Origin of the sequence: Roseospira visakhapatnamensis, assembly GCF_014197915.1 — a bacterium.
Classification (GTDB): Bacteria; Pseudomonadota; Alphaproteobacteria; order Rhodospirillales; family Rhodospirillaceae; genus Rhodospira; species Rhodospira visakhapatnamensis.
The window spans coordinates 57,672-114,178 of the sequence record NZ_JACIGK010000012.1; the positions used below are offsets into that span (position 1 = coordinate 57,672).

Annotated in this window: 49 protein-coding genes (2 of these 49 cut by a window edge); 14 read left to right on the forward strand and 35 right to left on the reverse strand. The window is 71.4% G+C overall.

Going from position 1 to position 56,507, the window contains the following annotated elements; translation table 11 throughout:
* The 3 genes from GGD89_RS09420 to GGD89_RS09430 form a co-directional block, all read right to left on the reverse strand.
* Positions 1-577 carry the 5' portion of an alpha/beta hydrolase gene (locus tag GGD89_RS09420; protein ID WP_184044481.1) on the reverse strand. The gene continues 221 nt to the left of window position 1, outside the view, so the window shows 577 of its 798 coding nt (coding positions 1-577); it begins with the start codon at positions 575-577; the stop codon falls past the left edge of the window.
* 332 nt (positions 578-909) lie between these two features.
* On the reverse strand, positions 910-1,821 hold the full coding sequence (gene rpoH, locus GGD89_RS09425; RefSeq protein ID WP_184044483.1) for an RNA polymerase sigma factor RpoH: 912 nt from the start codon (positions 1,819-1,821) through the stop codon (positions 910-912).
* A gap of 244 nt (positions 1,822-2,065) precedes the next feature.
* A complete protein-coding gene (locus tag GGD89_RS09430) occupies positions 2,066-3,136 on the reverse strand; it encodes an RluA family pseudouridine synthase (protein WP_184044485.1) in 1,071 nt (356 codons plus the stop codon).
* Positions 3,137-3,258: 122 nt separating this feature from the next.
* On the opposite strand from GGD89_RS09430, the gene GGD89_RS09435 reads away from it, so the two are divergent.
* The 6 genes from GGD89_RS09435 to GGD89_RS09460 all read left to right on the forward strand — a co-directional run bounded on the left by GGD89_RS09435 (position 3,259) and on the right by GGD89_RS09460 (position 8,604).
* Positions 3,259-3,612, forward strand: coding sequence for a hypothetical protein (locus GGD89_RS09435; RefSeq protein ID WP_184044487.1), 354 nt, complete (start codon positions 3,259-3,261; stop codon positions 3,610-3,612).
* Complete coding sequence (locus GGD89_RS09440) at positions 3,590-4,090, forward strand: M67 family metallopeptidase (protein ID WP_184044489.1); 501 nt, start codon at positions 3,590-3,592, stop codon at positions 4,088-4,090. The genes GGD89_RS09435 and GGD89_RS09440 overlap by 23 nt, the downstream gene beginning before the upstream one ends.
* 176 nt (positions 4,091-4,266) lie before the next feature.
* A complete protein-coding gene (locus tag GGD89_RS09445; RefSeq protein WP_184044491.1) occupies positions 4,267-5,094 on the forward strand; it encodes a DUF2189 domain-containing protein in 828 nt (275 codons plus the stop codon).
* A gap of 496 nt (positions 5,095-5,590) precedes the next feature.
* Positions 5,591-6,757 (forward strand): Re/Si-specific NAD(P)(+) transhydrogenase subunit alpha, encoded by a 1,167-nt coding sequence (locus tag GGD89_RS09450; RefSeq protein WP_184044493.1) that lies wholly within the window; start codon positions 5,591-5,593, stop codon positions 6,755-6,757.
* Positions 6,758-6,771: 14 nt separating this feature from the next.
* A complete protein-coding gene (locus GGD89_RS09455) occupies positions 6,772-7,200 on the forward strand; it encodes an NAD(P) transhydrogenase subunit alpha part 2 (RefSeq protein ID WP_184044495.1) in 429 nt (142 codons plus the stop codon).
* Between the two features lie 12 nt (positions 7,201-7,212).
* Positions 7,213-8,604 (forward strand): NAD(P)(+) transhydrogenase (Re/Si-specific) subunit beta, encoded by a 1,392-nt coding sequence (locus GGD89_RS09460; RefSeq protein WP_184044497.1) that lies wholly within the window; start codon positions 7,213-7,215, stop codon positions 8,602-8,604.
* 94 nt (positions 8,605-8,698) lie between these two features.
* On the opposite strand, the gene GGD89_RS09465 is transcribed toward GGD89_RS09460, so the two are convergent.
* From GGD89_RS09465 to GGD89_RS09480, 4 genes are read right to left on the reverse strand one after another with little or no spacing between them, the layout of a single operon-like run.
* Entirely contained in the window at positions 8,699-8,932 is a 234-nt protein-coding gene (locus GGD89_RS09465; RefSeq protein ID WP_184044499.1) for a hypothetical protein, read from the reverse strand.
* Positions 8,898-9,251, reverse strand: a complete 354-nt coding sequence (locus GGD89_RS09470; RefSeq protein ID WP_184044501.1) for a hypothetical protein — start codon at positions 9,249-9,251, stop codon at positions 8,898-8,900. Before GGD89_RS09470 ends, GGD89_RS09465 begins: the two co-directional genes overlap by 35 nt.
* Positions 9,248-9,898: a YcbK family protein gene (locus GGD89_RS09475; RefSeq protein ID WP_184044503.1), complete on the reverse strand. Its 651-nt coding sequence runs from the start codon at positions 9,896-9,898 to the stop codon at positions 9,248-9,250. The genes GGD89_RS09470 and GGD89_RS09475 overlap by 4 nt, the downstream gene beginning before the upstream one ends.
* The gene (locus GGD89_RS09480; protein ID WP_184044505.1) at positions 9,899-10,225 is read right to left on the reverse strand and encodes a phage holin family protein; all 327 of its coding nucleotides are present in this window, start codon (positions 10,223-10,225) and stop codon (positions 9,899-9,901) included.
* Between the two features lie 167 nt (positions 10,226-10,392).
* Here GGD89_RS09480 and GGD89_RS09485 point away from each other — a divergent pair, with 167 nt between their 5' ends.
* Positions 10,393-10,665, forward strand: a complete 273-nt coding sequence (locus GGD89_RS09485) for a hypothetical protein (protein WP_184044507.1) — start codon at positions 10,393-10,395, stop codon at positions 10,663-10,665.
* Positions 10,666-10,694: 29 nt separating this feature from the next.
* Here GGD89_RS09485 and GGD89_RS19735 read toward each other — a convergent pair whose 3' ends face one another.
* Genes GGD89_RS19735 through GGD89_RS09530 form a run of 4 tightly spaced genes read right to left on the reverse strand, consistent with a single transcriptional unit; the run spans position 10,695 to position 24,415 of the window.
* Positions 10,695-19,373, reverse strand: a complete 8,679-nt coding sequence (locus tag GGD89_RS19735) for a PLxRFG domain-containing protein (protein WP_221238394.1) — start codon at positions 19,371-19,373, stop codon at positions 10,695-10,697.
* On the reverse strand, positions 19,373-21,154 hold the full coding sequence (locus GGD89_RS09520; RefSeq protein WP_184044509.1) for a hypothetical protein: 1,782 nt from the start codon (positions 21,152-21,154) through the stop codon (positions 19,373-19,375). Before GGD89_RS09520 ends, GGD89_RS19735 begins: the two co-directional genes overlap by 1 nt.
* A gap of 3 nt (positions 21,155-21,157) precedes the next feature.
* Positions 21,158-22,402: a hypothetical protein gene (locus tag GGD89_RS09525; protein ID WP_184044511.1), complete on the reverse strand. Its 1,245-nt coding sequence runs from the start codon at positions 22,400-22,402 to the stop codon at positions 21,158-21,160.
* Positions 22,403-22,417: 15 nt separating this feature from the next.
* Positions 22,418-24,415: a hypothetical protein gene (locus GGD89_RS09530; protein WP_184044513.1), complete on the reverse strand. Its 1,998-nt coding sequence runs from the start codon at positions 24,413-24,415 to the stop codon at positions 22,418-22,420.
* 427 nt (positions 24,416-24,842) lie between these two features.
* Between GGD89_RS09530 and GGD89_RS09535 the strand changes: the two genes are divergently transcribed.
* From GGD89_RS09535 to GGD89_RS09545, 3 genes are all read left to right on the forward strand, one after another.
* A complete protein-coding gene (locus GGD89_RS09535; protein WP_184044515.1) occupies positions 24,843-25,151 on the forward strand; it encodes a hypothetical protein in 309 nt (102 codons plus the stop codon).
* A 74-nt stretch (positions 25,152-25,225) separates the two neighbouring features.
* Positions 25,226-25,468 carry a DUF4258 domain-containing protein gene (locus GGD89_RS09540; protein WP_184044517.1) on the forward strand — a complete coding sequence of 81 codons (243 nt, stop codon included), beginning with the start codon at positions 25,226-25,228 and terminating at the stop codon, positions 25,466-25,468.
* Positions 25,465-25,653, forward strand: coding sequence for a DUF2283 domain-containing protein (locus tag GGD89_RS09545; RefSeq protein WP_184044519.1), 189 nt, complete (start codon positions 25,465-25,467; stop codon positions 25,651-25,653). The genes GGD89_RS09540 and GGD89_RS09545 overlap by 4 nt, the downstream gene beginning before the upstream one ends.
* 15 nt (positions 25,654-25,668) lie before the next feature.
* Here the strand turns inward: GGD89_RS09545 and GGD89_RS09550 are convergent, their stop codons facing one another.
* The 14 genes from GGD89_RS09550 to GGD89_RS09615 all read right to left on the reverse strand — a co-directional run bounded on the left by GGD89_RS09550 (position 25,669) and on the right by GGD89_RS09615 (position 40,056).
* Positions 25,669-25,959: a hypothetical protein gene (locus tag GGD89_RS09550; protein WP_184044521.1), complete on the reverse strand. Its 291-nt coding sequence runs from the start codon at positions 25,957-25,959 to the stop codon at positions 25,669-25,671.
* Positions 25,960-25,961: 2 nt separating this feature from the next.
* Positions 25,962-27,428, reverse strand: a complete 1,467-nt coding sequence (locus tag GGD89_RS09555; RefSeq protein WP_184044523.1) for a hypothetical protein — start codon at positions 27,426-27,428, stop codon at positions 25,962-25,964.
* On the reverse strand, positions 27,398-29,302 hold the full coding sequence (locus GGD89_RS09560) for a right-handed parallel beta-helix repeat-containing protein (protein ID WP_184044525.1): 1,905 nt from the start codon (positions 29,300-29,302) through the stop codon (positions 27,398-27,400). Before GGD89_RS09560 ends, GGD89_RS09555 begins: the two co-directional genes overlap by 31 nt.
* Before the next feature lie 3 nt (positions 29,303-29,305).
* Positions 29,306-29,806, reverse strand: a complete 501-nt coding sequence (locus tag GGD89_RS09565) for a hypothetical protein (protein WP_184044527.1) — start codon at positions 29,804-29,806, stop codon at positions 29,306-29,308.
* A complete protein-coding gene (locus GGD89_RS09570; RefSeq protein ID WP_184044528.1) occupies positions 29,803-31,245 on the reverse strand; it encodes a hypothetical protein in 1,443 nt (480 codons plus the stop codon). The genes GGD89_RS09565 and GGD89_RS09570 overlap by 4 nt, the downstream gene beginning before the upstream one ends.
* Before the next feature lie 10 nt (positions 31,246-31,255).
* Positions 31,256-31,957: a hypothetical protein gene (locus GGD89_RS09575; protein WP_184044529.1), complete on the reverse strand. Its 702-nt coding sequence runs from the start codon at positions 31,955-31,957 to the stop codon at positions 31,256-31,258.
* Positions 31,958-31,973: 16 nt separating this feature from the next.
* Positions 31,974-33,332, reverse strand: coding sequence for a hypothetical protein (locus GGD89_RS09580; protein WP_184044531.1), 1,359 nt, complete (start codon positions 33,330-33,332; stop codon positions 31,974-31,976).
* A gap of 3 nt (positions 33,333-33,335) precedes the next feature.
* Positions 33,336-34,028, reverse strand: coding sequence for a hypothetical protein (locus tag GGD89_RS09585; protein ID WP_184044533.1), 693 nt, complete (start codon positions 34,026-34,028; stop codon positions 33,336-33,338).
* A complete protein-coding gene (locus GGD89_RS09590; RefSeq protein ID WP_184044535.1) occupies positions 34,012-34,545 on the reverse strand; it encodes a hypothetical protein in 534 nt (177 codons plus the stop codon). The genes GGD89_RS09585 and GGD89_RS09590 overlap by 17 nt, the downstream gene beginning before the upstream one ends.
* Positions 34,546-34,560: 15 nt before the next feature.
* On the reverse strand, positions 34,561-34,956 hold the full coding sequence (locus tag GGD89_RS09595; RefSeq protein WP_184044537.1) for a hypothetical protein: 396 nt from the start codon (positions 34,954-34,956) through the stop codon (positions 34,561-34,563).
* A 73-nt stretch (positions 34,957-35,029) separates the two neighbouring features.
* Positions 35,030-36,130: a N4-gp56 family major capsid protein gene (locus tag GGD89_RS09600; RefSeq protein WP_184044539.1), complete on the reverse strand. Its 1,101-nt coding sequence runs from the start codon at positions 36,128-36,130 to the stop codon at positions 35,030-35,032.
* Positions 36,131-36,157: 27 nt separating this feature from the next.
* On the reverse strand, positions 36,158-37,261 hold the full coding sequence (locus GGD89_RS09605; protein ID WP_184044541.1) for a hypothetical protein: 1,104 nt from the start codon (positions 37,259-37,261) through the stop codon (positions 36,158-36,160).
* Between the two features lie 92 nt (positions 37,262-37,353).
* A complete protein-coding gene (locus GGD89_RS09610; RefSeq protein WP_184044543.1) occupies positions 37,354-37,872 on the reverse strand; it encodes a hypothetical protein in 519 nt (172 codons plus the stop codon).
* Between the two features lie 54 nt (positions 37,873-37,926).
* Positions 37,927-40,056, reverse strand: coding sequence for a portal protein (locus GGD89_RS09615; protein WP_184044545.1), 2,130 nt, complete (start codon positions 40,054-40,056; stop codon positions 37,927-37,929).
* 227 nt (positions 40,057-40,283) lie between these two features.
* Here GGD89_RS09615 and GGD89_RS09620 point away from each other — a divergent pair, with 227 nt between their 5' ends.
* Entirely contained in the window at positions 40,284-40,511 is a 228-nt protein-coding gene (locus GGD89_RS09620; RefSeq protein ID WP_184044547.1) for a hypothetical protein, read from the forward strand.
* 431 nt (positions 40,512-40,942) lie between these two features.
* Here GGD89_RS09620 and GGD89_RS09625 read toward each other — a convergent pair whose 3' ends face one another.
* The 5 genes from GGD89_RS09625 to metK form a co-directional block, all read right to left on the reverse strand.
* Positions 40,943-42,658 (reverse strand): methyl-accepting chemotaxis protein, encoded by a 1,716-nt coding sequence (locus GGD89_RS09625; protein WP_184044549.1) that lies wholly within the window; start codon positions 42,656-42,658, stop codon positions 40,943-40,945.
* Between the two features lie 452 nt (positions 42,659-43,110).
* Positions 43,111-44,655: a malonyl-CoA decarboxylase gene (locus GGD89_RS09630; protein ID WP_184044551.1), complete on the reverse strand. Its 1,545-nt coding sequence runs from the start codon at positions 44,653-44,655 to the stop codon at positions 43,111-43,113.
* Between the two features lie 139 nt (positions 44,656-44,794).
* Entirely contained in the window at positions 44,795-46,324 is a 1,530-nt protein-coding gene (locus tag GGD89_RS09635; protein WP_184044553.1) for an NAD(P)H-hydrate dehydratase, read from the reverse strand.
* 52 nt (positions 46,325-46,376) lie between these two features.
* Positions 46,377-47,096 (reverse strand): tRNA (guanosine(46)-N7)-methyltransferase TrmB, encoded by a 720-nt coding sequence (trmB, locus tag GGD89_RS09640; protein ID WP_184044555.1) that lies wholly within the window; start codon positions 47,094-47,096, stop codon positions 46,377-46,379.
* Entirely contained in the window at positions 47,086-48,264 is a 1,179-nt protein-coding gene (metK, locus tag GGD89_RS09645) for a methionine adenosyltransferase (RefSeq protein WP_184044557.1), read from the reverse strand. The genes trmB and metK overlap by 11 nt, the downstream gene beginning before the upstream one ends.
* Positions 48,265-48,645: 381 nt before the next feature.
* Between metK and ykgO the strand changes: the two genes are divergently transcribed.
* On the forward strand, positions 48,646-48,771 hold the full coding sequence (ykgO, locus tag GGD89_RS09650; RefSeq protein WP_184044559.1) for a type B 50S ribosomal protein L36: 126 nt from the start codon (positions 48,646-48,648) through the stop codon (positions 48,769-48,771).
* A 123-nt stretch (positions 48,772-48,894) separates the two neighbouring features.
* Here ykgO and GGD89_RS09655 read toward each other — a convergent pair whose 3' ends face one another.
* The 5 genes from GGD89_RS09655 to ftsE all read right to left on the reverse strand — a co-directional run bounded on the left by GGD89_RS09655 (position 48,895) and on the right by ftsE (position 54,833).
* On the reverse strand, positions 48,895-51,363 hold the full coding sequence (locus GGD89_RS09655; protein ID WP_184044636.1) for an adenosylcobalamin-dependent ribonucleoside-diphosphate reductase: 2,469 nt from the start codon (positions 51,361-51,363) through the stop codon (positions 48,895-48,897).
* Positions 51,364-51,624: 261 nt separating this feature from the next.
* The gene (locus tag GGD89_RS09660; protein WP_246423008.1) at positions 51,625-52,389 is read right to left on the reverse strand and encodes a lysophospholipid acyltransferase family protein; all 765 of its coding nucleotides are present in this window, start codon (positions 52,387-52,389) and stop codon (positions 51,625-51,627) included.
* A complete protein-coding gene (locus GGD89_RS09665) occupies positions 52,389-53,042 on the reverse strand; it encodes a YdcF family protein (RefSeq protein WP_246423009.1) in 654 nt (217 codons plus the stop codon). The genes GGD89_RS09660 and GGD89_RS09665 overlap by 1 nt, the downstream gene beginning before the upstream one ends.
* 61 nt (positions 53,043-53,103) lie before the next feature.
* Positions 53,104-53,994, reverse strand: a complete 891-nt coding sequence (locus tag GGD89_RS09670) for a cell division protein FtsX (RefSeq protein WP_184044561.1) — start codon at positions 53,992-53,994, stop codon at positions 53,104-53,106.
* Between the two features lie 32 nt (positions 53,995-54,026).
* On the reverse strand, positions 54,027-54,833 hold the full coding sequence (gene ftsE, locus GGD89_RS09675; RefSeq protein ID WP_184044563.1) for a cell division ATP-binding protein FtsE: 807 nt from the start codon (positions 54,831-54,833) through the stop codon (positions 54,027-54,029).
* Positions 54,834-55,017: 184 nt separating this feature from the next.
* Between ftsE and GGD89_RS09680 the strand changes: the two genes are divergently transcribed.
* Entirely contained in the window at positions 55,018-56,160 is a 1,143-nt protein-coding gene (locus GGD89_RS09680) for a DUF3426 domain-containing protein (protein ID WP_184044565.1), read from the forward strand.
* A 201-nt stretch (positions 56,161-56,361) separates the two neighbouring features.
* Positions 56,362-56,507: the start of a hypothetical protein gene (locus GGD89_RS09685; RefSeq protein ID WP_184044567.1), read on the forward strand. Its footprint extends 229 nt past the window's final position; only the first 146 of its 375 coding nucleotides appear in the window; it begins with the start codon at positions 56,362-56,364; its stop codon lies off the right edge, out of view.

Sequence of the window (56,507 nt, forward strand, 5' to 3'; positions counted from 1 at the left end):
GCCAAGACATGTCCAGGATCACCCGCTGGCTCTCCGGCTGGAAGCGCTGGAAGTAGGCTTCGGCGCGGTGCGCCGGCACCGGCGTCGCGAACAGGCCGTGGTACAGCACCGCCGGATTGAGGAAGGTCTTGCCCAGTGACTGGGCCATGGCGATCCCGGCCGCCAGGCCCGGGTTGGCGACCATCATGTGCCAACTGCTCTCGATCAGCCCCCAGGGGCCGACCGAGGCCATCAATACCAGGCCGGCGGCCTCGCCCTCCTCCAGGTACTTCTGCACCACCATGCCGCCCATGGAGTGCCCGATCAGCACGGCCGGCCGGTCCAGGGTGTCCAGCACGCTACGCAGGTCGGCGACGAAGTCGGACAGGCTGGCCAGGTCCAGCCCCACGCGGCCGTCGCTGCCGCCGTGGCCGCGCAGGCTGAAGGCCACGGTGGGATAGCCCTGCCGGCTGAAAAAGGGGGTAAAGAACTCCTGCCAGCACCAGGCTCCCGCGAAGGCTCCGTGCACGAACACAAGCGGTGGGTGGCCGGCCTCGGTCCCGGGCGCCGGTGGGGAAACATGGATTTCCAGGGTCATGCGGCTGCCGATCACGCTGGCGGAAAAGAGGGGCGGCACGACGCGGATTACGCGTGCCCGACCCCTCACTATACGCCACCATGCGCCGAGGCCAAGGCGCTCACAAAGAGGGGGCGCCGTTCCGAGGAGGGCGTCTCGGGGCTTGGCGGGCGGAAACGGTGTGACCCGAGCCCCCTACCGGGCGCCCCCGTCCATGGGGGACGCATGCGATCGGCGATGTCCGCACGGCCCACCGTCCCGAGGGGACCTCACACCAAAACAGGAAGGAGGCGCCCAAGGGGACGCCTCCCGGTTCGCTATACCATCGCCAGTGTCGGCGCGTGTCCAGGCCGTCAGGCCGGCGCCGCCATCAGCGACGCGTCATCACCGCGCGCGGTGGGTACGGCGCGGGTCATCCACTTCTGCAACTTCTCGAAGGCCCGCACCTCGATCTGGCGCACCCGCTCGCGGGAGATACCGTACTCCCGGCTCAGGTCTTCCAGGGTCATCGGCTCCTCGCTCAGGCGCCGTTCGGTGAGGATGTGGCGTTCGCGCTGGTTCAGGGTCTCCAGCGCGCCGGCCAGCAGGGTGCGGCGCTGGTCCAGCTCCTGCTGGTTGGACAGAAGGCTTTCCTGGTCCTCGCTGTCGTCCACCAGCCAGTCCTGCCACTCGCCCTCGCCGTCGTGGCGCAGGGGCGCGTTCAGCGAGTGGTCGGGGCTGGACAGGCGCCGGTTCATGTTGATGACGTCCTGTTCCGGCACGCCCAGCTTGGTGGCGATGGTGGTCACGCTCTCGTGGCGCAGATCTCCATCTTCCATGAGCTGAAGCTGGCCCTTCATCTTGCGGAGATTGAAGAACAGCTTCTTCTGGGCTGCCGTGGTGCCCATCTTCACCAGCGACCAGGAATGCAGGATGTACTCTTGGATCGAGGCGCGGATCCACCACATGGCATAGGTGGCCAGGCGGAAACCGCGATCCGGGTCGAAGCGCTTCACCGCCTGCATCAGGCCCACGTTGCCCTCGGAGATGACCTCGCCCATGGGCAGGCCATAGCCGCGATATCCCATGGCGATCTTGGCCACCAGCCGCAAGTGGCTGGACACGAGGCGATGCGCGGCGTCGGCGTCCTCCGACTCCTGGTAGCGCTTGGCCAGCATGAACTCCTCGTCCGGGGCCAGCATGGGAAACTTGCGAATCTCTTGAAGGTAGCGCGACAGGTTGGCTTCCGGTTCAAGGCCGATGGGGCTTCCAGTCGCGTTTGCCATGGTTCGCTCTCCTTGTCGCCTCGGCGTCCGCGCCGGACGGGACCCCGTGGCGGACGGCTTGATGAGCCTGCGGCGGGGCCTGGCGGCCGCCCCGTTGGGCGGTCTCGATCCGGCCAGCACCCCCGATGTTGGAACCAGTCTAGCGGTCGTCCCGTTCCGAGTCCAACGATACAGTACCAATTTGGTCGGGAATGTGGATGAAAAGTCTGTAACATCCAGCGGCGCCTCGGACCCATGCCGCGCTCTATCGCGGCGCCGCGTCCGGCCCGCCGTGTTGGGCCTCCAGAACGTCCAGAATCTCCTGCACCTGCCCGGGTATACGCGAGCGCAGGCGCATCGGATCACCGCTGTCGGGATGGATGAAGCCGATTTCGACGGCGTGCAGCGCCTGACGGTCGAGGCCGGTCAGGCGCGCCGCCACCGCCGGTTCCAATGTCGTCCGTCGGGGGATGCGGCCATACGTGGCATCGCCGACCAGGGGATGACCCATGTGGGCCATGTGCACCCGAATTTGGTGTGTGCGCCCGGTGGCCAGACGGCACTCGACCAGGGTCACCGCCATGCCCCAGACCCGTCGCGTGGCGTAGCGGGTCAGCGCCGGCTTGGCCCCGGGGGCGCCGGCCGGCACCACGGCCATGCGGGTGCGGGCCGTGGGATGGCGGCCGATGGGGGCGTCGATCTCGCCCCGCGCCGGGCTGGGCACGCCCCAGACCAGGGCCTGATAGACCCGGTGCAGGGTGCGGTCGGCGAACTGCGCGGCCAGGGCCCGGTGCGCCCGGTCGGTCTTGGCCACCACCATGAGGCCGCTGGTGTCCTTGTCCAGCCGGTGGACGATGCCCGGCCGGCGCACGCCGCCGATGCCCGACAGGCTGTCGCCGCAATGGGCCAGCAGGGCGTTCACCAGGGTGCGGTCGGGGGAGCCCGGGGCCGGATGCACGACCAGGCCGGCGGGCTTGTCCACCACGATGACGTGGGCGTCCTCGTAGGCGATGGACAGCGGCACCGCCTGCGCCCGGGGCGTGGCGTCCTCGGGTGGGGGTTCGATCAGCACCGCGCGCTGCCCGGGACGCACCTTCCGGCTGGGGTCGAGGGTCGGCAGGCCGTCCAGGGTCAGCGCGCCGGTTTCGATCAGCGCCTTCAGCCGCGAGCGCGACTGGTCGCCGTGGGCGGTGGCCAGCCAGCGGTCGAGGCGCGTGCCGGCGGCCTCCGGCGGCACGATGGCGACGAAGGCCGGCCGGTCCGGGGCGGTGTCGGCACCGGCACCGGCACCGGCCCCGGGATCGTCGGGGAGAGAGGGGACGGGCACGTTGCCCATGGTCGCGAGAGCCCTTTATACACGGGACCTGTACACGGGACCTGTACACGGGACCCGGTTTCACGCGGGGCGGGTCTGGAGCGTTCGGGACGCCGACCCGCCACCGTCAGGAGGATCACCCCATGACCGCCGTCAAGACGCTGGTCACTGTCATGACCCTGATGCTGCTGGTCGGCCTCGGCCTTCTGGCGTATGGCATGTCCCAGCAATCCAGCCAATTGGGGCGGACAGAAGGCGACGGCGCCCGGCCCGCGATGGCGGCCGCGCCGACCCCGTTCGGGACCCTCGCCCTGGACGAGCCAACCGGCAGCGGCGTCGCCGCCGTGGTGATGGACGGCCAGGGTCGGGCGCTGATGACCGTTACCGGCGGTGGCCGACCCGACCGGGTGGTGGTCGTCGACCTGATCGCGGGGCGGCGTCTGGGTGTCATCTCCCTGGGGGAACGATCCGCGTATGAGCCCTCCGCCAGCCGCTGACGGCCCCGAGTCGGCCGAACGGGCGGCCGGGCTGGTGCTGCCGCCGGCCGCGCGGGCCGGGTTGGTTGACCACCTTCGCGCCGCCTGGCCGGCCGAGGGGTGTGCCCTGTTGTCCGGGCGGACCGGCGCCGGGGGCTGGTGGATTGTCGAGGCCGTCCATCCGGCCGCCAACGTCGCCGCGTCCGACCGTCGTCACGATCGATTCGAGGTGGATCCGGCGGCCCGCCTCGCCCTGACGCGGGCCTTGCGGGGCGGCCCCCTGCGGTTGATCGGGCATGCCCACTCCCACCCCGGGCGTCCGCCCGTGCCCAGCCAGACAGACCATCGCGCCGCCGCCGAGCCCGATCTGGTCTGGGTGATCGTCGGCCTTGCAAGCGCGGACGACCCGGCCCCCGGGCTGACCGCCTGGGCGGTCACCGACTGGACCCCCGACCATGGCGCCGGCGGCTTCCGGCCGCTGCCGGTGCGCGACGCGTGAGGGATGATGGGCGATCGATGATGGCGGGAGCCCTCGACCGCCCTTCCCCCGGGCGCGCGCCTGTTCCATACTGGGCCTGTTCCATAGTGGGAATGACCGTACTGGGAATGACCGTCGGCGCCGCCGCGCGCGGATGACACCGAACCGGCGCATCTTTTGGATCCGGGAGCCGTCCGATGAGTGACTCGCAGATCTCGCCGTCCGACCCCACGCCGCCGCCCGCCGGTGCCGCCCCGGCGTCGCGCCCCCTGGTGGCGCCGGTGGCCCGGCTGACCATGAGCGATCCCTGGGACTGGCTGCGCGACGGCTGGGGCGACCTGCTGGCCGCCTGGCCGATCAGCCTGGGCCTCGGACTGCTGTTCACCCTGTCGGGCTTCGCCCTGACCGCCGGTCTGGTGCTGGTCGGCTGGGACTACCTGATCACGCCGATGATCGCCGGCTTCCTGCTGGTGGCGCCGGCGCTGGCGCTGGGCTTCCATGACATCAGCCGCCGCCTGGAGGCGGGCGAGCGCCCCACCCTCGGCACCACGCTCCTGGCCTGGCGCGTCAACCCGGTGCCCCTGATCGGGTTCGGCGTGGCGCTGGCGGTGGTGCTGCTGATGTGGTTGCGGGTGGCGGCGCTGTTCTTCGCCATCTCCTTCCCCTATGTGGACATGACGTGGGGCGGCCTGCTGGACCAGACGGCGACCGTGGACGGCGTGATCTTCCTGATCACCGGAACCGTCGTCGGCGGCGCCTTCGCCGCCGTCATCTTCGCCATTTCCGCGGTCTCCGTGCCGATGATGCTGGACCGCCAGACCGACGTGTTCGAGGCGCTGGCCACCAGTGTGGCCGCCGTGCTCAAGAACCCGGCGGCCATGGCGCTGTGGGCCGGTCTGATTGTCGTCTTCACCCAGGCCGGGCTGGTGACCCTGTTCGTCGGGTTGTGCGTGACGCTGCCCCTGATCGGTCATGCCAGTTGGCATGCCTATCGTCAGGCGGTGCCACGCGACTCGGACACGTGACGGTCCCCGGGTTGCGCAACCCTGAGGCTAGGCGGTCGGCCCACGATGGGGTCTTCTGGTCGTGACGGCCCCTGCCATGCGTGTCACGCATCTCGCATCTGCAAAAAATCGCCGATAGCGGTGGCCTTGGGTCGGCCGATCGGCTAGGGTCGGCCGATCATCGGGGTCACTCGCCCCATCGTCGGAGCAGGGTGCGCGCATGGTCCGCCGGCCCCGGCGCCGTGTTGCCATCTCCCGAGCCGGATCCATATCCGTAAGCGGGACAGGGGCGCCGCGAGGCTCCCGCCCGCCTGTTGTGTACCGATGACCGATGAGCATGTCTCATCGGTTTTGCTTGGGTCCGTCCCTGGAGCCTTGCTCCGGCCCATGCCGTCTCCGCCCCGCCACGGCGCGCGTCCCGGGAGGGCCGGCCGGGGGGCTGGGCTGGTCCCGCACACATCAACGGCCATGTTCCGTGTCCGTTGGTCATATGTTGATCGATCGAGGGTCACAATCCATGAAACTCGCCGTACCGAAGGAACGCCGCAGCGATGAATGCCGCGTGGCGATCTCGCCCGAGGTCGTCAAGAAGCTGGTCGGCCTGGGTGTCGAGGTGGTGGTGGAACAGGGCGCCGGCCTCGGCGCCGATGTCACCGACGCCATGCTGACCGAGGTGGGCGCCAAGATCGCGCCGGATGCCGCCGCCGCCCTGGGCGACGCCGACGTGGTCTGGAAGATCCAGCGCCCGATGATGGCCGACGAGACCGCCGAGGAGGGGGCCGACGAGATCGCCCTCATGAAGAAGGGCGCTCTGCTGTTCTGTCATCTGAACGCCCTGACCCAGAAGCCCACGGTCGAGGCCCTGGCCAAGGCCGGCGTCACCGCCTTCGCCATGGAACTGATGCCGCGCATCAGCCGGGCGCAGTCGATGGACATTCTGTCGTCGCAGGCCAACCTGGGCGGCTACAAGGCGGTGATCGAGGCGGCCAACGCCTTCGCGCGCGCCTTCCCCATGATGATGACCGCCGCCGGCACCGTGCCGCCCGCGCGCGTGCTGGTGTTCGGCGCCGGCGTCGCCGGCCTTCAGGCCGTCGCCACCGCCAAGCGCATGGGCGCCGCCGTCCAGGCCACCGACGTCCGCCCCGCGACCCGCGAACAGGTGGAAAGCCTGGGTGGCAAGTTCGTGACCGTCGACGAGGAGATGGAGAAGCAGGCGGAGACCGAGGGCGGATACGCCAAGGAAATGCCGCCGGAGTACTTCGAAAAGCAGAAGCAGGTCATCTCCGAGGTCCTGAAAAAGACCGACATCGTCATCACCACCGCCCTGATCCCCGGCCGCCCGGCGCCCAAGCTGGTCACCGCCGAGCAGGTCCGCAGCATGAAGAAGGGCTCGGTGATCGTGGACATGGCGGTCGAGGCTGGCGGCAACTGCGAGCTGTCGGAACTGGGCAAGACCGTCGAGGTGGAGGGCGTCAAGATCATCGGCTACCCCAACCTGCCGACGCGCGTGGCCGCCGATGCGAGCCCGCTGTTCGCCAAGAACCTGCTGAACTTCTTCACCCCCATGGTCGACAAGGAGTCCAAGGGACTCAAGTTGAACTGGGACGACGAGACCATCAAGGGCACCTGCGTCTGTCACGACGGCACGGTGGTCCATCCGGCCCTCGCCGGCGGTTCGAACTAGGGAGAGGGACCCTCATGGCAACGCAAAACGAGACCATCGCGTCCCAGGCCGGCGCGCTCGCCGAGCAGGCCGGCGCCCTGGCCCAGAACGCCCAGGCCCTGGCCGACCAGATGGCGGGCTCGGCGATGGGGGCCGCGGCCGCCGCGGGCGGCGGTCACGCCGGCGAGTTCTGGTGGCTGTTCACCGTGTTCGTGCTGGCCTGCTTCATCGGCTTCTATGTCGTCTGGAGCGTCACCCCGGCGCTGCACTCGCCGCTGATGGGCGTGACCAACGCGATTTCCTCCGTGATCATCGTCGGCGCCCTGATCGCCGCCGGGCCCGCCGATTTCACCAGCGCGAGCTGGCTGGGGCTCGGCGCCGTGCTGCTGGCATCGATCAACATCTTCGGTGGCTTCATCGTCACGGAACGCATGCTCGCCATGTTCAAGAAGAAGAAGAGCTAGGGAGGGCGAGACATGGGATTCGGTCTGACAATGATGGCCTATCTGGTCGCCGCGGTGTGCTTCATCCTGGCGCTCAGGGGCCTCTCCTCTCCCACCAGCGCGCGACAGGGCAACCTGTTCGGCATGATCGGCATGGGCATCGCCGTGCTGACGACGCTGATCGCGCCGAACGTGGTGAACTACCTGCCCATGGCGCTGGCCGTGGCGATTGGCGGCGGCGTGGGCGCGGTCGTGGCGCGAAAGGTGAAGATGACCGCGTTGCCGCAGTTGGTGGCCGCCTTCCACTCGCTGGTCGGCATGGCCGCCGTGCTGGTGGCCTGGGCGGCGCTGCTGACGCCGGAGAACTACGGCATCGGGACCGTGGGCTCGCTGCCCGTGGCCAGCATGATCGAGATGTCGCTGGGCCTGGCCATCGGTGCCATCACGTTCTCGGGCTCGGTGGTGGCCTTCGCCAAGCTGCAGGGGCTGGTCTCGGGCTCGCCGGTGACCTTCACCGGACAGCACAAGCTGAACGCCGCTCTCGGCATCGCCATGCTGGTGCTGCTGGTGATCTTCTGCGCGACGGAAAGCTATACGGTCTTCCTGCTGCTCACCGCGTTGGCCTTCGCGCTGGGCTTCCTGCTCATCATCCCCATCGGCGGCGCCGACATGCCGGTGGTCATCTCGATGCTCAACAGCTACTCCGGCTGGGCGGCGGCGGGCATCGGCTTCACGCTGGGTAACCCGCTGCTGATCGTGGCCGGCGCGCTGGTGGGCTCCTCGGGCGCGATCCTGTCCTACATCATGTGCAAGGGCATGAACCGCTCGATCTTCAACGTGATCCTGGGCGGCTTCGGCGGCGACAGCGCGGCGGCGGCGGCCGGTCCCGGTGGCGACAAGGCGGTCAAGCCGGGCAGCGCCGACGACGCCAGCTTCATTATGTCGAACGCCTCCAAGGTCATCATCGTGCCGGGCTATGGCATGGCGGTGGCCCAGGCCCAGCATGCCCTGCGCGAGATGGCCGACAAGCTGAAGGCCGAGGGCATCGAGGTGAAGTACGCCATCCACCCGGTGGCGGGCCGCATGCCGGGGCACATGAACGTGCTGCTGGCCGAGGCGAACGTGCCCTATGACGAGGTGTTCGAACTGGAGGACATCAACAGCGAGTTCTCCACCGCCGACGTGGCCTATGTCATCGGGGCGAACGATGTCACCAACCCGTCGGCCAAGACGGACCCGTCGAGCCCGATCTACGGCATGCCGATCCTGGACGTGGAAAACGCCAAGACGGTGCTGTTCGTGAAGCGCTCCATGGCGTCCGGCTATGCCGGCGTGGACAACCCGTTGTTCTTCAAGGACAATACAATGATGCTCTTCGGCGACGCCAAGAAGATGACCGAAGAGATCGTGCAAGCCCTGGAGTAGGCCGCATTCCTAGCCTTTTGGCGCCAACGGCGGCCATGTTCTGCCAGAACGGACACTGAACATGGCCGCCGTTGCGCCCAAATTGCGCCCAAGGTCAGCGGGCTTCTGAGGCCCGATTTTCCAGGGATCGAATCTCCCCCATCCTGGCCCGGCACACGTCGCCGGCGGCGCGTTCCTCGGCCAGGGCGATGGTCAGGGTGACCATGTCGATCGGGTCGGGCCGGGCGGCTCCCTCGGGGCAGGTCAGCAGGGCGTCGGGGATGGCCGGGCAGACGCAGGGCGCCGGCGCCGGGTCACTCGGCCGGTGGCCACAGGCGGTCAACAGCATCGCGCACAGCACGAGGCACGGGGCAGTCGGGCGCGGTCGCATGGCGCAGGTCCTCCAGGATGGTGGCTGACCGCGCCACCAGCCGCGCGGTCTGGGCATGGGCGCGGGCCAGGGCGTCCACCACGGCCTGGTGATGCGCCTCGGATTCGGCCAGCGCCGTGTCGGAGGCGTCCACGGAGGCCCGAAGCGCGACCGCCTCGGCGGCCAACCGGTCCCGCTCGGCGACCGTCGCGGCGATCCACCAGCCCCCGCCGGCCGCCGCCAGCAGCACGGCACCGACGGCCAGAACGGGTCCCAGGCGCAGGACGGCGCCGATCACCGGGCGCGTTCCGTCAGCCAGCCCAGGCGCCAGGCCGCGGCCACACCCGCCGCGACCAGCAGGATCAGCGCGACCACCGCGACCCTGGCCGCGTCGCCGTCAAAGGTCTCCAGCACCGCGCCGGCGCCTGTCGCCACGGCGGTGGCGCCGCCGCCCACCGCCGTCGTCACCCGGGCGGGGGCCGGTCGGGTCGCCTCTGGCGGGAATCGCGTTGCGTCTTCCGCGTGCACGACCGGCCGGGGCGGGAACGGCGCGCCCCATGTGCGCGGCGGGCCGAGGTCGATGTGCACGAAGGTCTGCTTCGGGTACCAGGCCGCCGCCTGGAAGCCGACGCCCAGGGCGGCGTCGCGCAGCACGGTCGGGTGGTGGTTCCCGGTGGCGATGTCGAAGGCGGTGCCCTCCCGGTGCTTGGAGCGCCGCGCGCCGCCCACCCGGCGGTTGTGGGTCTCGGACCGGTAGGCGCTGGTGAGGATCAGCGGCGCGTGGCCCAGCGCCTCGCGCAGCGCCTCCAGGGCGTCCAGGGCCTGGGGATGGACCAGCAGTTCACCGGTCCCCCGGCAGGCGATCTCGGCCGGCGAGAAATGCGGCCAGCGCCAGGCCCCGGCCGGGACGTCGCGCCAGTGGGCGTACAGCGTGGGCGTGTCCATTCACCGGTCCTCCGGGTAGTAGTGGTCGAGGATGCGGGCGAGCGTGGTCTCGATGCCGCGCGGCCCCAGCAGGGACAGCACGCCGACCAGCGCCGCCGCGAGCGGGCTGGTGAGGCCGGCGCCGAGCCATTCGGCGGCGCCGGCGCCCAGCACCGCGCACAGGGCGGCCGTCGGCAGTTCCCACATCAGCGACCAGGACAGCAGCCGCCGCTGCCCCAGCGACACCAGCCGATGGTGGTGCAGGAGACGCGCCAGGCCGGCGACCAGCGCCAGCCAGGCCCCGGGGATCAGCATCTCCACAAAGGTCGGGGGCGGCTGGTCGGACATGGGCGGGGTCTTCGGGCCGTGGGTACGGGGGGGGACTCCCGTCACGCTACGCCGTGTCCCGTCGCGCTCACCGGCTTATCGCGCGCCGGTCCTCCTCCCGCTTGACTCCTCGCCGGGGGACTCGCGTAATGAACACTCTTGGGGCGCATATCTGAGGGGAAAAAACCATGGGACGCACCTTGCTTGCCGCCGTCACCCTGAGCGCGGTGCTTGCGGCGGCGCCGGCCTTTGCGGACTCGATCTACGTCGAGGGGTACACCCGAAGCGACGGCACCTACGTGGCGCCCCATTACCGGTCCGCGCCGGACAGAACGCCCTACAACAACTGGTCCACGCGAGGGAACGTCAACCCGTACACGGGACAGGCCGGGACCCGGTCTCCCTACCCGGACCTCTACCGGCCATACCAATCGCCCCGGCCTTCCGGGGTGCAGCGGTAACGCGCGGACCGGCCTTTCGGGCGCCGGGCCTACCGTGGGAACGTCTCCTGGATGCGCCGCATCTCCGGCCGCGCGGCCCGGGGGGCGGTCGCCGTCAAGGCGTCCGAGGCGCCGAGCATCTCGCGCAGGACCATGTGCCGCAGGGCCGGCCGGGTCAGCCGGATCTGCATCCAGGGACGGTCGGCATGGGCCGTGTTCCAGGCTTCGATCTCGGCCAGGGCGGCGCGCTCGGCCTCGCGGTCCCGGTCCACGACCGCCCGCACCAGGCGCTGGCGCAGCGCGCGCCCGGCCTCGCCGGCCTTCTCCAGGCGGTGCTGGGACCCGAGGATATCGATCTCGCGGGCCAGATGGGCGGACTGGAAGCCGAGCGCCCGGGTCGCCGTGTCCCAGGGCGTGATCTCCTCCTCTGACAGCAGCAGGTCGCCGCGCCGGGTGCGGTATCCTTCCTGTCCACGGACCAGGGCCTTGGAGACGTTGCCGGCCCCCGCCGAGCCCACGTAGGGCGCCAGGGTGACGGCGGCGTTCACCCAGCGGCCATAGCTGGCCTCGTTGAAGGCATGCACGAGGTTGCTGGCCGTCGATCCGCTTACGCCGAGAACCGGCGCCCACATGTCGAAGAGGGTTTGCGTGGGACGTTGCTCGAAGGGGATCGGCAGGATGTCGCCCATGCCGACGCGCGGGCCGAAGTCCACGCCGAGGAGGGGCCGGGTCGCGCCGGTGCGCAGCACCTCGCCCCAGGTGGGGCCGAAGGTGTCGGTGAACCAGGCGCGGCTGTCCGGGGCGATGCCGAGCGCGCGCAGGATCTCGTCGAGGTCCTCCACGAACGGCAGGCCCATCACCCCGCTCAGCAGCAGAAGCGCTATCAGGTTCATCCCCAGCGCGGCCCGGCCGCGCGGCCCGTAGCGGGTCGCCAGGCGCCACTGGAACTGCAACGCGTGCAGCGTGAACGCCTTGAACTGGAACACCAGCGCGCCGACCCCCCGCAGGGCGGGCGCCCGGTTGGCCTTGCCGAGGATGAACTGGGTCTGCTCGGTCACCCACTGGGCCAGGTCCACCGCGCTCAGGTAGCCGATCTCGGCCGAGAAGCGCCGGTCCACCGTCTTGCCGGAGGGCAGACGCACCGTGTACGCCCCGTGATCGGTGACCGGTCGCCCGTTTTTCAGCGGCGCCGGCAGGGTGGCCGGCGGGGTGTAGGTGTAGCGCCCGTCGGACGCGAGCCGGAGCGTCCCGCCCCGCGCCGTGCGCACTGTCGTCGGCTGGCCGCTGTTCGACCGGCCGTCCACGGTCTGGCCCCGGTCTTTCTGATCCTGGTCGAGGACCGACCCGGTGACCGGGTCGCCGCCTTCCCGGGCCAGGACCATCGCGGTCTGTCCCGTCTTGCGCAGGCGCTCGTGGAACAGGGCGTCGTTTTTGAACATGTCCTGGGCGGCGGCGCGCACCTTGGCGTCCCGGGCCAGATCCAGGGTGGCGAGGACGGTGACCAGGCGGTTCCACTGCTCGGTGGCGCTGAACAGGGCGGCGGCGGCCTCGCCCGCGTTGCGGACCTTTTCGGCTGCGCCCCGGGCCGCCGAGGCGCGGCGTCCGGCCGCGACGCCCTGCTGCTCCAGGCTGACCTGGGGCACCAGGGCCCCCTTCTCGACCAGGCGCATCACCGGGTCGCGCAGGTGACCCGGCAGGGCGTCGTAGTCCAGCTCGATCCATTTGGCGTTGGCCCGGAGGCGCACCACCCGGGTCGCGAGGGCGGCGGCGCGCGTCAGGGCGCGGCCGGCGCGCGCCGGGTTGGACAGCGCCGACAGGACCGGGCCGGTGAACACGACGACCTGGGTGGTGTTGAGCGCGGCGGAGGACGGGTTGCCGCCCAGATAGGCGAAGAAATTGAAGGCGCGGATGCGCCCCCATTCCTCGACGGGGTCGAACAGGTAGTCCCGGTAGGCGTGGGCCGCCCGCTTCAGGTCGGGCTGGGTGTTCGGAATCCGCGAGATCGCCCGCGTCATCTCCGGCATGGTCTCCCGCCGGGCCAGGTGCCCGGACAGTCCGACCACGTAATCGGCCAGGGATCGCGCGAAGTCCTGCGTGTAGCCGGCGGTGCCCTTGCTGTCGATAAAGTGCTTCTTGAAGCCGGCCCGGGACAGTTCGCCCTGGGCCGCCTCGACGACCTGCTGCACGGTCTCGGGGTCCACGCCGCCCTTGCGGGCGAAGGCGGCGATGGCGCCCAGGTCCAGCACGTCGTCGCGGAACGCCTCCTCCGTGGGCAGCTTGCGCGGCGGCAGAACCCGGACGCCGGGGTCTTGGGCGTGCGCCGCCCGCAGTTCCCGCGCGATCCGGGCCGCCTCCGTCCGGCCTTCGGCCTTGTGGAACGCCACCACCTCCCGGCCCCGCGCCGCCGGGCGGATCACGGCGACACCCCAGTCGCCGTAGCGGCTGAAGGGCACGTAGCCCTCGCGGTCGGCCTGGGCGAGGATGCCCAGCACATCGGCGATCTCCCGCAGGGTCTCCGGGCGCAGGTCGGGAAACGCGCCGTCGGCGTCCGGCCGCGCCAGGGTGGTCGGATCGGCGCCCGCGTCCACCCGGTTGGCCATGTCGTGGAAGGCGGCGGGGGTGGCCGGGTCGCCCGGGCGCCCGAAGCCCTGCTGGGTCAGATAGGCCGTCCGGTACAGCGCCAGCGCCGCGCGCATGGCCTGGCGCACGGCCCGGTACTGCCGGGCCTGATCCTGGCTGAGGGTGATCCTCTCGCCCGGCTTCAGCAGGGCGCGGCGGGTGTTGGGAAGGGCGCGGTCGAGGTCGTTGACGACCGTGATCACCGGGTCCCCGGAGAAGTCCCGGCCCTTCAGCCGCCCCATCTCCAGCACCGCGTTGACCGCCCGCTGGTCCCGGGGGCTGGCCTCGGCATAGGGCCGCAGGTGGTCGCCCAGCGCGCGGGCGATCGTCTCGCGGGTCTCGATGAAGCGCATGCCCTGGTGGAACACCGGCGCGAACGCCGGCCGCCCGGAGGCCACGTGGTTAGGGAATATGAACGAGCCTCGTAGCCATTGGGTGATTTTTATGCCGTCGGGGTCCGACAGGCGCGTCCCCTGGATCCAGTCCTCGGTGGCGGCGCGCACCCGCTCGGCCGGCGGCGGCAGATGGGCGTCCCGGAGCGCGGTCAGGGTGCGGTCGAGGGCCGCGCCCAGGCGCCGCGACTCGGCGGGGGTATCGCGGTCGTTTTCGTTGCGGTTCGACGGCGTTGGCGCGATACTGTCCGGGTGAGTGGCGGCGGAGCGAGCTGTGTCACCTCCGCCAGGAAGTTCGGCAGTGTCCGTCGTCGTGCCGGCGCCACTCCTTCTTTTCTCATACGCCGTCAGCAGCCACGTCTTGGCGCGACCGTCCCACTCAAGGCGGACGGTCGCCATGTGGTGTGTCGACGCCAGCCGGACACGGTTGGGGCTGCGGCTGACCACCTTGGTCTCGCTCAGGATGCCCTGGAGATTATCCAGGACCTCCGGGTGGAAGCGCACCAGCTTGGCCAGGCCGTAGCCGTCACTGGCGCCGGTCCCCGCCTTTCCCCACACAAGATCGATATCGCCGATTTCGGGGTGGTGCAGCGCGGCGACCGCTTCTCCGCTTTGCTCCTGAATCAGGCGGGCGATGGCACCCTTGGCGTCGTGGCGGAACTCCGTGAAGATGGGGCCGAACGGGCCGATGGGGCGCCGCGACTCGGCGGGGGTATCGCGGTCGTTTTCGTTGCGGTTCGACGGCGTTGGCGCGATACTGTCCGGGTGAGTGGCGGCGGAGCGAGCTGTGTCACCTCCGCCAGGAAGTTCGGCAGTGTCCATCGTCGTGCCGGCGCCACTCCCCCTTCTCTCGTAAGCCGTCAGCAGCCACGTCTTCTCTCTGTCGAAGTACTGCAGCGAGACGACGGCGGTGTGGTGTGTCGACGCCAGCCGGACACGGTTGGGGCTGCGGCTGACCACCTTGGTCTCGCTCAGGATGCCCTGGAGATTATCCAGGACCTCCGGGTGGAAGCGCACCAGCTTGGCCAGGCCGTAGCCGTCACTGGCGCCGGTCCCCGCCTTTCCCCACACAAGATCGATATCGCCGATTTCGGGGTGGTGCAGCGCGGCGACCGCTTCTCCGCTTTGCTCCTGAATCAGGCGGGCGATGGCACCCTTGGCGTCGTGGCGGAACTCCGTGAAGATGGGGCCGAACGGGCCGATGGGGCGCCGCGACTCGGCGGGGGTATCGCGGTCGTTTTCGTTGCGGTTCGACGGCGTTGGCGCGATACTGTCCGGGTGAGCGCCGGGGCTGGCAACCATCCCAAGCGGCGGGTAACCAAGGGTTCGTCCCTCGTCCCCCGAGGCCCTGGACGTCTCGGCACCCCCGGCGCCACTCAGGGTCGCGGGGTGTGTTTCAAGCAGGAGCAGATTGACCGACTGTTCCGGTGGCGGTATTCTTCGAGACGAGGCGTTGTCCTCGGAAGCCCCCTTCGGCCCGGGTCTCTTCAATCCCGGATCACTGGAGGGGGCCTCTGTATAGAGGTCATAGTAAAGTGTGCCATCCGTTCGCTCTTCGACGAGCAGCCGGACCCGGGTTGTTTCGGACCCAATCGCAACGCCTCCTTCATATCGATGGTACCCGCGTACATCCGGTTTGATTTCCGGCTTCCTGTTCTCGGAAAAGCCCGCGTATTCGCCCGACTCCAGCACTGTGACGATGGCGGGGACGTATCGCGCCGTCGTGGGCGAAAGCTGGTGTACAGTCTTTTTACGCCCTCGGGCCGTCAGGCGGATTGGGCGACCGTCCGAGGCCGTGACCACCCGGCCCTGAAGGTGGGCGCGGTACCACGCGTCGGCGGCGCGCCGCCAGGCCTGGGCATCGTCGCCATGAACGCCCAACTCATCGCCGCGCAGGGTCGCGACCAAGGGGGCAGGCTGGGGGGCGGGGGGCGCGGACGCGTCCATCCTCGTGCCGGCGTCGCGCACCGGTCCCCGCCCCCGCAGCGCGCCGGCGTCGATCCGGCGGAAGACGTCCTCGGCGGTCACGGGGCGCTGGAAAACCGTCTGGAACGCGGCGCGGATCTGTTCGAGCACGCGCCGGATGACGTTGAAGGCCCGCCGCGCCAGGGCGTGACGCGGCGCCGGCGTCTGCTTCTCCGCCCAGGCGCGATACTCGTCGGCGACGGCCTCTTCCAGCCGCCCCTCGAACGACAGGTCCGGATACCGCGCGTCCACCTGGTGCCGGGCGATCCAGTCGCCGGACAGGGCGGCACCCTTCAAGGCTGTCCACTCGGCCCCTTTCAGGAGGCCCAGCTTGCGCAAGGCGTGGATGGCCTCGTGGTTCAGGGTGCCGTGGGCCGCGTCCTCGCCGCGATCCAGGGCCACGGCGATGAGCTTTCGCCAATAGACTCCGTCCCGGGCGCCGCCGCCGATGTCCTCGGCGATGACCACGTCCACGTCGCCAAGCCCCATCTCCCGCAGGCGCGTTCTCAGCGCGCGGCGCAATCGGGCGGCCTGCCCGGTCACGGCGGGGGTGTAGACCAGGGGGGCGGCGCTTCGTCCAGGCACCACCCCAACCGGGCGCACAAAGAGGTTGACGCCGTCCCACGCCGGGGAGATCGTATTGGTTGGGCTGCTTCCTTCCCGAAGCCCAGCTACGTTCGGATCGTCCGAAGCGGCCTTGAAACCCTCCTCCGCTCTGCTGGACTGGGACGGCTCAAGAGTAGAGGGGGGTTTCGTATCTAAATTGTAATACAAGTTGCCGTTTTGGTCTTCTTCGACGAGGACGCTGACCAATAAGGTTGTGTCGCCGCTCCTGACGAGGCCCTCGTACTGATGGTAGCCGCGCACACGTGGCTTTTCTTTGGCTTTCTCATTTCGCACGAACCCCACATAGCGCCCGTGCTTAACGACGTCTTCCACAGCGACGATGTGAAGCGCTTTTTGTAGAGAGAGGCGGTACCTTGTCTCGTTCCGCCCACGCTGCGTAAACTGCACCAAGCGTCCATCGGAGGCTTCAACGGTCCGCCCCTGAAGGTGGGTCCGGTACCAATCCTCCATCGCCTTTCGGCGGTTTTTCAGGCCGCGCAGATCGCCCAGTTCGTCGCCCAGCAGGGACCGGACCAAGGGGGGTGTCTCGCTTCGCCGCGTCTCGGCGGGGGTGTCAGTGAGGCCAGGGTTGAGCGTGGAGGATGCCGCGCCTATACTCTGAGTCAGGCTCTCCTTGCTTGAAGTCTGGATGCCCACTGCGCCCGGCGGGCGGACGGCACCGGTAGCGGGAGAGCCGTCTTTCCCCATCAGGGCCAGGTCGTAGAATAGCCGTCCGTCGGCCGTCTCGCGGACGACAATGTGCGTGGCCCTGACGGCCCCGTCGACACGCACCGAGCCCTGCAGATGGTGCACGGCCTTGATCTCGGGGCGCCCTCGGCGGTCCGGCTGTGGCGGACCCATCCGCTGGGCCGTGCGGATCAGGTCGGGAAGCCGGGTGGCGGCAAGCAAAAGCTCTTCCTGCGCGCCCTGGACTGTGTGCTTGACGCCCATCAAGGGGATGCGGATGTCGCCCAGTTCGCCGTGCCGGACCTTCGTACCGACGTGGGCGCGGATCTTCCGGATCGCGGCGTCGCGCCAGCGGCGACGTGTCTTGAAGGGCCCGATGTCCGCGCTGTTGACCACAACCTCGCGCGGGTTGCGGGACCGCCGGGCCTCGGCGGGCCAGTCCCGCGCGGTCACCTCGGCGTTGAGGCCCGGGCGGACCACCAGGGGCACGCCGGTCTCCTGGCGGACCTCCAGCCAGGGGCGGCCCTGGTCGTCGAGGCCGGCACGGCCGACCTCGCCGGCGAAGGTGTGGCCGCTGGCCATCTCGACGTGGACGTCCGCCACGGTGTCGGGCAGGCCCACGGCGCGCATGGCTTCGGCGCGCATGGCCTCGGGCGGGTCCGCCAGAAAGGCCGGCGGCTCCGCCCCCGTTTGTGTCTCGGGGCGGGTCTCGGGGCGGGCCTCGTCCCGGGCGTCGGCGATCTCCTGCCAGGGCAGCGGTGTATCGTCGCGCAGCGCGTCGCGCTCCATCACCTCGTCCGCCGCCACCTGTGGGTCCATGCCGGCGCCGACCAGGCGGTCCACGGTGGGGCGCAAGGGCGTGGGGACCGGGATCGCCTCGGCCAGGGGTGGGGGCGCGGGCGCAGCCCCCTCGTCCGGGCGGGCGATCGACACCCCCGGCGCGCCCTCGGGCAGCACCAGGACGGCGCCATCCTCGGCCTCGATCCGCAGCAGGCCGTCGTCCAGCGGCGTGACCGCGCCGGTCAGGCGTTCGCCGCTGGGCAGGGTGACGATCCGGCGCCCCGCCGGGCGGCCCTCCGCCTCGGCGACGATCTCGGCGACGGGGCGCTCGGTCTCCAGGACCTGGGTCAGTTCGTCGGCTGGAGGGGTGGGGGCCGGAGCCTCCCCGGGATCCCTCGGGGGCCGGGCCGGCTCCAGGGCCGCGACGGGCACCGGCTCCAGGTCGCCGGTGTCGTCCAGGCGCACCATGGCGTCGCGGCGATCGAGGCTCTCGACCGTGCCGGCCAGGGTCTCGCCGTTCAGCCGCACGGTGACCCGCCCGCCCGGCACCGGGGCGGCCCGCTGCCCGGCCCGCAGGCGGGCGATCTCCTCGGGGGAGACGTCCCCCCAGCCGTCGGGTTGCGGCGGCACCGGCGTTTCGTGGTCCAGGGCGACGTCGACGCGGCCCCCCGGCTCGGGTTTCGGTCCCGGGGGGCGCGGGGGTGGCGCAGGGGGGTCGCCGTCGTCGGGCTGTTCGCCGATGCCCGGGGGCGTGGCCTCCGGATGGGTGAGCACCTGGACGACCCCGGTTCCGGCGCGGACGGCGCCCCCGAACGGTCCGCCGGCCACCGCGCCGGCGGCGCCCCGCTCCAGACTGTCCCAGACATCCCAGGGCTTGCGGGTGCCGACGGTCTCGCCGGCGTACTCGATCTGTTCCTGGGCGAACTCGGTCGCGCCTTCCCTGGCGCCGGCTTTCGCGGCCGCGCCGGGGATGTCCGCCAGGCGCCCCACGGTGTCGTCCAGGCCGAGCACGCCGCGCGCGCCGAAGCGCTCCATCAGCGCGGCGGTCAGCGCGGCGGGCGCCGCTTCCGCGACGTCCCGGGCCCGGACATCCCCGGACCGGCCCTGGTTCTCCGCGCGGGCCGCGCCGATCTCGCCCGATCGGGCCGCGATGTAGCCGGCCGGATTGGCGATCGACGCGATCATGTCCGGGACGGAGACCAGCCCCTGCTCGGTGGCGAAGCCGATCAGGGTCCCGGCCGCATCGAGGACTCCCTCGCTGTTTTTGAGACGGTCCCAGGTGTAGCGGGGCTCGTAGCCCAGATCGACGGCCGCCGCGTCCCGGCCGATGGCCTGGATCGCGGACCCGAGGTTGGGCGCGGCGATCTCTTCCTCGGTCATGGGCACCCCCGGGTTGGCGAGGGTGCCGAGCGGAACGCGCCGTTCCATCGCGTCGCCGAGGTCCTCGACGACGGCACCCACGCCTGTGAGCGCACCGCCCGCGAGGTCGAGCGCTCGCTCGCCGACGCCACGGGCGATGTTTCCGGCCTGGGCCCAAACGCCGGGTCCGTCGGGTTCGGGGGGCTCGGGTGCCGGGTCGATCAGGCCCCGCCGCACCGCCTCGTCGAAGTAGACTTGGTGGCGGGGTGGCAGGATCCCCCGCCGTCCCGCCTCCATCCGGTATTCGGTCTCTGTCGGCATTATCGAAGCCCCGCCCCGCGCAGGATGGCGTCGTCGTCCAGCGCCTCCAGGTCGGACACGTCGCCGGGCACCGGTAGCACCTCCGTGGACAGCGCGCTGGGTCCCATGCGGGCGCGCGCGGCCTCCGGGTCCAGGCCGCGCAGGCGCATCTGCGCGTCGAAGGCGGCGTCGTAGATCCGCCGCCACCCGTCCGGGTCCTCGACATTTCCGAGCGGGTCGCGGGACACGGTGGCGTCGGCCTCCTTGCGGGCCGCGTCCTGCGCCTGGCGCAACAGGTCCGTCTCCCGCGCCGCGCTGGTCGGGGCCGGGGTGGTCGAGGGGGTATATGCGCCGGTGGCCGGATCGAAGGTGCCCAGCACCGGGGCGCCGTCTGGCCCGGCCATGGTCACGGGCCGCAAGGGCTTCGCCTCCGGCGGGCCGAGGGTGTCCCACAGGGCCTTCATGGCGCCCTCGGGGTCGGTGCGCGCCCGCGCCCGGAGCAGGTCCAGCTGTTGGCGCGTCAGCGTTCGGCCTCCCGGCTGCTGCTGTTGCGGTGCTGGTTGCTGCTGCTGTTGCGGGGGCGCCGGCCCGGTGTCCGGAGGCAGCGCGGGGAGCATGGCGGCGGCGGAGAGGGGCTGGAACCCGCGCCCGAACTTGAGTCCGAAGTCGGACAGGCGGGTACCGTTCGCGTCGGCCGGATTGTACCGCCCGTCCGTCTCCAGGAACTTGCGTAGGCCGCCCATGCCCCCCAGGTGGGCCATGGTGACCAGGGCGTTGTCGTTGATCGGGACGCCGCCGACGGTCTGGCCCCGGTACTGGCCGAGCCCGAGGGTGTCGATCTGCCGCAGGATGTCGGTCTCGTGGAGGGTTTGCACGGCTTCCTGGGCATCGGGGTTGGCCAGGTAGTCGGCCAGGGTGCGCACCTTCGGGAAGCCGGGGATGGTGAAGCCCCCGTTCCACGCCCCGTCACCGCTGTAGACGCCCAGATCCTGCAAGCGCGCGGGCGTGTGCTGGTAAAGCCCGGCGGACTTCGTGTCGGATCGCAGGGCGGCCGGGTTGCCGCCGCTCTCGGTGGCGCGCAGGCCGTCCCGCAGCGACGGCAGCGCGGACGGCGTCTCCCCGGGCGCCCCGGGCGCTCCGGGCGATGCTCCCCCGGGCGTCCCCCCGGGCAGGCCGTACCGGGCCGGATCGAACCCGTCCAGGAAGCGGGTCGCGGCGTTGCCGACGGAGCCGGCCCGCTCCAGGGCCTGGGTCGGCGCCAGGCCGTTCAGGCGCGCGGACGCGTAGGCGCGGGTCCACTCCGGGTCCTTGTCGGCGCCGGGGATCTTTGCCGCCTCGGCCATCACGCCGGCCACGGACGGGGTGCGGATCATCCGTTCCATCTGCGGCGTGACCGGGATGCCCTGGGCGCGGGCCAGGTGCAGCGCCCGGTCGGGGCTGCCGGAGGCGGCCATCTCCAGGATCTTGATCTCGGCGGTGTCGGTGGCGTCGGCGGCCGCCATGGCCTCGCGGCCGTGCCCGCCCTCGGCCAGGGCCTGCTGATAGTCCCGCCGCCAGGTGGGCGCCGCGCCGCCGGCCCGGGCCTGGGCCGCCTCCGCCGTGATGCGCCGCAGGCCCTCGGCGCGGTCGTGCGCCTGCTCGGCGCGGGCCAGGACGTCCCGGCGCTGTTGCGCCTGCTCCTGGCGCCGATAGCCCTCCAGCGCCGGGTTCGCCGTGATGAAGCGCAGGCCCTGCGGACCGGGGGCGCGCGGCATGGGATCGCCGTAAGAGCCGCGGGGCAGGCGCGTGGGCGCGACGGCCATGGGTCACGATCCTCCGTAGGCGGCCAGGGCGTTCTTGGCGCCGTTGGCGGTGATGGAGGCCAGGGTGCCCCAGGTGGTGCCGGCCTGCTGGGCGTTGGCCAGCCCGGCCAGGGCCTCGATGTAGCCGGCGTTGGACTTGGCGGAGCCCTGCGCCTGGCCGATGGACTTGGTGGCGTCGGCGCGCAGGCCGGCGTCCGACGTGGCCAGGTCCGCCAGGCGTCCGTAATAGTCCTGGGTCAGGCCGAGCTGACGCAGGCCCATGTTCTGGCGGTTGAGGGCCGTGTCGCTGGCCACGCCCAGGGCGTTGCGCGCGCGGGTGTCGGCGGTGTTGAGCCACGCCGACCCCTGGTTCTGGGCGGTGGCCAGCACGGCATTGCCCATGTTCTGGCTGGCGCCGGTGATGGCCGCCGCCTGCCGGCCGGCGGTCTCCAGCATGTTGGCCGCATGGGCCGCGGCGCTGCGCTCGGCGTTGCCGGCCACGGACCCCGACGCGCCGTAGCCGTAGCGGGCCAGGGTGTCGGTGGCGGCGTCCTGGCGCGCGCGGTTCTGGTCGTACAGGTCGGCGGCCAGCGCCGCCTGGCCCTCGTTGAACGCCGCCACCCCCGCCCGGCCGGCGCCCCGCAGCCCGGAGGCCGCCAGGTTGGCGCGCATGCCGCGCTGGTGGTCCTCCATCAACCGGCGCTGGGACGGGGTCAGGGCCGACGGGTCACCGCCCGCGATGCGCCGCAGGGACCCCAGGGCCTCCCGCCCGGCGTCCTGGTAGGGCGCGAACTGGGCGGCGTAGGCCGCCTGGCCCGCGTCGATGTCCCGCCGCGCGGCGGCCGAACCCAGCCCGTACGTCTCGACCGCGCCGCCGAGGCCGGTGCCGATGGCGTCCAGGTACCGGTCGAGCCCCCCCTCCAGGGTGGCGTGGTAGCCGGTCAGGGCCTCGGTCAGCAGCTGGTCGGAGCGCATCAGGCCGGTGCTGACGGCCATGTCGTAGGCGGTGGCCAGGGAGTCCATCTGCGACAAGCCGCTGCCCCGCGCCTCGTCATAGATGGCGCGGACGTCCTCGTTGCCGGCCAGCAGGTATTCCAGCGCCTCCACCTCGGCGGCGGACAGCAGGTCCGCCGCTTCCTGGGCGCCGGCCGCGTAGTCGGCGGCGGCCTGTTCGTTGGCCTCCCGCGCCTCCGAGTCCCCCCAGAGGGAGATCCCCCCCTCGATGATCGAGGGCAGGACCGACTTGGCGATGTCGCCGAGGATGCTCATGCCGCGTCTCCGCCCCTAGAACCCGTAGCCCTTGGTGCCGCGATAGCGATCGGAGCGGTAGCGCGGCGTGGTGATGACCGGCCCGGGGGAGATGGGCCCGCCGGGGTCGGGCGTGCCGTCGGAATTGCCGTCGGAATTGCCGTCGGGCGTGCCGTCGGAATTGCCGTCGGGATCGGGGTCGGGCTCGGTGGGCAGCGGCATGGGCGGGAAGTAGTCCTTCAGGAACTTGTCCAGGATGTCTTGAATAATAACCCCCGGGTCTTTCTGCGGCGTGGGCTCGGGCTGGGGGGCGGTGTACGCCCGGCCTTCGTCCATGCCGTGCTGCCGGTAATGCGTCCAGGGGTCCATGCCGGACTCGGCCACGTCCCTGTTCTGGTCCAGGTAGGCCTGGGCATCGAAACCGTCGGGGGTTTCGTACAGGGAGCGGCCCTCGCTGGCGCCGTGGAGGGCGTAATGCTCCCTGGCGTCCGAGAACTGGCCGGAGCGAACCGCCGCCGCCACGTCCTGGTTCCGGGACAGATAATGGGCGTCGGTGGAATCCGCGTAGCGGCCCTCGGCGCGGCCGTGGGCGTTGTAGTGGTCCTGGGCGGACGCGAAATCGCCGTTGGCCACGGCCGCCCGGACGTCGGGGTTCTGGGACAGATAGTACTGTTCGTCGAAGAACTCGCGCCGCCCGGTGGCCGGGTTGATGGTCCCGGCGCCGCCCCGGGCACGCAGGCGCCGCTGGGCTTGCGGCCCCAGGTAGGCTAGGGCCGTGTCGCCATAGCGGCCCTGGTCGGCGACGATCCCGGCCAGGCCGGTCTGCTTGGGGGCATCCCACATGGTGACCTCGCTATCTTGCATGGTGTCGGGCCGCACATAGGACGGCAGGATGTAGGCGCGCTCCTCCACGGCGAGCGCGCTGGCGTCGTCGTCGGCGTCTTCGAGGGCCTCCTCGATCATGGCGGCCAGGGGGCGGTCGCGGCCGCTGCCGGCCCCGTCGCCGGAAAAGTCCCGGGTGTTGGAGGTCCGCCCGTCGGCGGAAAAGGCGTCGGGGAGGTCTTCCAGCAGTCCAAGATCGATGTCCGGCCCGAGGGCGGAACCAACGAGGCCGAGTCCCGGAACACCCATGACACCGCCAACGACAGATCCGACCATTCCCACCGGATCGAAGGTCGCACGATGAGCGAGCCCGGTCGGGCCAATTTGAGGATTTATGTCAAGGCCAAACGGGTTTAGGGTGTTAAACACTTCTCTGGCGATAGTTTGTCCAACACTCTCCATCGCCAAGCCAGCAGCAATGCTTTCTTCTGAAGGCAAACCGGCCAATGCGCCTAAGTCGTGCCCCCCCATAAGGGCGGCGGCTTCTGGGTCTGTCGCTGTCAGGGACGCGCCACTGACCTGTCTGGCGCCGCTGGACGTGTTCAGTGTCGAGCCCGCGTCGTCCGTGGCGAGGGAGGATCCCCTCGATCCGCCCGCCCCGCCCGGTCCGCCGGACTTACCGGACTTGCCGGACTTGCCGACGTCGCCGGACCTCCCGGACCTCCCGGAACCCGTCGAGCCCCCCTGGGAGCCGCCGGAGCGCCCGCCATCGGAGCCCTGGGGGCCGTCCGATCCGCCGCCGTCGTTCCCGCCCTTGCGGTCGGACCCCTTGTCGGCGCCCCCCTGGGAACCCCCCTGGGAACCCCCGTCGGATCCGTCGTCGTCGGACCCATCGTCATCGGACCCGGCGTCGAAGAACTCGCGCCGCCCGGTGGCCGGGTTGATGGTCCCGGCGCCGCCCCGGGCGCGCAGGTAGCGCTGGGCCTGGCGGCCGGCATGGATGACGTCGGTGTCGCCCCGGCGCCCGCGCGCCGCCACGGCGCCCCGGTCCAGCACCGCCACCGTGCCGTCCGGCGCCCGCGCCATCGGGTACCCCGAGGCCGCCAGGTCGCCGATCTCGCGCCCGTTGACATGCACCAGATCCGTACCCGGAGGCCCGGCGGTGTCCAGAAGCGCCGCCGCCGCGCGGATCCCGCTGAGTCCCCTGGCCATGCCCGTCTCCCGTTGCCCCTGTCCTGCTGTCCGGGAGCACGGTCGCGCATGTCTCGCCGCGCTCACAGACCGGACCCCGGCGATCCGCGCGCCCTTGATGCGGCGGGACGGATGGTGCATCCTGGGCGTGCAAAAAACGGGAGGGAAGACAATGCGCGCGATTGTGTTGGCGATGATCACGGGATTGGCGGTGGCCGGCTGCCAGACCACCGGGGCGGATGCCCCGCGCTCGTCGGGGCCCGCGGCGGCACTGGACGCACGCACGGGGGGAGTCCTGTGCGACGACGTGCTGGTTCCTGGGTCCCCGGCGTCGGCAGAGTTCCGTGCGACGCGCTTTGCCCCCAGGTGTTCTCCGGTCACCGGACCTGACGGCGAGACGGTCGGCGCTGTGTTCTCGGCCGCGTCTCCGACGGGGGAGGCGACGGTCATGATCTCGCGACTTGTCGTCGCTACACCGGAGCGGCCCGTGCCAAGACGGATGGACGGTATGCGTCGCGTTGACGGGATCGGCACGGCCGCCAGCCTGGCCTCCGGTCCTGTCCTGGGCAAGGCGTACCGAGTCGAGAAAGGGGGCCTTGTTCTCGGCTGCCTGTCCGCCCTCGCGAAGGCTCCGGTTTATACCTCGGGCTGGGCCATGGTTTGTCGCCAACTTCCGCAAGGACAGACCTCCGATGCGGCTGCCCTCGCCATGGCCCGTCGCATCGCGCGCGAAGACTTCCCCTCCATCAATCCCTGACCCACACGGTTCGGCGAAACGGTTCCCCGGTTCGCCAGCGGGACCGGAAGGGTCCGCCAGGGACGGCCTGTACCATGATCCTCTTCTCGGCCCACGCCGAAGCGGCCCTGGCCCGGCGCCGATTGCGGCGGGCCTGGATCGAGTCGGCCATTCTGGAGCCGGACCGCACCGAGCCCGACGCGGGGGCGCCGGAGGTCACGCGATCCTTCAAGACCATCCCGGACTTCGGTGCCCGTGTGCTCCGGGTTGTCCATCGCCCCGACGGCCATGATATCCTCGTGATCACCGCCTTCTTCGATCGGGGAGCCCGGCCATGAAAACCGCGTATGATCCGGAGGTCGATGCGCTCTACGTGAGCCTGTCCGACCGACCCTCTGTGGAGTCGGAGGAAATCTCGCCCGGGGTTGTCTTCGATTTCGATGACGACCACCGGCTTGTCGGCATCGAGCTTCTGAACGCCAGGACCCGGCTGGCCACCGACGCCCTGGTGGCGGCGGAGTAGAGTGCCCCGGGGCGGTCACCCCCGCATGGCGGCGACGATCTCGTTGAGCTTGGCGCGCAGGGTCTGCTGCGCGTCGGCCAGGGCCTGGACGTCGCTCCGGGTCGGGGGGTCGGCGATGGCGGTGGCCGACGCCGCCGGGGTGGCCAGGGGGGCCACCGTGCCGATGGCCTCAAGCCGCTGCACCGGGCCGTCCACGGACAGCACCAGCGCCCGGTAGAGCGCCCACATGTAATCCACCGTGGCGCTGGTGTCGGCGGCGGCGTCGCCGGTCGGCCGGGGCGGCGAGGGAACGGTGGGGGTGGGCATGTCTAGGCCCCGCTTTGATAGATCTGGACGTCGTGCAGCTCCAGGGGGGCGGCGTCGGTCATGGCGATCTCCCACTGCCAGCTGTGGGCCGCGCCCCAGGCCCCCGCGCCGACCACCAGGTCGCGCTGGCCGGCCCGTCCCAGACCGACGCGGCGCCAGGCCGACCAGCCGCGATTGTCGCGGTTGACGCGCAGCGACACCACCGGCTCCGGATCGTTCGGCCCGACCACGCCCCGGCGCAGGCGCAGGCGGCTGTCGCCGACCCGGGTGCGGTGCCCCAGCATGGACCAGTGGCCGGAGCGGTACAGCACCGGCTGCGGGGCGCCGTCGTGGTCCTGGCGCTCCGGGGTCAGTTCGTGGATGGCGCCGTCGTCGCCGCCGACGAACCAGCGTCCCCAGATCGGCAGCAGCGACCAGCCGGGCCAGCGGCCGGGCCGCGAGGCCGCCGCGTCCCACCCGTACAGCGACGCCCAGCGCTGCGCGCGCAGGTCGTACAGCAGGGTCACGCCCCGGGTGTCGTGGGCGTTGCGGGCCCGGGGCGCCTGCAGCAGCAGGAACTTCTGCCCCTCGATCAGCAGTTCGGCGGCCCAGGCGTCGGTCCAGTCGTCGATGCGTTCCAGGAACCGGCCCACGGTGGGGCCGGCGTCCTCGCTGTACTGGCCGCTGAAGCGGGCGAACTCGGCTCGCTGGTTGACGCCGTAGACGCCGTTGTTGGCGCTCACCAGGGTATAGGGGGCCAGCACGCCGTCGCCGATCTGCCAGCGCCGGAAGAAGGGCTGCGAGCCGGAACTGACCGGGTCGAACTGCTCGACGGAGCGCGGGCCGCACAGCAGCAGTTCCGAATAGGGGGTGACGATGGCCGCGTTCAGGTCGTCGGGCTTGCCCTCGGCGCTGAACACGTCGAGCGGGTTCCAGGTGCCGTAGTCCCCCACGGCGGAGTGATAGAAGCGCCCGGAGCGGGGCTCGATGGCCACCAGGTACCCGGCGATGAAACAGACATGGGTGGACTCCGGCGCCGAGCGGGCCAGCAGGTCGGTCTTCTCCCCCGCCAGGCGCACGATCGGTCCGCCGGCGGCGATGACCAGGTCGGTCTCGGTCTTGGCGAAGACCGGCCGCCGGCCGCCGGACACCGGCACCCCGGTGAGATCGGTGACGGCGCCGGTGGCGGAGACGCGCCAGACCTGACCGGACGCGGTGAGGGCGATCAGGTCGCCGCGCCACTCGGTCAGGGTCACGCGCCCGCTCCCGCCGCCCCCGACTCCGCCCCCGACTCCGCCCCCGACCCGGGTGAACGGGCGCAGGCCCGGGAAGCGGCAGACGGCGCCGATCTCGTTGACGTAGGCGTTCTCCAGGGCGGCGTTGGCCCGCCCGCCGGTCAGGGCGGTCTCCGCGACGTTGCGCAGCACCGGCGCATCGAGGGGCAGCCGCTCCCAGGGCATCAGAGCACCACCCGGGTCTCGACGCGCCATTCCACGGCGTCGTCGGCGTCGCCGTCGACCGTGACCTGGATCTCGTGCGCGGAGGCGCCGATGGCCACCCCGCCCCAGGCCGACGCCGTGCCGTTGGTCCGCGCCATGTGCGAGACCTTGGCGCCCATCAGCGCCACGGGGGCGTGGTCCAGGGCGCCGTTGACCTGGGCGGAGCCGCCCGCCCCGTCGCCCGCCCCGCCGCCCGCCTCGCCGCCGACCTCGGCGATGATCTCGTTGTCCTGGAACGCGCCGTCCACGTCGTGGAGGGTGAGCGTGCCCGTGGTCCCGCTTTCGGACACGGCGACGATGGCCGCCGTGGCGCGGGAGTCCGCCCCCTGAAGGGTGGCGCCCACCGAGAACGCCTGCGTCCGGTTGTCGTAGGTCAGGGTGGACCCCGGCCGGCGCGCCGCCTGCTCCAGGTGATAGGCGGCGCACTCGGTGGCGTTGTTGAGCGCGCGCGCCGTGGCCCGGACCTCCAGATGCACCACCTCGCCGGGCTTCAGGGCCAGGGTCCAGGCCACCTCCGGCGTGCCGTCCGTGGTGATGCCCACCACGCCGCCGCGATTGATGTCGCGGAACCGGGTCAGCTTGCGGGGCTCCGATCCCGACACCGTGGCCCCGTACTCGGTGCAGTTCTTCAGGAGAACGTTGTGCGCCGGGGTGGTCATGACGAAGTCCACGCCGACGATCTCGACGCTTTCCAGCACCACGTCCTGGCACAGCCCGTCGAGCGTGACGGCGCCGTCGGCCATGCCGCCGCCGAGCACCCGCAGGGACAGCACCTCCCGGTCCGTCAGCTCTGGGTGGGTGCCGTCGGTGACCGACAGGATGTTGACGTTGCCCTCCCACGCGCAGCGCTCCAGGGTCGTGAACTGGGCGCCGACGAGCTTGATGCCCTCCGGCCCCACGTTGTCGAGGATCTCCACATGGGCCAGCGTGTTGTGGTCCACCGGGCGGTCCACGGCCTCGAACAGGATCGCGGCACCCTGGGTGGTGGTCTCCACCCGGCCGCCGGTCCAGCGCAGGCCGGTGAAGGTGGTGCCGGCGCCGTCGTGGTCCTCCCCCAGGAAGCGCGCGCCGGCGCCGCAGGCGGACAGCACCAGGTCCTCGTAGCGGTGGTCGAACCCGCCCCGGTGGCGCAGCGCCACGTCGAAGCGCCGCAGGCCCACGCGCCGCAGGATCAGGCCGGAGACGCTGTCCGAGACCACGCCGACGCCGCCGGTCACCAGGTTGACGCCGTCCAGCGTCAGGTCGGCGAGCCCGGCCTGGTCGCCGGTCACCGTCACGACGGCGTCGGCAAGCTGGCTCACCAGCACGCTCGCCCCCCGGCCGGCGCCGGTCAGCACCACGCCCTGGGGCACCGACAGGGCGTTGATCCGGTAGGTGCCCGGCGGCACATGCACCGCGCCCGCCCCGCGCGCGGCGGCCACGCCGATCGCCGCCTGCAGGGTGTTCGTGTTGGCGGCGGTGCTGGTCTCGTCCAGCGCGCCGTGGTCCAGGGCGTGGACGATGTCCGCCGCCCGCGCCGCCAGGGCGCGCGCCACGGTGCCGCCGGCGCTGGTGACCAGGGCGCCGGACGCCTCGCCGCCGTCCAGCGACGTCAGCGGCACCCGCTGCACCCCCGTCGGCCCGGCGGGCGTCATGTCGAGATAGTAGTCGTCCACCGTGTACAACGGCACGGCGAACTTGCCGTACTGGGTGCCGTCGGGATCGGTCCTGGGAATGAGGATCTGGGGGTTGGCCGCGGCGGCCGTCAGCGCCTCGTCCATGTAGACGGCGGCGAGGTCCGTCAGGCCGGCCTTGCGGATGTGCACCGCCGCCCCCTGGTAGCCGGCCCGCCAGGTGTCGAACTCGACGATGCGCTGGGCGGGCATGGCTCAGGGCTCCAGGGCCGGCCGCTCGCCGGCGAGCACCTGGGCGGCGCGGGCCTCGGTCAGCAGCGGCGGGTCCGTGGTGGTCAGGTAGCGGACGATGGCGACGGTGGAGGGGTCGGCGCGGTCCACCTCGGTAAGGCGCGGGTCCTCGACCAGGCGCAGGAAGTCGTCCACGGCGGGGTCCGTCTCCCGCGCCGCGCGGATGGCGACGCGCTCGGCGATGGTGAACAGCGTCGCCAGGAACTGCGGCGGGGTCATCACGGTGGCCGGGGCCTCGGCGGCGTCGCGGGCGGCGTCGCGGGCGGCCTCCTGGCGCGCCACATGGGCGGCCACGGCGGCCGCGTCGTCCAGGCCGGCGTACTGGTCGATCACGGCGCCGTCCTCGTCCAGCACGTAGCGCAGCGTCAGCGTGGACGTCGCCCCCTCCGGCAGCGGATAGTGGCCGGTGTCGTCGTAGGCGCTGGCGGGGGCGGTCGGATCGTCGAAGCGCAACAGCGGGGTCATCCGTGGATCTCCTTGTACTCGGTGGTCCGGAACAGGGCGGGTTTGACCTTCACCACCATGCTGCCGCCGTAGTTGGTCCCGGTGGAATAGCCAAACACGGTGGTGATGTTGCCCGACACCGAAAGGCCGCCGCCGGTGAAGGCGGTGTCGGGCAGGAAGGCGCCGTAGAGGCGCTGAGTACTCCCGTCGGCGTTGGCGTTCTGGTCGAGCACGAAGTGCGGCCCGCCGAAGGGGGCGATGGACCACCCGTACGCGGAGTCGTTCTGGCTGTAGTAACAGTAGGCCCCCTGCGCGGCGGACTCGCGCTTCAGGAAGTAGCCGACAAAACCGGAGAGGTAGTAATAGTAGTTGGTGAAGACGGCGACCACGGTCTGGTCGTCGCTCATCATGTGCCGGGTGGCGGCGTAGCCGTTCTGGTCGCTGCCGTAGGAGGTGGTCAGGCCGCGGTTGTCCACGGCCTCGAACACGCGGGCGCCGTCGCCGTCGAAGACGATGCGGCCCAGGCGCAGGCTGCTGTTGATCTCCTTGGCGACCAGCCAGACGGTGTGGTCGTCGCAATAGATCACCCGCGGCCGGTAGCGCCACTCGTTGGTGCCGTGGCTCTGCCAGGTGATATCGACCGTCTCGTAGGACGATCCGCCGCTGCCGGCGATGGCCCCCTCCAGCAGGGCCTTCAGATGCGCGGCGTCGTCGGGGCGGATCTTGGCCGGCAAATCGCGGAACACATGCAGGCGCCAGGCGTTGGTGCCGGCGTTCTCCATCAGCGCCACGGTGTCGTTGACCCGGTTGTAGCAGATCATCCCCTGGTTCGTGGTCTGCCCGCCGGGGTGGCGCTGCAGGCCGGCGAGATCCGTCCAGGAGAACCAGGGTACCCCGGACGGGATGAGAGGACTCGCGACATTGCCGGCCCAGGACAGCCAGATCTCCGCGTTGCGGACCCCCAGCTCCAGGCCCTGGCGGTACAGCGGCACGCCGCCCCGGCCACCGCCGGGCTCCCCCAGCACCACGCCGTGATACCGGGCGTAGTCCTGATACTGGCTGTAGTATCGCGGGACGGCGCCGTGCTCCTCGTCGATGTCCAGGTTGGCGAAACAGACCGTGTTGGTGTGAGTGCACAGGCCATTGAGGCCGTTGTTCGGGTTCAGGTTGTTGTTTTTGGGCTGCTCGCTGGCGTGTCCAGAGAAGTTGCGGTTCGTGCCGTTGACTTCGGACTGGCCCCAGACCGCGTGCCCCGTGGGGTGGCCGGGGTAGTTACTGCCGCTGAGGTAGAAGCTGCGCATGGGGGTCAGCGCCTGCGCCGCGTAGACGCTGGTCATCCCGCTGTAGCCTCCGGCGGCGGCCTGGTGGTAGGCGAACACCGGCCGGGCCGGGAACAGGGCGTTGTAGGGGGTGTGCTGGCCAAGGGCCGTCTGCAACGCGTTGAGGGCCAGGATGTCCATGGGGGTCTCCTCAGGCGGGGGTGGCGGCGGCGACGCTGGCGATGCGGCCCCGGGTGTCGTAGGTGACGGTATAGACCCGGGTGACGGTGGTCGTGCCGCCGGCGCCGTCGTGGGTTTCCACCGCCTCGGTAAATCCGGTCACCCGGTCGCGGGTGTCGTAGGTGAGGGCCGACACGGTCTTCGGCCCGGCGACGTAGCCGGTCACGCGGCCGAGGCTGTCGTAGGCGATGCCGTCCAGGGGCGCGGTGAGGGCGTAGGTGGTGCCGGCCGCGATCACGTCGGCGGTGCGGGCGTCCGCCCGTGCCGTCAGGTCGGCCTCGCGCGTGTCGGCCAGGGTGGTCAGGGCGGCGTCGCGCGTGTCGGCCAGGGCCGTGAGGTCGGCCTCGCGGCCATCGGCGAGCACCGTCAGGCTGGTCTCGCGGGTCTCGCTGAGCGCGGTCAGCGTGGCCACATGGGTGTCGGCCTGGGCCGAGAGGGCGGCGCCGCGCTGGTCGGCCAGGGCGGTGAGGTCGGCGTTTCGCTGGTCGGCCAGGGCGGTGATCTCGGCCTTCTTGACGTCGCCCAGTTCGACCACCTCGATCACGGTGGCGCGACCGCCGATGCGGTCGATGGCGGTGCCCAGCATCGCCAGGCCCTCGGCGTCCGCGGTCCCCGCCTGCGCGACGACCTGGTCCTTGACGGCCTGAATGGCCTGACTGAGTGCGGTGGTCATGGGGTGGGGTCCTCGCTCAGAGATCGAAAGTGACGTGCAGCTTCAGCTTGCGGACGGCCTCGGCCAGCGCGCCCGCCCCGGTCGCGGCGGCGGCGGCGGCGGCGGCGCTGGCCTGGGCGGCGGCGGCGGCGGCCTCGGTGGCGTCGTCCCGGGTGGCGGTCTCGTGGGCGCCGGCGGCGGCGGCCGAGGCGGCGGCGGCGGCGGCGCTCTGCCGGGCCTCGAAGGCGCCGCCGGACGCGGACCGGTCCCAGATCTGTTGCAGGGCGCCCTGAACCGTATCGGCGGACAGGGTCTCGTAGGGCGTGAAGCCCACCAGGCCCGCCGTCGTGGTGATGGCGCCGGCCGGCAGCTGGTCCAGCGGCACGGTTCCGGTCCGGGGGTCCAGGGTGGCCAGGTTCGGGGCCGAGAGCGTCACCGTGCGGGCGGGACCGTCGTAGGCGACCGCGATGGGCCCCGCGCCGATCAGGTGCAGGGTGTCGGCGGTGCGGTCGGCGATGATGCGCGGCAGGGCGCCGTCGCCGATGGCCCCGAAGAGCCGCATGCCGGCGATCTGGCTGGCCTGATCGCGGGCCTGTTCGGCCCGGTCGCGGGCCTGCTCGGCGTTGGTGGCGCGGGTGTCGGCCGCGCCGGCGGAGCCCTGGGCGGCGGCGGCGGCCGTCTCGGCGGCCACGCGGTGGGCGTCCGCCGCCTGGGCGCGGGTGTCCGCGTCGGTGGCGCGGGCGTCCGCGTCGCTGGCGCTGGCGGCGCTGGCGATCGCCCGGGCGCTGGCCGCGCCGGCCTGGGCGGTCGCGGTGGCGGCCTGGGCGGTGGCGGTGGCGGCGGCATCGGTGGCGGTGTCGCGAGCCGTCTCGGCCAGCCCTTGCGCCGCCTCGGCCAGCCCTTGCGCGGTTTCGGCCGCGACGGTCGCGGTCTCGACGTCGGCGACGTTGATCTCCAGCGCCCACACGCCGGCCGCGAGGTCCGCCGCCCACGTCCCCGAGGTATGCGCGCGCACGCAGATATGGATGTTCGCCGTGCCGGCGCCGGCGGCGCCGTCCCGCACCCGGTCGCCCAGCGTGTAGGCCGTCGCCGTCGTCCAGGGACCCCGCCACAGCCCGCCGGTGTCGATGACGCCGGTCGCGTGCGCGCCGATCGGCGACTCCCCCACCACCGCGACCACCGGTTCCTCGATGTAGACCGGCACCGCGAACTTGCCGCTGCTGTCCAGGGTGTGCGGGTTGGCCAGCGTGCCGGCGCCGGTGAGGCCGTCATACAGCGTGGCCAGGGTGGGCGCGCGCGTGCCCGTCGCCGGATCGACCGTGTGGAAGGTCACGACGGCGTCGGCATAGGCGCTGTTGGCGAGCTGCCAGTCGGGGATCGCGACGCGGTGGGCCATGGCTTACCTCCAGGGGCGCACGGTGCGCGGCCGGTCCAGGGTCTCTTGCAGGCCCCGGGTCAGCAGCCGGCTTTTCAGGGCCGTGGCCTCGGCCCGGATGCGGTCGATCTCGCCGACGGGCAGGGTCAGCACCGGGCCGGCGCCGATGTCGGCGGCGACGGCCAGCACCAGGTAGCGCTGCCAGCCGTCCGGCAGGCCGTGGGCGATGCCGCCGCCCCGCTCGGCGGTCACGTCCGGACTGGCGACCTGCCCGGTCACATGCAGGGTCATGGCCTCGCCGGGAACCGGGTGCAGCCGCAGCGTCTGCCGGCGGTCGTGCAGCAGGTGCGCCAGGGTGGGCCGCCCCGCCCCGTCCTTGTCGGCGATCCCGTCCCAGGTCTTGCGGCGCACCAGCGCCACGGGCGTCGCGGCGCCGTCGCGGGCCGACACCGTCAGGCGCAGGACGATGGCGAACGGCGGCGCGATCCGCTCGGTCAGGGCGTAGTCCCGCCGGCCGGCCTCCAGCGCCACGTCCACGGCCGCCGGCAGCAGCGGCCAGAGCCGCTCCGTCAGGGCCAGTTCGGCCAGCTGCAGGTCGAGATACTGAAGCGCGATCCCGTGCTCGGCGGCGGCGGCGGCGCTGTCGATCGGCGCCAGCTGGCCGATCCGCCGCAGCGCCAGGGTGGCGATCGCGGCGGCGTTAAGCGTCGCCGACACGGTCCGCCTCCAGTCCGGCCAGGGCCTCGGCGATCACCACGGGCTCCACGGCGGTGATCTCCGTCAGGAAGGCTTCGGCCTCGGCCCTGGTGGCCTGGGGGCCCAGGCGCGCCTCGCCGGCCAGGATGTTGGCCAGCCGGATCGCCCCCCGGCGGTCCAGGTCGGTGACGCGGGCGATGACCACGCCGGGGGGCAGCGCGGCCGGGGCCGCCCGGGTCCCGGGCGTGTCCGTCGCCGCATCCGCCGCCGGGGCCGCCGTCGGGGCCACGGCGGCATGCAGCCGCCGCAGGGTCTCCTCGGGCAGCCGCACCGGCGGCGCGTCGCCATCGGTGCGGGTGCCGTCGGGGGCGATGACGACGAACGACGGATTGCCGAGGAAGGCGCGCGCCAGCGCCTCCCCCAGCGGCACCGGGGTCAGCGGGTCCCGGAAGGTGATGACCTCCCGCACCGCGCCGGCCACGGCGGTGTGCGGACGCGGGCGCCGGGCGTGCTTGTCGGTGACCAGCCAGGGGCGCATGGTCGCGGTCCCCCCTTACGGACTCATCACGTACTGGATCATGACCCGCACATCGGCCGGGGTCGCCATGTCGGCGCCGCCGATGGCGATCCGCACGGTGCGCGCGGCGGACGCGGCGGCCGGGGGGTGGGCGGTCATGCGCGCGGTATCGGCGCCGCCGGCGGTGGTGGCGCCGGTCAGGGCGGTGTCCCCCAGCATCAGGGTGGCGGTGCAGGACGGCCCCAGCGTGCCCTCCACGCACAGCGAGCCGGCGGTCACCCGGGCACCGGCCGGCAGGTCGAAGCAGGCGATGCTGTCGCCGCCGGCGGCGGTGTCGGCGGGCAGGGACTGGTCCCAGAACACGGTGGACACCCCGCCCACGACCAGCGGCAGGGTGGTTTCGTAGGCGCGGTAGGTGGTCACGACGGCCATGGCCGGGTCTCCTTTGCTTCGTCGGGCCGACGCCGGCCGGGGCGGACCCCCGGCCGGGCCGGCGCGGGGCGCGTCACGCCGCCGCCGTGTAGAGGGACAGGACGGAGAAGTCCTCGTCGGTGCCCGTGACCGGGTCCTCGAAGACCGGCTTCTTGAAGCCGAGGATGGTCGCGTAGGCGATGCCCGGCTTGCGGCCGTAGTCCTTCTGGTTGTCCTCGGCCCATTCGGAGTTGCCGACCTCGGCCAGGCCCAGGGCCTGCGCGCCCAGCAACAGCGCCTGGGCGCCCTTGACGTCGCCCCCCGCGCCCCAGCCGGCGGTGTTGCCGGTGTTGGTCGGCACCTTGTTGTGTTCGTAGATCACCAGGCCGTCGACCATGGCGATGGAGCCGGCGAACAGCGGGTTCTTGCCGCCGCGCACCCCGGCGTCCTTGGTGACGCTCACGTAGTCGCTGTCCTGCTTCAGGTCGCGGGCCTGTTCGGGCGAGACCATGACGATGTAGGTCTCGCGACCCTCGTGGTAGAGCGGCTTCAGGTTCAGGCGCTTGGCCTTCGCCTTGGCGGCCAGTAGCAGATCCCACGACAGGGTGTCGGTGCTGGACAGCCCCGCCGTCGCGGTGACGGTGCCCGGGAACACCGTGCGGTGGGCGCTGGGCGCCGTGACGTCGGCGGCGAACGCCAGCGCGGGAAGCTGGCTGGACGACGGGCGCGGCGACAGGTCGAGTTTGTGCGCGAAGCCGCGGCCGGCCAGGGTCAGGAAGCCCATCTCCTCCTTCTTCTGCGCCAGCCAGTTGCCCAGCTTCTCGCGCGCCGTGGAGCGGAACCGGACCACCGTGCGCTGTTCGGACATCACGCCCCGGTTGCGGACCGCGTGGCTGATCTGGTCGATGGTGATTTCCAGGTCCTGGGCGACCAGGGACTCTTCGTGCCCGTCCTGGTCGTTGTCCCCGGCCACGCCGTCGCTGGTCAGATCGTTGACCAGGGGCATGATCACCTTGTCCCCCCGGGAGGTCTTGGTGATCTCGGTGATGACCTGGATGCAGGAGTTCGCGGACTTGCCCGTCAGGCCCTGCTTCGAAGAAAACAGGATCGTCCCGTCCCGGCCGAACTGAAGGATCTTGGCCGAGTATGCCTTGCGTTGAAGGGGCGTCACGGCCCCGAAGTCGGTGTATGCCATGGTCTGTCTCCCGTGGGCCCGGCCCGATCACTCGAACTCGGCGATCAGGCGGTCCAGGAGTCCGGGGTCCTCGCTGGCGAGGTCCACCTCGGACATGTGGTCGGCGCCGGCCTTGATGCGATCCAGATCACTCACCGGGGCGGTGGTCCCGGCCTGGCTCAGGTCGGGGGGCATGGCGGCCGCGAGGGCGGCTTTCCGGCGACGTTGCGCCGGCGTCGGCGTTCCGGCCGGCGCGGCCGACGCCCGGGGGGCGGCGGGCCGGTATCCCAGCCGTTGCGCGACGCCGTAGCGGTACCCGGCCTCGACCACGGCGGCCCGCAGGGCGAGGTCCCCCTTGGCTCCCGGCGGCAGCGCCTGTCCCCGCGCCTGCATGTCGTACAGGGCGGCGTTGACCAGAAAGCGCTGATCCGCCGCCGACATGTTGCGCGTCCAGGCATGGTCCGCCTCCAGGCGCCCGGTCGCCAGGTCCAGGAACAGGTCCGTCTCCTGACGCGTCGGGGCCGGCTGCTGGCGGGCCTCGGCCTCGGCCTGCTCGCGCGCCCGGGCCGTGATCGCCGCGTGGATCTGCTCCGCCTGGTCCTCCACGGCCGCCTCGCGCCGCCGCAGGTCCGCCATGCTGGCGATCTTGCCCTCGTCGAAGTCGGCGGCCAGGCGGTCCCGGGCGGCCCGGACATCGGCCCGCAACCGCGCCTGGGCACGATCCGGATCGAAGGGCGGTTGCGCCGGTTGCGCCGGTTGCGCCGGTTGCTGTCGCGCCTCCAGGTGCCGGATATGCTCCTCCAGCGCGCGCCGCTTGCGAGTCTCCTCGTTCACGCGCGCGATGGGAACCATGTGAGGCTTCTGCCTCTGCTGGCCGGTGTCCTCCTGGCCGTCCCCCGGGCCGTCCCCGGCCGCCTTCGGCGCGGGGCCGGGGGTGGTCTGGGGGGTGGCTTGGGCGGGGGCTTGGGCGGGGGCTTGGGCGGGGGCTTGGGCGGGGGCTTGGGAGGGGGCTTGGGGCCTGTCGGCCTCCCCCTCGCCGTCCTCGGCCGCCCCCTGTTCGGTGGCGGCGATCAGGGCGTCCAGGTCCTCGGCGTCGGCAAGGTCCAGTTCGGAGCGGTCGTCGTCCCCGTCGGTGGTGATCTGGTCGGTCATGGCCTGTCTCGTGCCCTCTGTCGCGGTGGCCTGCGGCAACGCCCGGAACGGCGGCGGCCCGGCGCCTGTCTCGGCGGCGCGTCCGGTTTTGGTCAGAGAAAGACCGTGCGGCCTGTCCCGTCGCGATCACCGCGCTTTTTCTGCCGGGCGCCGATCTCGGCGGCCTTTTCGATGTCGCGGAACGTCGCCAGGGCCTCCTCGGCCTGATCGAGGAAGAAGTCCGTGCCGGCGACGGCCAGGACATCCAGGGCGTCCTCGTTGCTCTGGATGAACTGGCAGTCGTCGTCCGCGTCCAGGTAGCAGGCTTCCAGCAGGGTCGGTTCGGCCAGCCGCAGCGTGCCGTCCGGACGCAGGCCGGGGTCCTGGGGCTCCAGCCAGCGCACCACCCAGGTGCCGTCCAGGTCGACATGCGTGTTCAGGCGGCGACAGAGGTCGAAAGCAATCAGAGCATGCCGGTCGGTGACGCGCATGGCGCCCCGCTCGGCGACGACACGCACGGTGCCGCCCGCGCACGGGGCCACCACCCAGTGCGGGTCCCCCTCGTGGTAGAGCGGTGGCAGCTTTTTCGGGGGACCGGACCGGCGCCGGTGACGGACATGAAGGAAGGACATGGCCTGGGCTCGTCTGTGGGCGACGCGCACAGGGTGAGCGATGTCCCGTCGCGATCAGCGCGGCGGGCGCGGCGGCGGCATGGGGGCCGGACCGGGGACGGGACCGGGGGCCGGACCGGGGGCCTGGGGCGCGGGCGCTGCCCCGGGCGGTCCCCCGGGCGCGGGCGACGGCGGCGGCGGTGGCGGCGGCTGATAGGGCGCGGTGCCGGCGAACGGCCGGCTGGCGGTGATGGGCGGCAGGGACGCCCCGGGCGGCTGGCCCAGCTGGGTCGTGACGGCCAGGTGCTGGGCCTGGGCGGCGGCCTCCTGGGCGGCGCGCTGCTCCTCCAGGCGGGCGATGATGGCGTCCTTGCCGGCAATGCTGCTGGAGCGCACGAGAATGTCGTCCGGAATGGGCACGCCGCGCTGCCGCAGTTCCAGGGCTTCCTCGAACTGCGCCTGCATGTAGCTGGACGACACCGGGGTCTCGTCGATGACGATGTCGTAGGCGCCGGCGGCCAGGTTGTTGACCACGGCGCCGGCCGGGTCCCGCTGGTTGACCACCACCGTCTGCTCGCGGTCCATCTCGCCGCGCACGCGGATGATGCGTTCCTCGGTGTAGTAGCGTTGCACCAGCGAGAGAATCACCCGGGCCTTGAGCTCGCGCGAGCGGGCCAGGTTGTCGAAGTCCGGCTCGACGGCGTTCAGGGCCTGGCGCTGCCGGGCCTCGATGGCCCGGCCGCTCTGCACGCGGTCGATGTGCCCCATGGCGGATTCGTTGATGCCGCTGATCTGCTTGATGTCCTCGGCCGAGTCCATCTCGAACATCTTCCAGCCCTGCGGGGGCAGGCTGGGCTGGATGCGCTGCAGCGGCGCCGTGCCGCGCTCGCGGGTGATGATGACCCCGGGGCGGGCGCCCTCGTCCTCCAGCGCCCGCATGTTCTCCTCGTCCAGCGCGCCGCGCTCGACATCCCAGCCGCCGTTCGCCGACGTGCTGAGGATGTGCAGCCGGTTCATGCGGCTTTTGTTCAGCTCGATCTGGGGATCGATCAGGTCCTCGATCAGGCCCTGGGTGCGGCCGCGCCGGAAGTAGGGGAAGAACGGCACGACGGTCATGTGCTGGTAGGGCGACCAGTCGTCGAACAGCACGCGGTCGCAACAGGTGACGGTCCAGCGCACGCAGCGCTCCACGGCGCGCTCGATCCCGAACGGCAGGCCCCGCGCCTGGTTCCACTGGATCAGCCGGGCGACCTTGCGGTCGCTCCAGGTCGCCGGCAGCGTCATGCGCTGGCCGGTCGTGTGGTCCGTCGCCCGCCAGACCTCGCGCAGCTCCCAGTGCTGGGTCTCCAGCACCCGCAAAAGCCGGCGGGCGCGGTGGACGTGCTCGACCGGATGGAACCCCTGGGTCTCCGACCCCAGGATCGGCGCCGCCGCCGCGTCGTAAGGACCGCCCAGGTATTCGTCGAGCCCGAAGGTGCGGTCCGGCGTGATCTCGTCGGCGGGTTCGGTGCCCGCGTCGCCCCGCACGGGCATCCCGTCGGGCTGGTCCGCCCGCAGATCGCCGGCCACGGCGCGGCCGAACAGCACGTCGATGTCCCGCAGGCTCATCCAGCGCGACAGCGTCACATAGGCCCAGCCGTCGGGCTCGTAGGTGTTCGCCTCCGGATCGAGATAGACGCTGAACGGATCCAGGTCGCGAATGCGCACCTCGCCGAGCGCGTTCCTCTCGTAGTCCAGGCGCACGTCCCAGAACCCGCGCCCGGTCTGGATTCCATCCTGAAACACCTGGGAATCGATCCAGCGGCTGCCGTTGCGCTCGTCGATCTGCTTGCTGACCATCGACAGGGCCTCGGCGGTCTCCTTCGTGCCGCTGCCGTCGTTGCCGGGCTTGAACACCGTCTCGTACCGGTTGCGGCGCATGAACCCCTGCACCGTGCGCACCACGGGCTTGATCCTGTTGATCACCAGCACCGGACGCCCCTGCGCCTCCATCTCGGCGCGTTCCGCCTCGGTCCACTGGTCGCCCTCGTAGAAGCGCACGCACTCCCGGGCCTTCTCCGCCCAGCGGACCATGCCGGCATGGGCCAGCCGGAACCGCTCCAGGTTGGCGGCCACCACCGCCGGGTCCTGGCGCGGCATCCGCCGCGGCGCGGTGGGCGAGGCGAACCCGCCCGTCGATCGGGCCGGGGGCCGCGAACGGGTCATAGCGTCCTCCACGAGCGGGGGCGGCCGGTCCTCGGCACCGGCCGCGCCGAGCGTCTGGGCGTCTCGATCAGGCTGTACGTGACGGCGTCGCCCCGGTCCGGGGAGCGCCCGATGCGCCGTTTGACATCCTCCTTGGGCTCCACCAGGATGCCGCCCCGCCGCAGGGTCCATTTGGGGGCGCAGATGTCCGCCCGCAGGCGCGCATCCGGCGGGGTCGTGGGGTCAGCATGGAGGACCTGGGCGCATGGATGGGGCATCGTATCCCCGGCGCGGCGACGACCGAAGTGTTCTATGCCGACGCGGATCCGGCCTATCTGGCCGGCGTGCGCGAGGTGATCGACGGCGTTATGGCTGACCTGGGCGCGCGCATGAAAAACACGCCGATGCGGCCCGGGCCCGCAGAGGCGGCCAACACCGCATGGTGGACGCAACAGCGTCTGTACGGGGCCGTCTAGCGGGGCCGGCGCCCAAGTTGCACCCAAAGCGGTCTGACAATAAATAGCAAAAACAGAGAGATAGATCTCTTGAAAGGCGACGCCAAGAAGATGACCGAAGAGATCGTGCAGGCCCTGGAGTAGGGGACCTCGGGCCTCCCGTCCATCGAGCGGGAGGCCCGTCCCGGCCGGGTGTTTGTACACAACGGCGGATGAGCGTGACTCGTTTACCCCCGGGCGCCGTGCAGGACGCCCGGATCCAACGGCGAGGCACCGCGACGCGGTGTCGGGGCCGGCCATGGACGTCGACGAACCACGGACGTGAAGCAATGGTCATGGTCGATGACCGTTGGCATGACATGAAGAAACGGGGCGGCTTCATCGCGAGGCCGCCCCGTTTCTTTTCTGGCCCGTCTCCTGGTGTGGGGTCGGGGGTGTGCGATGCCGTCGTCCTACATCACGCGCAGGTTCTTCATGAACTCCGCGACGCGCGCGGACAGGTGTTCCGACTGCTGTGACAGGTTCTCGGCGGACGTCAGCACATGCCGGGCGCCGGACCCCGCGCGCTCCGATGTCTTGGTGACGCCCTCGATCGAGGACGACACCTGCCGGGTGCCGACCGAGGCTTCCTGCGTGCTGCGGCCGATCTCCGTCGCCGCCGCGTTCTGTTCCTCGATGGCCGCCGCGACCGAGGCCGAGATCTCCCTGATCTTCTCGATCTTGTCGTTGATGTCGGCGATGGTCGTCACGACGCTGTCGGTCCGGTCCTGAACGTCCTTGATCTGCGCGGCGATCTCCTCGGTGGCCTTGGCGGTCTGGGTGGCCAGAGACTTGACCTCGTTGGCCACCACGGCGAAGCCCTTGCCGGCGTCGCCGGCGCGCGCCGCCTCGATGGTGGCGTTCAACGCCAGCAGGTTGGTCTGCTCGGCGATGCTGGTGATCAGGTTGACCACGGTGCCGATGGACTCGACCTTCTCGGCCAGTCCCTTGATCTCGGCATCGCTGGCCACGGACGCCGCGAAGGCGTCGTCGGCCGCCCCCGTCTGCTCCCGCATCTGGCGGCTGATCTCGGTGATCGATCCCCCAAGCTCCTCGGTGGCGGTGGCCACGGCCTGCACGTTCTCCGACGCCAGTTCGGCGGCGGAGGTTACGTTGGCCGCCTGGCTGCTGGTGTCCTCGGCGATGGTGGACATGGAATGCGCGGCCGACTGCATCTGGGTGGCCGCCGCCGAGACCGACTGGATCACCTCGCCGACGCGGGTCTCGAAGTCGGTCGCCAGGATGTCCATCGCCCGTTGTTTTTCCTGTTCGGCGTGCTTGACCTCCTCGGCGCGCTCGGCGCGCATCTTTTCGATCTTCAGGGCGTTCTTCTTGAAGACCTCGACGGTCTGGCTGATGGCGCCGATTTCATCGCCGCGCCGCAAGCCGGGCACCTCGACCGCCAGATCGTTGTCGGCGATCCGGGTCATGGCCGAGATCAGATGGGCGATGGGCGCGGTGATGCTGCGGGTGATCACCCAGGCCAGGGCGACCGCGACGATGACCGACAGACCCAGCAGCGCGTACGTCTGCAGGGTGACCCGGGCGCGGACGTCGCGCGAGTTGTCCATGAACTCCACGGCCTTGTTCTGCGCGAAGTTGTTGAGCGCGGTCATGTGCTTGTCGATCAGGGCCACATGCTGGGCGCCCCGCTCGCGGGTGATGTCGGCGGCCGCGTCGCGGTCCCCGGCGCGCACCAGCGCGATCACGTCGTCGCGAATGGCGCGCCACTCCTTGAACGCCGTTTCGGCGTTGTTGATCATGCGGGGATCGCCGAGGAACCGGTCACGCAGGATGGCGAACTGCGCGTCCACATCCCGTTCCAACCGGTCGACCTCCGCGCTGGCCGCGTTGATCTTGGCGGTATCCCGGGCGAGGGCGATGTCCTTCATGCTCCGATGCATGGCGGTGATGTCGGCATCGGCGGCCAGCACGGCGTTGCTGACGGCGAAGGGGTGGCGGTACATCCGCGCAGTCAGATCGGACAGCGTTCCCATGCTGTTTTGCGCGATGAGCCCATTGAGGATACTGATCGCGATGAGGACGGCGAAGCCGACGGCCAGACGCGCGCCAATGCTGAATCGAGAAAAAAAGGAGGGCTGTGTGGTTGTCGCCGATCCTGAGGTCATGATGGCTCGCCTTCTCGCAGACGGTGTGATCCCGTTCGACAAAAGAGATCCCGTTCGACAAAAGACAGGGCGGTATTGTGGGACGGCCGGGGGGCCGGCGCGCCATGGCCACGTCTGTCCGTGAGTCTGACGCGTCAGGATCACGGACGATCGGAATGGCTCCCAGACAAGGCGGCCAGTGTAACGAAGCCCGGGCGGGTGTTTAACTATAAAATTGTCAGAGTCCGCGATCTATATCAAAGGGTGCATCAAGTCGCGGCAATGTGCGTGAGGGGGCAGGGGGCCCGATCCATGGTCCCCTCCGACCGGGGACGTCCCTCGCGCGGCGACGCCGTCACGGAGACCAGCCGTGACGGCACATGTCGCCGCACACCACTTTGAAGTTGGCGCACGTTTGATCCGGACAAAAGAGCGCAGACAGCGTCTTTCGTCTGGATCAGTGCAGGAGGGGCCTATCCCTTGGCCAGGTTCCGGATGGCGGTGGAGGTGGCCACCTTGCCCTGGCCCTGGTACGCCTCATGGTTCCGCTCGATATCGGAGAGCTTGTAGAGGTAGTTGACCATCAGGCCGCCCGATTGCCGCACCCCCTTCGGTGAGCGATCGCCCATCCAGTTGAGCCGCTCCACCCGGGCGCCGTTCGACAGGTGGAAGTGGGCCACCGGGTCCAGCGCCACCGGCGGGCGCCCCTCCTGGCGGGGCGTGCGGCGCTCGTTGACCAGATAGCGCGCGCAGAGCCGCGTCATCGGTCCCTTCAGGGCGGTGGTCAGGGGGTCGTGGTCCGGCCAGCAGGGATCGGCCAGCAGCGTCTTGAAGCTGCCCTTGGCGCCGATCGCCGGGCGCCCCGCCTTGGTGTCCCGCCCCGCCTTGATGTCCCTGCCGGTGCGGCCGTCCTTGCCGGCGGCGTCGGCCGCGTCGGCGGTCCGCCCGACACCCGCCTGGGTGATGGCCTTGCGCTCGGCCGGCAGCAACAGGCCGGGCTCGCCCTCGGCCAGGCGCCGATCGAGCCAGCCACAGAAGCCGGGAATCGGCGACAGCGTCGAGAACGTGGACAGCTTGGGGAAGGAGTGGCTCAGGCGCTCCACCACCTGCTTGATGAGGAAGTTGCCGAAGCTGATGCCGGCCAGGCCCGCCTGGGCGTTGGAGATGGAGTAGAAGATGGCGGTGTCCGCCTCCTCCGGGTTCAGCATGGGGGCGTCCATGTCCAACAACGCCTGGATGTTGCCGGCGATGCCGTTGACCAGCGCCACCTCGACGAAGATCAGCGGTTCCTCGGGCATGTTGGGGTGGATGAAGGCATACAGGCGGCGGTCATGGTCCAGCCGGTTCTTGAGGTCGTCCCAACTCTGGATTTCGTGCACGGCCTCGTAGGTGATGATCTTTTCCAGGAAGGCGGCGGGCGAGTCCCAGGTGATGCGTCGCAACTCCAGGAAGCCGATGTCGAACCAGGAGGCCAGCAGGTCGCGCAGGTCGCGTTCCAGGCCGCGCAGTTCCGGCCGCTCGCGGGCCAGCGGCAGCAGCTCGGCGCGCATGTCCACCAGGAACTTGATGCCCCGGGGCAGGGCGTTGAACTGGGTCAGCAGGCGCTGGCGCGGCGACACCAGCACGTCGCGCAGGCGGCCTTCGGTCCATTGCAGGGCCGCGACGTGGTCGTCCTGCACCGCCAGCACGGCCGCCGCCGCGTCGCGCACCTGGTCGTGGTCGGTGGCGTATTCGCGGGCCAGGATCTCCAGGAAGCGCGCGCGTCCGGTTTCGTTGAGGCTGAGGTAGGCGCGCCCCAGGGTGGCGGCGCGGGCGCGCGCCGAGACCTCGCCGCCGCGCGCCTCCAGGCAGGCGTTCATGCCGGCGCGAATCTTGCGGGCGTCGTCCTCGGGCAGGTCCGGGTTGAGACTCGACAGGTCGTCGGCGCTGGACACCTTGTCGGAAATGTCACGCCACACCGTGCCCAGGCTGCGCAGGCGGCCCAGCAGGCCGATCGGGGCAGGTTGATTCTGTGTCATGGCGCGCCGGCCCCTCTTTCGCCGGTCGAGAGGCAAACGCGCGGTCGAACCGCCGGAGCCCCTGCCGGGCTTGGTTTTGATGTGGTGCGCGAGGTCGCCCTCGCACGCTCCTGGTATGTGAGCATGGTGGCCCGCCGTCTCAAGACAGGGCCGGCGCAGGCCCCGGACTCGCCGGGGTGGCCAGGCGGGCCATGGCCTCGGCCATGGCGTCGGGCAAGTCCTCGGCGATCAGTCCGGGCGGACCGAGGCGGGCGCCCGCGCCGTGCAGCCAGACGGCGGCGGCGGCGGCCTGCGCCGCCGGCATGCCCTGGGCCAGCAGGCCGAGAATGGCGCCGGCCAGGACGTCGCCCGAGCCGGCCGTCGCCAGGCTCGGCGGCGCGTCGGCGTTGATCACCAGGTGTCCGTCGGGGGCCGCGATCAGGGTGCGGGGCCCCTTCAGCAGCACCACGGCGCCGGCGCGTCGCGCCGCCAGCCGCGCGCGGGCCGCGCGATCGGCCTCGCTCGCCAGATCGGGGAACAGGGCGCGGAACTCGCCCTCATGCGGGGTCAATACGACCGGGCCGATGATCGCCTCGAACAGCATGCCCGGATCGTCGGCGAAGCTGGTGAGCGCGTCGGCGTCCAGCACCGTCGGCCGGCCGGTCGCCAGCAGCGCCAGCGCCCGCTGTGCCGTGACCGGTCCGCGCCCGGACCCCGGCCCCAGCAGCAGGGCGTTGTGGCGGGCATCGTCCAACAGGGCGTCCAGGTCCTCCGGCCGCTCCAGGGCGCGGGTGATGACCCCGGGCGCGTCCTGGGCGTAGAGCGGGAGCACCGCCTCCGGCGCCGCCACGCTCAGCAGGCCGGCCCCCATCCGCCGCGCCGCCCGGGCCGCCAGCCGTCCCGCCCCCGTCATGCGCGCGCCGCCGAACACCACGGCGTGACCCCGGGTGTACTTGTGATCGGAGGGGCGCGGCCGGGGCGGGGTCCACAGCGCCGGACCGTTGCGGAAGGCCATGGGGCGAATGTCCGCCAGCACCGCCGCCGGAATGCCGATGTCGCTTACCACCAGGTCGCCGCACAGGGTGCCCCCCGGGTCCAGCAGGTGGCCCGGCTTGGCGCGGAAGAAGGTGACGGTGACCGCCGCCGGCGCCGCCGTGCCCAGGACCCGCCCCGTGTCGCCGTCCACGCCGCTGGGCATGTCCACGGCCACCGAGGGAATGCCCCGGGCGGCGACGGCCTCCAGCACCGACCCGGCCACGCCCTCCACCGGGCGGGTCAGGCCGGCGCCGAACAGGGCATCCACCACCAGGTCCGCGCGGTCCAGCGCCCCCAGATCCAGGGGGGCGATGGGGCCGTCCCAGCGCGCGGCGTTGACGGCCGCGTCGCCGCCGAGGCGGTCCCGTTCCCCCAGCAGCGCGACGCGCACCGGCCAGCCGTCGCGGGCCAGCCGGCGCGCGATCACGAAACCGTCGCCGCCGTTGTTGCCGGGACCACAGAGTATCACCACCCGGCGGGGCCGCCAGCGCAGGCGGATGGCCCGGGCGACGGCATGGCCGGCGGCCTCCATCAGCGCCAGCGACGGCACCCCGGCGGCGACGGCGGCGGCATCCGCGCGGCCCATCTCGGCGACGGTCAGCAGCTCCGGGTCGGCGATGGCCGAGGGGGGCGGCAGGGGAATTTGAGGAGGCATGGACCGTCGTTCCGGGGCGTGTGATGAGGCCAGGACGGCGCCGTCCGCACCGTCACCCGCGCGGGCGGCGCCTGAAGTCAAGGTATGTGGGCGTCCGGCCGGCGTCCAGGGCCTTGGCCTCGTAGCGGGTCCGGACGTGATCGGACGGCGGCCGGCGCCAGTCGTCGGCCCGCCGCGCGGTCCACCGGAAATCCGGATGGGCGGTGGCGTGCGTCAGGGTCCAGCGCACGTATCCCCTGTCGTCGGTGGCCACACGCAGCAGGCCATCGTCGGTCAGCAGGCGCGCGAACAGGTCCAGGCGCCGGGGGGCGATCATGCGCCGCTTGGCGTGGCGGGTCTTGGGCCAGGGATCGGGGAACAGGACGAAGATCCGCTCCAGGCAGGCGTCGGGCAGGTGCTCCAGCCAGGGGCGGATATCGTCGGCGACCACGCGCACGTTGGTCAGGCCGGCGTCGTCCACGGCGGCCACCAGCTTGGCGACGCCGTACTGGAACGCCTCGCCGCCGACGAAGCCCACCTCCGGATGGGCCGCCGCCTGCGCCGCCAGATGCTCGCCGCCGCCGAAGCCGATCTCCAGCCAGACGGCGCGCACCGGATGCGGGAACAGGACGCGGGGGTCCAAGATCTCGCCCTCGGCCGGCCGGGGCGCCGACAGGTCGGGCAGCCGCTGGTCGATCAGCGCGCGACGGCCGGCGCGCAACGGTTTGCCCTTGCGCCGGCCGTAGAAGCGGACGTCCTCGGTGCGCGGCCGGCTGTCGCGATCAGGCGCCAACGGCGGTCTTCAGCGCATCCACCAGGTCCAGGCGCTCCCAGGAGAAGCCGCCGTCGTCCTCCGGCGCGCGGCCGAAATGGCCGTAGGCCGCGGTGCGGGCGTAGATGGGCCGGCTCAGGCCCAGGTGCTCGCGGATGCCCCGCGGCGACAGGTCCATGACCTCCTGGAGCGCCCGGGCCAGCTTGCCCTCGTCGACGACGCCGGTGCCGGCGGTGTCGACGTAGACCGACAGGGGCTTGGACACGCCGATGGCGTAGGACACCTGGATGGTGCACTTGGTCGCCAGGCCGGCGCCGACCACGTTCTTGGCCAGGTAGCGCGCGGCATAGGCCGCCGAGCGGTCCACCTTGGTTGGGTCCTTGCCGGAGAACGCGCCGCCGCCGTGGGGGGCCGCGCCGCCGTAGGTGTCGACGATGATCTTGCGCCCGGTCAGGCCGCAGTCGCCGTCCGGACCGCCGATCACGAAGCGGCCGGTGGGGTTCACGTAGAAGTCCTGCTCGGGGCACATCCAGCCCTCGGGCAGCACCTTCAGGACGTGGCCGCGCACCAGCTCACGGATCTCCTCGACCGAGGCGGCATCGGCATGCTGGGTGGAGACCACCACGCTGGTGGCGCCGACCGGCTTGCCGTTCGCGTAGCGCAAGGTGACCTGACTCTTGGAGTCAGGGCCCAGAAGAGCCGTGGCGCCGCTCTTGCGGGCCTCGGCCATGGACTTCAGGATGCGATGCGACAGCGCGATGGGCGCGGGCATCAGTTCCTCGGTCTCGTCGCAGGCGTAGCCGAACATGATGCCCTGGTCGCCGGCGCCCTCGTCCTTGTTGCCGGCGGCGTCCACGCCCTGGGCGATGTCGGTCGACTGGGAATGCAGGTGGACCTGGACATCGGCGGTCTTCCAGTGAAAGCCGTCCTGCTCGTAGCCGATATCCCGGATGGCGTCGCGCGCCACCTGCACCAGCAGATCCGTGTTGCCCGCCACCTCGGCCGGTCCACGTACCTCTCCGGCCAGCACCACCAGATTGGTGGTGGTCAGGGTCTCGCAGGCCACGCGCGCCACCGGGTCGGCGGCGAGGAAGGTATCGACCACGGCGTCGGACACCCGGTCGCAGACCTTGTCCGGATGACCTTCGGACACGGACTCGGAGGTAAACAGGTAATCGTTCAGGGACACGGGCCGGGCTCCTTCTCGGCGGGCTACGGGGGCGGGCGAAAGAAAAGGGGGACGAAGGACCACGGCCAGCGCGCGGATGCGTGAGACGGGCGCGCCGCCAGCCCCCTATTAGCGGCGGTTCTTGGCACGAGTCGACAGGGGAAGGCAAGGGTGGTTGCCCATTGACATACCGCCCGTGGAGGATGCGGACCCCCGACCAGCCCGGCGTGACGGTCGCCGCGTCACTCCCGCGTTGACGACGGCAGGGGCTCTCTGTAGAGTGCGTGCTCCCGTTTTCGGGCGGGTGTCTGGCGACAGTGGTCGCGCGTGGACCGCCCTCCCCCGATCTTCAAGTTTCGCCGATCGGCCCCGCCGGTGCGGCCAGCCGTCGAGGATAGACCCATGCGCGTGCGTAATTCCCTGAAGTCGGCCAAGACCCGCGACAAGAACTGCCGTGTCGTGCGGCGTCGGGGCCGCGTCTACGTGATCAACAAGCAGAACCCGCGCTTCAAGGCCCGCCAGGGCTGAAGCTTCGTCCGGATGGACGGCGGTCCGGCGTGACGATCGTCGCGCGGTCGGCGATATCCGCAAGACCTTGATTCTCGGCCCCGGTCCGGCGCACCCGGACCGGGGCCTTGTCGTGCGCCGTCGTCAGCCGCAGCGGGAATAGCCGCAACTGGCGCAGGTGTCGCACCCTTCCTGGCGGATCAGGGTGGGCTGGGCGCATTTGGGGCAGAAGCGCATGCCCGCCGGCATGGACGGCCCATTCCGCCCGGCCGCCGCCGCCGCCGCGCGAGGCATCGCCGCGTCGTCGCGATCCTCGGTCCCAATCTCGTCCCCAACCTTGTCCCAGCTGGCTCCCCCGGGCGTTCCCCGGGGACTCCGGGAGGAGGGGGCGTCCGGGACCAGGAACCCGGTCTCGATCATATGGGCCTCGATCACCTCGCCGATGGCCGCCAGCAGCGACGGCACATAGCGGCCCCGCATCCACTGGCCGCCGCGCGGATCGAACACCGCCTTCAACTCCTCGACCACGAAGTGGACGTCGCCGCCCCGCCGGAAGACCGCCGAGATCATGCGCGTCAGGGCCACGGTCCAGGCGTAGTGCTCCATGTTCTTGGAGTTGATGAACACCTCGAACGGCCGGCGATGGCCGTCCGCCGGCACGATGTCGTTGACGGTGATGTACATCGCGTGGTCGCTCTCCGGCCAGCGCACCTTGTAGGTCCGCCCCGGCAGCACCTCCGGCCGGTCCAGGGGGCGGGTCAGGTGCACGACCCGGGCGTCGCCGTATCCCTCGGCGGGGCGGCGTCCGCTCCCGGGGATGGTGGCCAGGTCGCGGGCGTCGGTTGTGGGGGTCGACTCCGGACGCTCGGGGGCCGGTGTGCCCTCGTCGGCGGCCGGCTCGGGCGCGGCGGCCGGCGCGGCGACCGAGAGCACCGCCCCGGTCACGGCGTTGGGCCGGTAGGTGGTGCAGCCCTTGCAGCCGCTCAGCCACGCCTGCCAGTAGACGTCGCGGAAGGCATCGAAGGGCAGATCCTCGGGCACGTTGATGGTCTTGGACACCGCGCTGTCGATATGGTCCTGGACCACCGCCTGCATCGCCAGATGATCGCGCGGGCTGAGATCCTGGGCGGTGACGAAAGCGCCCTCGGGGTCGTCGGGTAGCGGCGCGTCCTCGCCCCGGAGCGCCTTGTACAGGCGCCACGCGTGATCCGAGACCGTCTCCTCGCGGCGGCTGCCGTCGTCCTGGAGCACGGCGCGGGTGTACTCGAAGCTGAACACGGGCTCCAGGCCCGAGGACACATTGTCGGCGAACAGCGAGATGGTGCCGGTGGGCGCCACCGAGGTCAGCAGCGCGTTGCGGATGCCGTGTTCGGCGATGCCCGCGCGCAGGTCGTCGTCGAGGGTGGCGATGGTCTCGCCCCGCAGATACTGGTTGCGGTCGAACAGGGGGAACGGCCCCTTCTCGCGCGCAAGATCGATGGAGGCGGCATAGGCGGCGCGGCGCAGGGCCGCCATCCAGCGGCCGGTGAGCGCGACCGCCGCGTCCGAGCCATAGCGCGCGTTGCACAGGATCAGGGCGTCGGCCAGGCCGGTGATGCCCAGCCCGATGCGCCGCTTGGTTTCGGCCTCCCGGCGGTGCTGGGGCAGGGGATAGCGCGACACGTCGATGACATTGTCCAGCAGGCGCACGGCGGTGGCGGTCAGATCCGCCAGGGCGGCCTCGTCCAGGCGTGCCTCGGGGGTGAAGGGATCGTCCACCAGACGCGCCAGGTTGATGGACCCGAGCAGGCAGGTTCCGTACGGGGGCAGAGGTTGTTCACCGCATGGATTTGTCGCTGTGATTGTTTCGCAGTACCATAGGTTGTTGCGCCGGTTGATGCGATCGATGAAGATCACGCCCGGCTCGGCGTGGTCGTAGGTGGCGCGCATGATGCGCGTCCACAGGTCGCGGGCACGGAGCGTGCGATGCACCACGCCGTCGAAGACCAGGTCCCAGGCGTCGTCCGTCTCCACCGCGCGCATGAACGGGTCGGTGGCCAGGACGGACAGGTTGAAGTTGCGCAGACGCCCGGGCTCGCGCTTCGCGGTGATGAAGGACTCGATGTCCGGATGGTCGCAGCGCAGCGTGGCCATCATGGCGCCGCGCCGCGACCCGGCGCTCATGATGGTGCGGCACATGGCGTCCCACACGTCCATGAACGACAGCGGCCCGGAGGCGTCGGCGGCCACGCCGTGCACCGGCGCGCCCCGGGGTCGGAGCGTGGAGAAGTCGTAGCCGATGCCCCCGCCCTGCTGAAGGGTCAGCGCGGCTTCGCGCAGGTGGTCGAAGATGCCGCCCATGTCGTCGGGAACGGTGCCCATGACGAAGCAGTTGAACAGCGTCACCCGGCGGTCGGTGCCGGCGCCGGCGAGGATGCGCCCGGCCGGCAGCACCCGGTAGTCCTCCAGCGCCGCCATGAACCGCGCTTCCCAGGGGGCCGGGTCGGCCTCGCCGGCCGCCAGTGCCCGGGCCACCCGGCGCCAGGTGTCCGTGACCGAACTGTCCACAGGCGCGCCGGCCGCCGTCTTCAGCCGGTACTTCATGTCCCAGATCTGATGAGCGATGGGCGCCATTGGCGGGGCGGCTGTTCCGGACACGGCCCGAGTCCTTTTCGCTTCGGCGTGAAGGTATTGAAAATTCAAGATGTCACGGCCGCCCGGGCGGATCCGGGACCCTGGTCCCAGGTAGCGCGCGCCGATCCCCGCGTCAACGATCGTTCTTGTTTTGTTTCCGGCCCGCGTTCTTGTCACGGACCCGGTGAGATGTACGACTCGTTGGTGTGCTTGAGGGTTGCCGGTTCATCCACCGGGTTATCCACAAGCCGTGTCCCCCCGTCAGGGCGAGGGGGCCGCGTCCCGGGCCCGCGACTCGATCGCGGCGCCGGGGTCGGGCAGGTCGGCCACGGCGCCCTCCACCCGCGCGCGCAGGTCCTCCAGGAACCGCCGACGGTCCAACCCCCGGTCCATGGGCGGCAGGATCCGCACGCTGACCACGCCGGGATGCTTCAGGAACGCCTTGCGGTGCCAGACCCGCCCCGAGTTCAGCGCCACCGGCACCACCGGCACGTCCGGGAACCGCTGGTACAGGGCCGCCACCCCGGGATGGTAGGGACGGCTGTCGCCCGGAGCGGTGCGCGTGCCCTCGGGAAAGATGATCACCTGCCGCCCCTCGGCCAGCACCGCGCCGCAGGCCCGCATCATGGCCTTCAGCGCGCTCGCCCCGGCCGCGCGATCGATGCCGACCATGCCGGCGGCCTTCATGTACCAGCCCACCAGCGGGATGCGGAACAGCTCGCGCTTGAGCACGTAGGCCGGGTCATCCAGCAGGCCGTGGAACAGGAAGGTATCCCAGGCGCTCTGATGCTTGGCGGCGACGATCACCGGTCCGGCCGGCAGGTTCTCCAGTCCCTCGATCCGATAGCGCACCCCGGCCACATGCCAGGCGGTGGCGCGCAGGCCGGCCAGCCACAGCTTGGTGGCCCCCACCACCACCCGGCGCGGGGCCGCCAGCAGCGGCAGGTACAGCACGCCCAGCATGGCGGTCCAGGTCACGTAAATGAGGTTGAACGCCAGGGAACGCAACACGGTGACCATGGGCATCACGGATCGAGGTCCTTCACGACGGAGACGGAGTCGCGCAACGACACCCCCAGGTGAATCCGCGCCAGCGCCACCAGGTATTTGGTGTACTCGCCGGCCAGCAGGGACGCGGTGCCGGGAAAGCGCCACCATTCCTCCTGCTTCACGTGGGGGGGATAGACGGGATGGGGCACCAGCCGCCGGTTCGGCATCACATGGTGGAACTCCAGCACGGCGCGGCGCATGTGGTAGGCGGCGGTGACCACCCGCAGGCTCGTGTGTCCGCGCGCCCGCGCCCAGGCGGCGGTCTCCTCGGCGTTGCCCAGGGTGTCGGCGGCGGCGTGGCCCAGCGTGACCCGCGCCGCCAGCGCCGCCGACGGGCGCCTGTCCAGGGCGCGCCACAGATCGTCCGTGGTCACGGCGGCGGGTACGCCGCTGATGAACAGTTCGGCATCCGGGTCGGCCTCCAGCAGATCCAGGCCAGCGCGCAGGCGCGCGCTGCCGCCGGTCAGCACGACGATCGCGTCCACGGGACGGGTCGCGTCCTCGGCCGACGGCTCCGGCGGCGCGGCCGCATACCAGACCAGGCCCATGCTCCAGGCCAGCACCGGCAGCAGAACGCCCGCCACGACCAGGGCCGGCCGCGCCGGCAGACGAAAAAGGGAACGCGCCAAGGGTCGATCAACCGGATTGGAACACCAGCAGGGACAGGGGCGAGGCTCGAAGCATGCCGGCTCAGGGCATCCGGGACAAGGTATGCAACACCGTCACCCGCGCCGTCAGCATCGATAGCCCGGCCGCCCCCAGGGGCAGAAGCACGAGCCAAAGCCAGTCCCACGGCGACAGGCCCACCCTGGGAATCAGGCCCCCCTCGACCTGAGCCGCCAGCCAGCCCACACCGGCCAGCACCGGCAACGCCAGCATGAAGCCGCCGAGGCCGCCCTTCAAGCCCTGGGTGAGCGCGTGGCGCGCGAATTGCCGGGCGATGTAGTCCTGCTGGGCGCCGATCAGGTGCAGGACCTCGATCACCGGCCGATGCGCCGTCAGCCCGGCCCGGGTGGCATGGATGATGGCCAAGGTGGTCGCCACGCCGACCACCGCCACCACCGCCAGGGCCAGCAGGCCCAGGGCCTCGCCAAGGTCCATCAGGCGCGACAGCCACAGCCGATGGGCGTCCAGCGAGGCCCCCGGCACCGCCGCCGCCAGCGCCCGCGCCACGTCGCTGGCCGTGTCGCCGCCGGCCCCGGGGCGCAGGGTGATGTCGATGAGGCGCGGCATCGGCAGGTCGTCCAGCAGTTCGCCGGCGCCGATCCAGGGCTCCACCAGGGCGGTCAGCTCGGCGTCGTCCAGCGCCCGGGCCGAGGCCACCGCCGGGTGACCGCGCAGGGCCTCCAGGGCCAGCGCCACCCGCCGGTCGGTGGCCGCGCGCGCCTCGGCGCCCAGGCCGGGCGCCGCCTGGATTTGCGCCGTCAGCGTTCCCGTGACATCGCGGCGCCAGCGGTCGAGCACGTTGTCCAGGGCCAGTGCTCCGGACGCCGCCAGCACCGCCAGGAACACCATGACGCCCACCAGAACCGGGACCAGGCGGGCGTTGCGGTCACGGGACAACGGAATGTCGGAGCGCATGCAGGCGGATGTCCTTTTGCCAGGGGCCGGGATCAGGGGCGATCCATGCGACCGCCCTGAAGGCCCCCGGCGGGGCGCGGGCCAGGGCGCGGCTGCGGCGGCTCGGGCTGCCGCAGGGTCAGGGCGCCATGGTTCAGTTGCAGGCAGGGGTGGGCGAAGCGGCGCACGAGTTGCTCGTTATGGGTGGCGATCAGGACCGTGGTCCCCAGTTTGTTCAATTCCTCGAACAGATGCAAAAGCCGCATGGCGATGCGGTCGTCGACGTTGCCCGTGGGCTCGTCGGCCAGCAGCAGGTCGGGGCGGTTGATGACGGCGCGGGCGATGGCCACGCGCTGCTTCTGCCCGCCCGACAGGGTGGACGGCCGCGCCTCCAGGTGGTCGGCCAGCCCCACCCAGGCCAGCAGTTCGGGCACGTGGCGGCGGATGTCCGGCTCGGGCACGCCGGCCACGCGCAGGGGCAGGGCGACATTGTCCATCGCCGACAGGTGCTCGATCAGCCGGAAGTCCTGGAACACCACCCCCAGGCGCCGGCGCAACCGGGGCAGCAGGCGCGTCGGGGCGCGGCTGACGTCATGGCCGAACAGGGTGACCAGGCCGCGCGTCGGCCGCAAGGACAGGTAGCAAAGGCCCAGCACCGTCGACTTGCCCGCCCCGGAGCCGCCGGTCAGGAAATGGAAGGAGCCGGCCGGCAGGGTAAAGCTCATGTCGCGGAACACCTCGGGGCCCACGTCGTAGCGCAGGCCGACCCGCTCGAACCGTACCACGGCGGTGTCCTCGGCCCCCGGGGGCCGGTGGGGCAGGCGCGCGGACTCGTCAGCGATCTCCCAGTCATCGGCCATGCGGTTCCGGTCCGTTCTTGAGGTCATGGTGCCGGGGTCAATGCCTCGACCCCGTGGTGATCCGGGCGTGGTCGGTCCACGTGCCGCTGCGGTTGTGGTCGACGGCGCGGCTTGTGCCCCTTCCCGTCAGGTTCTATAACGAGTTCTATAACGAGCCGAGTGGGTCCCGCCAGTCGACGGCCGCATGAAAATCAACTGTCCCAATTGCGAAACCGGCTTTTCCCTTCCCGACACGGCCCTGGGCCCTCGGGGGCGCCGCCTGAAGTGCGTGCGCTGCGGTCATGTGTGGCACCAGGAGCCGTCCGGCGAAAACGGCCTGACGGCCGATACGACCGCGTCGGTCGCCGCGTCCCTGGAGGCCCTGTCGGCCCCGTCCCGCGCCACGCCGGCGCGCGGCCCGCTCTCAAGCCACCTGGAGAGCGACGGCGCCGCGCCCGCGTCCGCCATCGACCCGATCGGTCCGCCCGACGAAGACGACCCCCTGGTCGAGCCGCGCGCCGCCGCCGATCCGATGCCGGCGCGCGACGATGCCTTCGATCCGATGCTGGACCCGCTCACCGACGACATCCCCATGAACAGCGAGCCGGACCGGCCGCGTCGGGGACCGCCGGCCGAGGACGAGGGGCCGGAGCCGGACCTGGACGACATCCTTGCCCGCCTGGGCGAGCAGGAGCGGGAACGCTCGCGGCGCGGCGACCCCATGGACCCGGAGTCGCTGGACGATGCCTTCGATCTCGACGATGACGCCGAGCGCGAGGCGCTGCCGGGAATCCTGCGCACCCAGTTGAAGGCACAGCGGCGCGGCTTTCGCCCGCCGTCCTGGGCCTCGGCCGTGATCGTGGTGGTGGTGCTGCTGGCCGGCATCGCCGGTGGGGCCTACCTGGGGCGGAACACCCTGGTCGGGGTCTGGCCGGCCGCCGAGGCCTGGTACGACGCCGTCGGCATTCCCCTCACGCGGCCTGGTCTGGGCCTGTCCCTGGAGCAGGTGGTGCCGACGCGGGAGCTGGTGGACGGCAACGATGTCCTGGTGGTGCGGGGCCTGGTCACCAACGTCAGCGAGAAGATCCGGCCGGTGCCCGCGTTGCACCTGGAACTGAACGACGATGACGGCGCGCTGGTGCAGCAGATGGTGTCACCGCCCCCGGCGGACAGCCTGGCGCCGGGCGAGACGGCGCCCTTCCGCATGACCGTGGAAAACCGCCTGCCCGAGGCCACCGTCTTCGAGGTGGGCTTCACGGACCGGCCGCCGGAACCGGTGATGGCGCCGGCGACCCCTGCCCCGGTATCCGACGGGACCGCCAACGACGCCGCCCCGCCGGCGCAGTGACTCAGGCCCGCGACCGCGCCAACGACCGGCGCCGCGAGAACCCGGTCCCGATCCCGTTTTCGGTGAATCCATACTAATTTTGATGCAATTCCTTTACATCATGCCCATCGTGTGAGCTTCTGCCGGCGGTGGCCCAGTTCTTGTTGAGGAGATCGACTCCCACTGCGGGTCCCCCCTTCGTCGCCGTGTTGGAGCCCGAGCATGGACCGCGAGGCCGAGGCCACGCCAGAGATCGCCGATGACGCGGAGCGTCGCGCCCTGTGGACCAGGGCGGGACCGATCGAGGGCATGGACCCGGATATGTATCGGCACGACGATTACGGCAATATCATCAAGTATACGTCATT

Bases quoted from the DNA above. Each gene is read 5' to 3' on its own strand.
- rpoH (WP_184044483.1), bottom strand. From the start codon at position 1,821: ATGGCAAACGCGACTGGAAGCCCCATCGGCCTTGAACCGGAAGCCAAC.
- GGD89_RS09430 (WP_184044485.1), bottom strand. From the start codon at position 3,136: ATGGGCAACGTGCCCGTCCCCTCTCTCCCCGACGATCCCGGGGCCGGT.
- GGD89_RS09435 (WP_184044487.1), top strand. From the start codon at position 3,259: ATGACCGCCGTCAAGACGCTGGTCACTGTCATGACCCTGATGCTGCTG.
- GGD89_RS09440 (WP_184044489.1), top strand. From the start codon at position 3,590: ATGAGCCCTCCGCCAGCCGCTGACGGCCCCGAGTCGGCCGAACGGGCG.
- GGD89_RS09445 (WP_184044491.1), top strand. From the start codon at position 4,267: ATGAGTGACTCGCAGATCTCGCCGTCCGACCCCACGCCGCCGCCCGCC.
- GGD89_RS09450 (WP_184044493.1), top strand. From the start codon at position 5,591: ATGAAACTCGCCGTACCGAAGGAACGCCGCAGCGATGAATGCCGCGTG.
- GGD89_RS09455 (WP_184044495.1), top strand. From the start codon at position 6,772: ATGGCAACGCAAAACGAGACCATCGCGTCCCAGGCCGGCGCGCTCGCC.
- GGD89_RS09460 (WP_184044497.1), top strand. From the start codon at position 7,213: ATGGGATTCGGTCTGACAATGATGGCCTATCTGGTCGCCGCGGTGTGC.
- GGD89_RS09465 (WP_184044499.1), bottom strand. From the start codon at position 8,932: ATGCTGTTGACCGCCTGTGGCCACCGGCCGAGTGACCCGGCGCCGGCG.
- GGD89_RS09475 (WP_184044503.1), bottom strand. From the start codon at position 9,898: ATGGACACGCCCACGCTGTACGCCCACTGGCGCGACGTCCCGGCCGGG.
- GGD89_RS09480 (WP_184044505.1), bottom strand. From the start codon at position 10,225: ATGTCCGACCAGCCGCCCCCGACCTTTGTGGAGATGCTGATCCCCGGG.
- GGD89_RS09485 (WP_184044507.1), top strand. From the start codon at position 10,393: ATGGGACGCACCTTGCTTGCCGCCGTCACCCTGAGCGCGGTGCTTGCG.
- GGD89_RS19735 (WP_221238394.1), bottom strand. From the start codon at position 19,373: ATGCCGACAGAGACCGAATACCGGATGGAGGCGGGACGGCGGGGGATC.
- GGD89_RS09520 (WP_184044509.1), bottom strand. From the start codon at position 21,154: ATGGCCGTCGCGCCCACGCGCCTGCCCCGCGGCTCTTACGGCGATCCC.
- GGD89_RS09525 (WP_184044511.1), bottom strand. From the start codon at position 22,402: ATGAGCATCCTCGGCGACATCGCCAAGTCGGTCCTGCCCTCGATCATC.
- GGD89_RS09530 (WP_184044513.1), bottom strand. From the start codon at position 24,415: ATGGCCAGGGGACTCAGCGGGATCCGCGCGGCGGCGGCGCTTCTGGAC.
- GGD89_RS09535 (WP_184044515.1), top strand. From the start codon at position 24,843: ATGATCTCGCGACTTGTCGTCGCTACACCGGAGCGGCCCGTGCCAAGA.
- GGD89_RS09540 (WP_184044517.1), top strand. From the start codon at position 25,226: ATGATCCTCTTCTCGGCCCACGCCGAAGCGGCCCTGGCCCGGCGCCGA.
- GGD89_RS09545 (WP_184044519.1), top strand. From the start codon at position 25,465: ATGAAAACCGCGTATGATCCGGAGGTCGATGCGCTCTACGTGAGCCTG.
- GGD89_RS09550 (WP_184044521.1), bottom strand. From the start codon at position 25,959: ATGCCCACCCCCACCGTTCCCTCGCCGCCCCGGCCGACCGGCGACGCC.
- GGD89_RS09555 (WP_184044523.1), bottom strand. From the start codon at position 27,428: ATGGCGCGTCGAGACCCGGGTGGTGCTCTGATGCCCTGGGAGCGGCTG.
- GGD89_RS09560 (WP_184044525.1), bottom strand. From the start codon at position 29,302: ATGCCCGCCCAGCGCATCGTCGAGTTCGACACCTGGCGGGCCGGCTAC.
- GGD89_RS09565 (WP_184044527.1), bottom strand. From the start codon at position 29,806: ATGACCCCGCTGTTGCGCTTCGACGATCCGACCGCCCCCGCCAGCGCC.
- GGD89_RS09570 (WP_184044528.1), bottom strand. From the start codon at position 31,245: ATGGACATCCTGGCCCTCAACGCGTTGCAGACGGCCCTTGGCCAGCAC.
- GGD89_RS09575 (WP_184044529.1), bottom strand. From the start codon at position 31,957: ATGACCACCGCACTCAGTCAGGCCATTCAGGCCGTCAAGGACCAGGTC.
- GGD89_RS09580 (WP_184044531.1), bottom strand. From the start codon at position 33,332: ATGGCCCACCGCGTCGCGATCCCCGACTGGCAGCTCGCCAACAGCGCC.
- GGD89_RS09590 (WP_184044535.1), bottom strand. From the start codon at position 34,545: ATGCGCCCCTGGCTGGTCACCGACAAGCACGCCCGGCGCCCGCGTCCG.
- GGD89_RS09595 (WP_184044537.1), bottom strand. From the start codon at position 34,956: ATGGCCGTCGTGACCACCTACCGCGCCTACGAAACCACCCTGCCGCTG.
- GGD89_RS09600 (WP_184044539.1), bottom strand. From the start codon at position 36,130: ATGGCATACACCGACTTCGGGGCCGTGACGCCCCTTCAACGCAAGGCA.
- GGD89_RS09605 (WP_184044541.1), bottom strand. From the start codon at position 37,261: ATGACCGACCAGATCACCACCGACGGGGACGACGACCGCTCCGAACTG.
- GGD89_RS09610 (WP_184044543.1), bottom strand. From the start codon at position 37,872: ATGTCCTTCCTTCATGTCCGTCACCGGCGCCGGTCCGGTCCCCCGAAA.
- GGD89_RS09615 (WP_184044545.1), bottom strand. From the start codon at position 40,056: ATGACCCGTTCGCGGCCCCCGGCCCGATCGACGGGCGGGTTCGCCTCG.
- GGD89_RS09620 (WP_184044547.1), top strand. From the start codon at position 40,284: ATGGAGGACCTGGGCGCATGGATGGGGCATCGTATCCCCGGCGCGGCG.
- GGD89_RS09625 (WP_184044549.1), bottom strand. From the start codon at position 42,658: ATGACCTCAGGATCGGCGACAACCACACAGCCCTCCTTTTTTTCTCGA.
- GGD89_RS09630 (WP_184044551.1), bottom strand. From the start codon at position 44,655: ATGACACAGAATCAACCTGCCCCGATCGGCCTGCTGGGCCGCCTGCGC.
- GGD89_RS09635 (WP_184044553.1), bottom strand. From the start codon at position 46,324: ATGCCTCCTCAAATTCCCCTGCCGCCCCCCTCGGCCATCGCCGACCCG.
- ykgO (WP_184044559.1), top strand. From the start codon at position 48,646: ATGCGCGTGCGTAATTCCCTGAAGTCGGCCAAGACCCGCGACAAGAAC.
- GGD89_RS09655 (WP_184044636.1), bottom strand. From the start codon at position 51,363: ATGGCGCCCATCGCTCATCAGATCTGGGACATGAAGTACCGGCTGAAG.
- GGD89_RS09660 (WP_246423008.1), bottom strand. From the start codon at position 52,389: ATGCCCATGGTCACCGTGTTGCGTTCCCTGGCGTTCAACCTCATTTAC.
- GGD89_RS09670 (WP_184044561.1), bottom strand. From the start codon at position 53,994: ATGCGCTCCGACATTCCGTTGTCCCGTGACCGCAACGCCCGCCTGGTC.
- ftsE (WP_184044563.1), bottom strand. From the start codon at position 54,833: ATGGCCGATGACTGGGAGATCGCTGACGAGTCCGCGCGCCTGCCCCAC.
- GGD89_RS09680 (WP_184044565.1), top strand. From the start codon at position 55,018: ATGAAAATCAACTGTCCCAATTGCGAAACCGGCTTTTCCCTTCCCGAC.